This window comes from Butyricicoccus sp., from assembly GCF_977037065.1.
This window is the reverse complement of record NZ_CDRQNY010000011.1, coordinates 1-57,466: the sequence shown is the minus strand read 5'-3', so window position 1 is coordinate 57,466 and position 57,466 is coordinate 1. Positions and strand designations below refer to the sequence as shown.

The window sequence follows — 57,466 nt, the reverse complement described above, 5'->3', positions numbered from 1 at the left end:
CCGCGATCTGTCTGGACACCATCATCAATCAGAAGGGCACCGGCGTTATTTGTATCTATGTAGCAATCGGTCAGAAGCGTTCGACCGTTGCACAGGTCGCAGAGACGCTCGCTGCCAACGGCGCGATGGATTATACCTGCATCGTAGCCGCAACCGCATCCGAGTCTGCACCGCTGCAGTACATTGCACCGTACGCGGGCTGCTCGATCGGTGAATTCTTCATGCACAAGGGCAAGGACGTTCTGGTCATTTACGATGATCTGTCCAAGCACGCGGTAGCTTACCGTGCACTTTCCCTTCTGCTTCACCGTCCGCCAGGACGTGAGGCCTATCCGGGCGACGTATTCTATCTGCACTCCCGTCTGCTCGAGCGTGCAGCGAACATCCAGAACGGCGGCAGCCTGACCGCACTCCCGATCATCGAGACGCAGGCAGGCGACGTTTCGGCGTATATCCCGACCAACGTAATCTCCATTACCGACGGTCAGATCTTCCTCGAGACCGAGCTGTTCAACTCCGGTATCCGTCCGGCGGTAAACCCGGGTATTTCGGTATCCCGCGTCGGCGGCAACGCGCAGATCAAGGCGATGAAAAAGGTTGCCGGTACGCTCAAGCTGGCGTACTCGCAGTTCCGTGAGCTGCAGGCGTTCTCGCAGTTCGGCTCCGACCTGGATGCAGACACCAAGAAGCGTCTGGAACAGGGCGCCCGCATCGTAGAGGTGCTCAAGCAGCCGCAGAACAGCCCGATTCCGGTCGAAAAGCAGGTTATCATCATCTATGCCGTTGTTTCGGGTGCACTGCTCGATATTCCGGCAAACCAGATCGGCGAGTTCGAGAAGGAGCTGTTCTCCTTCGTGGACAGCGTTTACGGCGACATTCCGGAGTCCATCCGCACCACCGGCAAGCTGGAGGACGATGTGAAGGAAAAGCTGACGAAGGCAATCGAGGAATGCAAGAGTAAGTTCCTTTCCGAGCACTAACGTGAAAGGGAGGGACTGAAAATGGCTTCCGGAAATATGAAGGACATTAAGCGCCGTATCAAATCGGTGCAGTCCACCATGCAGATCACCAAGGCGATGGAGCTGGTCGCGTCCTCCAAGATGCGCCACGCGAAGGAGCGTGCGCTCGGCGCAAGACCGTACTTCAATGCCCTGTACCAGACCATTACCCGTCTGGCGGGTGCAACGCGCGGCAGCGAATCGGTGTACACCAGGCCGCGTGAGGTCAAGAACAGCCTGTACATCGTCATCGCGGGCGACCGCGGACTGGCAGGCGGCTACAACGCCAATCTGTTCAAGCTCGCCGCTGCCGAGATGCAGGGCAAGCAGGCGCAGGTCATCACCATCGGCAAAAAGGCGCAGGAGCATTACGCAAAGCGTCCGGTAACGGTGGCGGCGGACTATCCCGGCATTGCCGAGACCATGCGCATCAGTGATACGCATCCCATCGTGGAGGACATGCTGAAGCTGTTCCGCGAGGGCAGGGTGGACGAGGTTTTCCTGTGCTACACGGAGTTTATCTCTCCTCTGCAGCAGGAGCCGAAGTGCCTCAAGCTGCTGCCCGCGCACTTTGACGCGGCAGACGAGCAGCCGGCAGACGCCCATGTTCTGACCGAATACGATCCCTCGCCGGAGAGCGTGTTTGATGCAGTCATTCCGGAGTATCTGTACGGCGTGCTGTACGGCGCGGTAGTGGAAAGCTACTGCTCCGAGCAGTCCGCGCGCCGCATGGCAATGGAGGCTGCGTCGGATAACGCGGGCGAGATGATCGAAAATCTGAATCTGTCCTACAACCGTGCGCGTCAGGCAGCGATCACGCAGGAAATTACGGAGATCGTGGCCGGCTCGGGCGAGGTAGGAGCTTAATCGAGAGTGGAGATAGAAGAGTGGAGAGTGGAGATAACTCTCGTCTCTTCACTCTGAACTCTGCACTCTTCACTCTTTTCACAAAAGGGAGTTTTGCCAATGAGTGAGCAGAATATTGGCACCGTTGTCCAGATCACCGGACCGGTGCTTGACATTAAATTTGCCGCTGACGCGCTTCCGAAGCTGCTGAATGCTATTACGATCGACAACCACGGTCAGATCATCACGGTCGAGGTTGCGCAGCACATCGGTCAGGACACCGTGCGCTGCATCGCAATGGAATCCACCGACGGCTTGGTGCGCGGCATGAAGGCAGTCGATACCGGCAGCCCGATCACGGTGCCGGTAGGCGACAAGAACCTCGGACGTATCTTCAACCTGCTCGGTCAGCCGGTGGACAACAAGCCGGCGGTCGAGGGCGAGGAGCGCTGGCCGATCCATCGTCCGGCGCCGTCCTACGAGGAGCAGCAGTCCACGACCGAGATCCTCGAGACCGGCATCAAGGTCGTTGACCTGATCGCACCGTTCGCCAAGGGCGGCAAGATCGGTCTGTTCGGCGGCGCCGGTGTCGGCAAGACCGTTATCATCATGGAGCTGATCAACAACATCGCAAAGCAGCACGGCGGTATTTCGGTATTCACCGGTGTAGGTGAGCGTACCCGTGAGGGCAACGACCTGTACAACGAGATGCAGGAATCCGGCGTTATCAACAAGACTGCGCTGGTTTACGGCCAGATGAACGAGCCGCCCGGAGCGCGTATGCGCGTTGCACTTTCCGGTCTGACCATGGCGGAGTATTTCCGCGATGTCGAGGGTCAGGACGTGCTGTTGTTCATCGACAACATCTTCCGCTTTACGCAGGCCGGCTCGGAGGTATCCGCGCTGCTCGGCCGTATGCCGTCTGCCGTAGGCTATCAGCCGACGCTGGCAACCGAGATGGGCGCGCTGCAGGAGCGAATCACCTCGACCAAGAAGGGCTCGATCACGTCTGTACAGGCTGTTTATGTGCCTGCCGATGACCTGACCGACCCGGCTCCGGCTACCACGTTCTCGCATCTGGACGCAAAGGTCGTTCTGTCGCGTGATATCGCATCCATGGGTATTTACCCGGCGGTTGACCCGCTGGATTCGTCCTCGCGTATCCTGTCGGCGGACGTTGTCGGCAAGGAGCATTACGAGGTAGCCCGTGCGGTGCAGTCCATTCTGCAGAAGTACAAGGACCTGCAGGATATCATCGCCATCCTCGGCATGGATGAGCTGTCCGACGAGGACAAGCTGACCGTTGCGCGTGCCCGTAAGATCCAGAACTTCCTCTCGCAGCCGTTCCACGTTGCAGAGCAGTTCACCGGTATGGCGGGCAAGTATGTGCCGGTCGCTGAGACCATCCGCGGCTTCCGCGAGATCCTCGACGGCAAGCATGACGATCTGCCTGAGTCGGCGTTCCTGTTTGCCGGCACGATCGACGAGGTAGTGGAGAAGGCTAAGAAGGGGGCATAATATGGCTACCTTTCATCTCAAGGTGCTCACGGTCGATAAGCAGTTTTTCGACGGTGAAGTGGACCGTATCGTGGTTCGCACCTCACAGGGCGATGTAGGCATCCTGCCGAACCATGTGCCGTATGTTGCGGCGCTCGGCGTCGGCGGTCTGACCATCATCCGGAACGGCGAACGCCGTGTAGCGGCGGTTTCGGGCGGTTTTGTGGATGTTTCGGCAGAGCAGACGGTCGTGCTGGCGCGTACCTGCGAGTGGGCCGACGAAATCGACGTTGCCCGTGCCCGTGAGGCCGCAGACCGTGCGAAAGCGATTCTGCAGAAAAAGGCCGGCGACCGTGAAATGGATATCGCACAGGGCAAGCTGAAAAAGGCGGTAAACCGTATTCGCATCGCGGAGAGCAAATGATACAATTTCCGGCAGAGGAATTGTATCAGCATTACTGAATAATTCGGCATATTGACCGAATATAAATCCCTCGATTTGATTGAATCGAGGGATTTTTTGTGCTATAATAGCCGCTGGAAGACAAAGAAAAGTTCTCTGCTGAAGTGAAATGGGGGAATTTCCATGAAACGAGCGCACGGGCAGATGTCGGAATCACTGCTGTTGGGCGCACTGCTGGCTATGGCCGGCGGTTTTTTTGACGCATATACCTATCTCTGCCGCGGCAAGGTGTTTGCTAACGCGCAGACCGGCAATATTGTCCTGTTCGGCGCGAATATTGCCGAGGGCAACTGGCTGCGGGCAGCCGAATATCTCTTACCGATCCTGGCGTTCGCACTGGGCGTTGTGGCGGCGGAGATTGTCAAGCGGCGGTACAAAAAACGCCAGAGCGACATCAATATCCACTGGAGACAGATTGTCGTGCTGGTCGAGATCGTGCTGCTGATTGCAGCGGCATTCCTGCCGCAGACACTGAATACCACGGTCAACATTATGATTTCGTTCATCTGCGCGATGCAGGTCGAGTCGTTCCGCAAGGTGCGCGGCAGCGCATTTGCCACCACGATGTGTACAGGCAACCTGCGTTCGGGCACCGAGCAGCTTGTGATCTGGGCGCAGACCGGCGACCGGAATGCGATCCGCAAAACGCGCAACTATTACTCAATCATCCTGTTTTTTATCCTCGGCGGTGCGATTGGCGCACTGACGACCGCGAGAATTGGCGAAAAAGCGCTGCTGCTGACCTGCATCCCGCTGAGTCTGGTCTTTGCAGTCATGTTTGTCGAGGAAGAACATACGCTCGAGGCGGAGGAGACCGCCGGAAAGGAACGATAAACCATGTCGATCAAACTGATTGCCGCAGATATGGACGGCACGCTGCTGTCCAGCCGCAAGCAGCTGCCCAAGGGCTTTTTTCCGCTGGTGCGCACACTGAAAAAGATAGGCGTACGCTTCGCACCTGCATCCGGACGGCAGTATTACAACCTGTACGAGCAGTTCGGTGAGATCGCGGACGAGCTGATGTACATCAGCGAAAACGGCGGCATGGTGTGCGACGGACGTAAAATCGTGTCGTTCGAGGCTATGCCGCAGCAGCTGGTGTGCGCGGCTGTGGAGCTGGCGCGCGGTCTGCCGAATGTGCACGCAATCGCGTCCATGCGGGACGGCGCGGCTTACGAGGACGACGATCCGGTGTTCGTGGAGAACATGGCGATGTACTACGCGCGTCGTAAAAAGGTGCCTGATCTGCTTGAAGCCGTGCAGCAGGAGCCGGTGTGCAAGGTGGCGCTTTTCTGCAAAAATGCGGCGGAAACCAACGTGCTGCCGTACTATCGGCAGATGTTCGACGATAAGCTGCAGGTAGCACTCTCTGGCGCGGACTGGGTGGATTTGATGCGCCTGGGGCTGAGCAAGGGCGTGGCCGTGGGCGTTATGTGCGATAATCTGCACATCACACCCGCGCAGTGCATGGCGTTCGGCGATTATCTGAACGATGTGGAGCTTCTGCGCTCGGTGGGCGAATCCTACGCGATGGCGAATGCACATGAGCGGCTCAAGAAGGTCGCAAAGCATGTTTGTCCATCCAATGATGAGGACGGCGTGTGCCGCACGATCCGCAGCGTGCTGGCGGTGGAATAAAAGGCGAAACCCGGGAATCAAAGGATTCCCGGGTTTCTTTTTGAATTAGGCTGTATTTGTATTCTGTTTGGAGACTTGAATATAAATAAGAGAGAATAAATTGAATGTGGAATAAGAATGCGGTTTCGAGAACGATTATTCGAGGGTCAGCTTCTTGTCGGTCAGGAAGGACTCCTTGCAGCGGAAGGCGATCTTGGTAGACTGAGTGCCGTCGATAACACCCGGAGTTGCCTTGCGGCCGGTTGCTACGCAGTCGCAGAATTCCTCAATCTCAGTGATGTATGCATCGTGCCAACGGGTGATGAAGTCCTGATAGCACTCACGGCAGACGCCGTGCTGGCTCATAACCTCTACGAGAGAGTCGGTCGGAACGGATGCGATACGCAGGGTGCCGCGGGTACCAACGATTTCGGTCTCAACATGAGAGCCGTGTGCTGCTGCACGACCGGCAAAGAAGAATGCCATAGCATCGTTTTCCATCTTCATCAGGCCGGAAACGTTGTCGCCGTCGTCCCAGTCCTTGTACTGCTTGAACTCGTAGCAGCCGCCGGTAGCCCACAGCTCCTTGACCTCGGAGCCGGTCAGCCAGCGAATCAGGTCGAAATCATGGATGGACATATCGATGAACTGACCGCCGGAGCGCGGAGCGTACTCCAGGGTGCCCTCAATGATGGAGATCGGGTCCTGCGAGTAGCAGCGAACCAGAATAACATCACCGATATCGCCGTTCTCCATCTTCTTCTTAGCTACCTGATAGGAGTGGTCATAGCGGCGCATGAAGCCCAGCATAAAGGTCAGCTCCGGGTGAGCCGCGATGATGGCCTCGGCCTCTTTGCACTTTTCAACCGTGTCAGCCAGCGGCTTCTCGCAGAAAACGTGCTTGCCTGCGTCCATCGCAATCTTGATCATCTCAACGTGAGAAGCGGTGTTGGTGATGATGGCAACGGCCTCAACGTTCGGGTCAGCGCACAGATCCTTCGGGTCGTTGTAAACGGCGGTTACGCCCAGTTCTTCAGCGACCTGCTTTGCGCGGTCGAAGTTTGCGTCTGCGATAGCTACCAGCTTCGAACCCGGAACGCGGTTTGCAATGTTGCAGGCGTGCTCATAACCCAGACGGCCTACACCGATGATACCGATCTTCAGCTTTTTCATAATCATCGATCTCCTTTGAAAAATATAGTGAATGTGAATAGAATTATAGATTAACCCAACAGCTTGTTCAGATAATCCAGACGCTCCTGTGCATTGTCCTTCGTCAGGATGCTTGCATCTACGGAAATGACTTCGTCGACCTTTTCGCCGTTTGCAGCGGCAACAGCAGCCTCTACAGCCTTGTAGCCGAGGTCGTAGCAGTTATAGGAAACGGAAAGCGTTTCGCCGCCCTGCAGCAGAGAATCGCAGGCAGACTTGGTGCCGTCAAAGCCGACAAAGACCGTGTTGGCATAAGCTGGATGGCTCTCTGCTGCGCGGGCAGCGGCCATGGCCATGTCGTCGTTGTTGCAGACAATCATCGCAATGCCTTCTGGATGGTTCTGGATAATCGCTTCCATCGAGTTGGCGGCCTTATCCGCCACAGCATCCGCGTACTGAATTTCGTTATCCAGAAAGGTGCCGCCTGCATTGGTGATACCGGTGCGATAGCCGTTTAGACGTGCGGTTGCGGTGTTGTCGCCCTGTACACCCGAGATGGCGATTGCCTTCAGTTCGGTCCAGCCGGCCTCTTTGGCGGCCTTTACAGCGGCTTCGCCGCCGAATTCGGCCGCATTTTCCTGATCGAGACCTACGAAGGAGAGAATCTCCGGTGCATCAATGCGGGTGTCCAGATTGATGATCGGCTTGGTCTGTCCCTTGATCAGAGTAGCTGCAACATCGGACTGCAGCGGTGCGATAACATAAGCATCGTAAGCACCGGAGTTCAGGTCGGTTTCGATGATATTCTGCTGCTCATCGTAAGCAGTTTCCGAAGTAGCACCCTTGACATCGACCTTTACATTGGAATTTTCGGTTCCGTAGGCTTCGGCACCGGCAACAACATAGCGCCAGTACTCAGAAGCCGTGGTTTTCAGAATTACGCTGATAGAAAGATTCTTGCTACCATCGGCAGAATCTCCGGAAGAAGAGGGGGTGTTGCTGCCGCTGCATGCTGCGAGGCTGAATAACATGGTGCCAGTCAGAACGGTTGCCAGTAACTTTTGCATAAGAGTACTTTTCCTTTCTTTTTCCGAGTTTCCTTCTTTTGAACCGGTATTCTTGTAAACCGATAAGAAGACATCCGTATTCAGTTGTCAGCTTAACAGTTTGGGATCGTGTGCAAAACGGCGGATTAGAGTCCGGTGTGCTCCTTGACATACGCGCGGGCCATGCGGGCGTACTCGAGCGGATTTGCGATAGCTGGATCCTGCTCAGCCTCTACGACCAGCCAGCCCTCGTAGTTGTACTCGTCGAGCAGCTTGAATACGGTTGGGAAGTCTACGCAGCCTTCCGGGTCGCCGGGAACGGTGAACACGCCTTCCGGAATCGAGCGCAGGAAGCTCTTGTTCTCGGCGTAGCACTTGTCCATTGCAGGCTTGCGGACATTTTTGAGATGGACATGACCGATGCGGTCGTGGTGCTTCTTGAGAATTTCGATCGGGTCCTCGCCGGAGAAGGTGAGATGACCGGTATCGTAAATCATGCTGACGTACTTCGGGTCAGTCATAGCGAGCATACGGTCGATTTCGTCGGTCTTCTGCACGGTAGTCGTCATGTGATGATGGTACACGATCTTCATGCCGCTGTCATAAGCGATCTTGCCGAGGTGATCCAGACCCTTGGTCAGTACCTCCCACTCATCGTCGTTCAGCACCTTCTTGTTGGAAAGCGGAGTGTTCCACTGATGCTGAATGGAGAACGACTGATCGGATGTGTTGATAATCGTAGCACCGATCGACTTCAGGAAGTTCATGTGGTCAACGAACGCACGCTCGTTCTGCCACATCGGCAGTTCATTTAAGTAGGTGCTGATCCAGCCGGTGATGGCGGAAATACCGCGGCGGCCAAACTCCTTATTCAGAATCGCCGGATCACGCGGGAACTGGCAGCCGATCTCGGTGCCAACATAACCGGTCAGAGCGATTTCACTGATCGTCTGCAGGAAGCTGTTTTCAGCACCCATCTCCGGCATGTCGTCCTCGGTCCATGCAATAGGCGCGATACCGATTTTAACCTTTTTGGGATCTAACATAATGCTTCATCCTTTCATTCTTGTTGTATCTCACAACTGAGCTGTGAGATTCTTTCTTCTCTTTGTGCTTATAGTTTAGCAGATATGGCGAACGGTTTCTTTTAGATTCTTGGCTTGATTCAAAAAACGGAAACTTTTTTCGGACACCCGAAAATCCCATATATATAATATATTAGAGGTAAAAGCGGCGGTAAAAATGCACAGTATTTTTTCGGAGCGGGTTTGAGGCTGTGCGCTTGTTTTTATAAATCCTGCTTTTTGGCGGTCGGAGACCGGCGAATCGGCAGGTTTGCGAAGGTCGAAAACCCGCAGAGAAGCACACGCAGGATTCTCGGTCGGATATGCTATACTATAAATAAGCGAGAACAAAAAACAAGAATCTGCGAATAGCAAGAATCTATAATTATTCTCAGCCCGACCGCAAAAAAGCACGATATACGGCGGTCTGCAAAAGCAAATATGTGCTAGCGCACAACGGATCCGTGTGCTATACTTTTATAAGAGTAAAATCACCGTCAGAGAAAGAGAGGAGCTGCAAAAAACTATGCCGAAGGCAAGCCTGAACGTACAGTGCTTTGTAGAGAAGGAAGTTAAATCAATTTTTGCGGGCGAGAATCAGCCGAAGCTGCTTTACGTCAGTGAAATCCGACCGGATGCCAGCGCGCATCCGCGTGTCATGCATGCGCATGAGGATTTTGTCGAGCTGATTCTCATTTGCAGCGGTTCAAGCGAATACCTGATTCACGATAAAAAAGTCATCATCAAGCCGGGTGATCTGCTCGTATACAACGCAGGCGTGGTGCACGACGAGGTTTCCGGTCCGGATATGGAGGTCGGCAGCTACTGCATTGCCGTCGGCGGGCTGCATATGCCCGGTCTGCGCGAAAACGCACTCATTCCGGATGATGCGGGCTATGTATTCCCGACCGGCAAGTATTTCGCTGATCTGCACTGCCTGTTTGAAATGATGTTCCGCACCCTGTCGGCAGGCGAGCCGAATGCTGAGTTGTTCTGCAGTTCGCTGATGCACGCGCTGCTGATGTCGGTGCTGACGGTCACCGCCGGTTCTCACGCGGAGTCGGAAAAGCCGCTGGAGGAGCCGCACATTCTCGGCAGACGGATTAAGGAATATATTGACAAGCATTATATGGAGCCGATCACGCTGCAGAGCATGGGTGAGGCGCTGCACATCAGTCCGTATTACTTATCGCATGTTTTCAAGCAGATGAGCGGGTATTCGCCCGTGCAGTATCTGCTGCGCCGCCGCATCGGTGAAGCACAGACGCTGCTGATCACGACCGACCTGTCCATCACGCGTATCGCGGAGATGGTGGGATATGACACGCAGAGCTATTTCAATCTGCAGTTTACCAAAAACGTCGGTATGCCGCCGAATAAGTTTCGGCAGAATTATATTGTATCCACCGGCATCGAGGAGAAGCCTAAGCGCAAACGCAAGTAAAAAATCCCTGTACAGAGTGAGAATTCTGTGCAGGGATTTTTTTAATGAGGAAAACTGCGGAAAAAGAAGCATTCTCGTGGACAGAGCAGGCGGTTTGCTGCGGGAGTTTTGTACGCATATTCCATCCGAAATCCGCATAGAATTTCGTGAAATGGGGTCATGCTGTGCGGGTCAGAAAAGGAACGATTTTATACGCGGCAGGCGTGCTCGCGTGCGGAAATGTGCTGCTGCAGGTGCTCGGATTTGTCTATCGCGTGGTGCTCAGCCGCTTTGCGGGTGCGGAAGGTCTGGGCGTGTATCGGCTGGTCAATTCGGTGTATTTAGTATTGAATGCAGGCTGTCTGTCCGGCGTGACAACGGCGTGTTCGCGGCTGAGCGCGGCGTGCGAAGCAAGAGGGGAGAGCCATCGCTTAGGCGCGGTTTTGCGGTTGGCGTTCCGCGCCTTTTTTGCGCTGAGTGCGGCCTGCACAGCGGTGGTGCTGCTGTGCGGCGGCAGTATCGCTGCAAATCTGCTCGGTGATGGACGCTGTGCGCGCGCGTTTCCGTACATGCTGCTGTGTCTCGCACTCACCGGCGTGGAAAATATTTTTAAATCACTGTTTATCGGACTGGAAAGGGTGCAGTACACGGCCTGCTCCGAGGTCGGTGAGCAGCTTATCCGCATATTCGCGGTCAGCTTTCTGCTGTACGAATATGGCAGCGGCGACTATGGCAGAATCGCCATGCTCATCTTCGCGGGCATGGTGTGCAGCGAGATTTTCAGCGCGCTTTTCCTCACGCGGCTGTTCCGACGAAATATGCGGTATATTCGCTTCACAAGACCGGATAAGGAACTTTGCGGTCAGTTTTTCGGCATTGCCGCGCCATTATCGGCCTCGGCGCTGATCGGGAATATGCTCGGCTCGGCAGGCTCCGTTTTGCTGCCGCAAAGGCTGATGGCCGCCGGTCTGGACTATGAGCAGGCGCTGTCCGCGCTCGGCGTGATCTCGGGCATGGCCATGCCGCTGCTGCTGTTTCCGGTCGCGTTCGTCAGCTCGGTCTGCACGGCGCTGCTGCCCGCCGTTACGGCAGCGCAGGCGGTCGGTGAGCAGGCACGCGTGCGTGTTTTGACCGGCCGTGCCGTTACGACTGTGGGTCTCATCGGCATGCCGGCAACTGCTGTTCTCGTGCCGCTGGCACCGCAGCTGAGCGAGATGTTTTTCCGCCAGCCACTCACCGGCGGCTACGCCGCGCTGCTCGGCGCGGCAGCCGTGGCGGCCTACTACCAGATGGCGACCGGCAGCCTGCTCAATGCGCTCGGTCTGCAAAGGTGGAACGTGGCAACCGCCATCTCTGCGGAACTGTGCCAGCTTGCGTTGCTGTACCGCTGGTGCGCAAGGCCAACGCTCGGCATTTACGGCTACCTGCTTGCCATGTTTTTGACCGGAGCGAGCGCCGCTGCGGTCAACCTTGCCATCCTGTACCGGCGAACAGCGTTCCGCCTGAAACCCTTCCGGCGGTTCGGCGTGCCGCTGCTCTGCGGCGCTGCGGTTTACCTGTGGACTCGCTTTTTCGCGCAGACGTTCGCCTGCCGGTTTGATAACACCGTGACCGCCCTCGCGGCAGCACTCGTGTCGGCTATCATACTGTATTTGCTCGTGATGAGGTTGCTCGGCATCCGTCTCGGGCGGTATCTGGCACATCGCGTGGAAAATCCGGCAGTCCTTCCAGTATTCTTGTGGTAGGAAAATAGAGAAGTGCTATCAGCGTGAAGGCGGAAAAGTGTCAGATATGTATGAGGCCGGCGCCTGCAAAATGCAGGCGCCGGCTTTTTTGCTGCAGGAATAAAAAATGAAAACAGAGCGCTTCACAGCAGTGAAACGCTCTGTTTTTGTATGAGTATCATCGGATTTGCGTGCTCCGGAGCCTCATGCAGCCATTGCTCGAAAATCCGGATGAAGCAGTTCCGCAGCAGCCGGAGATTATTCGCACAGCGGGAACTTCTCGGTGAATACATGATTTGTCTGTTTTACGCAGTTTGACGACCGATTTCACAGGGAATACTATTTACTACTTGAATAGTACGGATTTTTGCGGTATACTATAAACAAACAAAAAGCAACAGGAGGCTACTATCATGGCTGCTATTACGAAGAAGTCCACCATTGGTGAGGTTCTGAATATGAACATCGAGACCGCTCGTTTCTTTATGGAAATCGGCATGCACTGCCTCGGCTGCCCGGCATCTCAGGGCGAGAGCATCGAGGAGGCCTGCATGGTACACGGCACCAATGCAGATGAACTGGTTGCCAAGCTCAACGCTTTTCTGGGCGAATAAGTCGAGTGAGTAAGAAAATTAGAGCTGGCATTGTTTGCCGGCTCTGTTTTTTTGGAGTTTTACATGGAAAGTATGATTTTAACACCGCGGCTGGCCTGTATGGCGGCTCTGGTGCCGCAGAATGCTCGATTGGCGGATATCGGAACGGATCACGGCAAGCTGCCGATCTCACTGCTGCTGGATGGGCATATTGCATCGGCTATCGGCTCGGATATCCGTTCGGGACCGCTGGCGCATGCGGAGCGCAATGCGAAAGAGCATAATGTATCCCTGTCTCTGCGGCTTGCGCCGGGACTGGAGGCCGTGCGGGCGGAGGAATGCGACACCGTAACGATCGCAGGCATGGGCGGCCAGACCATCGCAGAGATTTTGACTGCCGCACCGTGGACCGGCAAAGGTGACCACCTGCTGCTGCTCCAGCCGATGACCATGATTGCTGAACTGCGCCGGTGGCTGTACGCGCACGGCTACGCCATCGAGCGTGAAACGCTGTGCCGCGAGGACAGACGGCGTTACGTCGTTCTCAGCGTGCGCGGCGGTGCACCGAAGCGGGAAATGCCGCTGAGCGAATGTGCTGTCTCTCCGGCCTTGCTGCGTGCAGAGGGGGCTGCCGATTATCTTGAGCAGCTCTATCTGCGGGAGAAAAAGGCACTGGACGGCATGGAACAGGGCGCATCGGAGAACAAGCGTCTCGCGTACCAGCGTGCGCTGGTGCAGTGCATCCAATCTGCAAGGGAGGAACTGAAATGACGACAGTTCAGGATATTTTGACATTTATGGAGGGCCTTGCTCCTTACGAGCTGGCGGAAAGCTGGGACAATGTCGGCCTGCTGTGCGGCGATCGCGCGCAGGAGGTCACGAGCGTGCTTTGTGCGCTCGATGTGACAGAAACGGTCGTGCAGGAAGCGGCTGAGCGCGGTGTGCAGCTTGTTGTCGCACACCATCCGGCGATCTTCACCTCAGTCAGCCGTGTGACATCGGACGATACGACCGGTCGAGTGCTGCGTTACGCGATCAAGCACGACATTTCTATTATCTGCATGCATACCAACGCAGACTGTGCGGAGGGCGGTGTCAATGACGCACTCGCATCTGCGCTGTTCCTCACCAATGTGGTGAGCATGGAGGCAGGCGAGAACGGCATGCTCGGTCGTGTGGGCGATCTGCCGCGCGAAATGCAGCCGCGCGAATTTGCACTCTATGTCAAGGAATGCCTGCGTGCGGGCGGTGTGCGCTTCTGTGACGGCGGCAAGCCGATCACGCGCGTAGCGGTCGGCGGCGGTGCCTGCGGCAAGCTGATGGACTATGCCGCTGCAGGCGGCGCACAGGCGTTCGTCATCGGCGACTGCAGCTACGATCTCATGCAGCGTGCGCAGGCCATCGGTCTGTCGCTGGTGGATGCGGGACACTTCCCGACCGAAAATCCGGTCGCGGCCGTGTTCGCCGATAAAATCACAGCCGCATTCCCGCAGGTTCTCACCGAGGTTTCCGAGCGGCACGCGGACTGTATCCAATTTGTTTAAGGAAGAATTGATATGCCATTAGATGCGATCTGCCTGCGGGCAGTGACAAATGAACTCAATAACGTATTGGCAGGCTGTCGTGTAGAGAAGGTCTATCAGCCGGACCGCGATGAAATCGTGCTGCAGACACGCGGCGGTCAGGGCGGTCCGCGCCGACTGCTGCTGTCGATCGCGGCAGGCTCGCCGCGCGTGCATTTCATTGACGCGGCTCGAGAGAATCCGGCGGCGCCGCCGATGTTCTGCATGCTGCTGCGCAAGCATGTGCAGGGCGCAAAGATTGCGGCAGTGAGCCAGCCGGCGGTCGAGCGTATGCTCACCATCGAACTGGATACGACGGATGAAATGGGTGTACCCTGCAAAAAACACCTCATCTGCGAGCTGATGGGCAAGCACTCCAACGTCATCCTGTGCGGCGAGGACAACCGCATTATTGACGCTCTGCGCCGTGTAGACGGCGACCTGTCCGGCAAGCGGCAGGTTTTGCCCGGTCTGTTTTACCGCATGCCGCCCGCACAGGACAAGCACGACCCGTTCACGGTTTCCGGCACAGGACTTGCCGCCGCCGCATCGCAGGCGGAAGAAGGGCAGACACTCGACCGCTGGCTGCTCAGTCAGCTTCTGGGTTTTTCGCCGCTGCTCTGCCGTGAACTGTCCTTCCGCGCGACCGGTGACGCAGCCAAGCCGATCGCACGCATGACGGATGAGAACCGTCAGCAGCTCGGCAAGGTGTACGACGATTTCATGTCGTATGTCGAGGATGACCGAGCCAAGCCTTTCCTGCTGACCAAGGTCGAGGACGGTGCGGTGTTCGACTTCACCTTTCTGCCGGTGACGCAGTATGAGGGTCTGATGAATGTCACGCAGGCGGACAGCTTCAGTGCACTGCTTGCAGCCTTCTTTGAGAAAAAAGGTAAGGCTGAGCGGATGCAGCGCCGCACCGGCGACCTGCACAAAACGGTCACGAATGCCCGCGACCGCGTGGCCCGCAAGCTGGCGGCGCAGAAAAAGGAACTCGCGGCTACGCACAACCGTGAGCAGTACAAGCGCACCGGTGAACTCATCACCGCGAACCTGTACCAGCTGGAAAAGGGCATGAATAAGGCGAAAGTGGTCGATTACTACGCTGAAAGCTGTCCGGAGGTTGAAATCACATTAGATGTTCGCCTGACGCCGCAGCAGAACGCACAGAAGTATTTCAAGCTGTACAACAAGGCCAAGACCGCCGAGGAAGTGCTCACACAGCAGATCGAACAGGGCACAGCCGAGCTGGATTATCTGGAAAGCGTCCTCGCTGCTCTCAGCGAAGCCGAAAACGAGCGTGATCTTGCACAGCTGCGCGAGGAGCTCACGCAGTCCGGTGTGCTCTCTGCCAAGCAGACGCGCAACAAGAAGCTGCGCGGCAAGCCGGTGCAGGCCAAGCCGTTCCATTATCGCACGAGCGACGGATTTGACGTGTTTGCGGGAAAAAACAATCTGCAGAACGATCTTTTGACGCTCAAAACCGCGTTCAAGAGCGATATCTGGTTCCATACACAGAAGATTCACGGCTCACACGTTATCCTCGTGACGGACGGCAGGGAGCCGACTGATGAGGCCATGACCGAGGCTGCCATGATCGCAGCGTACCATTCGCGCGGACGCTCGTCCTCTCTGGTGCCGGTGGATTACACGCCGGTTCGCCAGGTGAAAAAGCCTGCGGGCGCGAAGCCGGGCATGGTCATCTACCATGTGTACCAGACCGCGTATGTCACGCCGAACGAAGCCGAAGTAGAAAAGCTCCGCGTAGAATAAAAATAAACCGCTCTCGAACTTTCAAGAGCGGTTTTTGTATGAAAAAGGGATTCTGTCAGAAACAGAATCCCTTTTGCTTTACTTGTGGGATGCGATAACGTCGCTCATGTCGTACATGCCCGGCTGGGTGCGCTCGGCCATGAAAGCGGCTGCATCAACCGCACCGACCGCGAAAACCTCGCGGGACAGGGCGGTGTGCTTAATCTCGATGATCTCATCGCGGCCGCAGAACAGCACGCTGTGTTCACCGACGATGGTGCCGCCGCGGATGGCGGAGATACCGATCTCGTGTGCCGGACGCTTTTCGCGGCGCTCGTGACGGTCGTAAACGTACTCCGCGTCATAGGGGAGTGCGCTCGCAACTGCGTCAGCCAGCATCAGGGCCGTGCCCGAGGGAGCATCCAACTTCTGGTTGTGGTGCTTCTCGATGATCTCCACGTCGTACTTATCGCCCAGAACAGCGGCGGACTGCTTGAGCAGCTCGCTCATCAGGTTGATGCCAAGCGACATATTGCCCGAACGGAACACCGCGATCTTTGCAGAAGCCGCACGGATGCGGTCCAGCTGCGCCGCAGAGTGACCCGTGGTGCAGATAACGACCGGCGTGCCGTGCTGCTCGCAGTAATCGAGCAGGCGCTCGGTAGAAGCGGCGTTGGAGAAGTCGATGATTACATCGCATTCGCCGGTAAACTCAAACGGATCGGCAAAAATCGGGAAATCTGCATACTGCACCGTATTGATATCAAATCCCGCAACGATCTCCATACCTTCTCTGCCGCTGACAATGTCGTTGATGACATGGCCCATGCGACCGCAGCAGCCGGAAAGTGCAATTTTCAACATCTTTTTATAGCTCCTTTAGATCTTGCAGCCGGCGTTTTCCAGCTCGCGCTTGATGTACGCGATGTGCTCCTCGCTCGGCTCAACCAGCGGCAGACGCAGACCGCCGACCTTCCAGCCGAGCAGCTCCATAGCCTTCTTGACCGGAATCGGGTTGACTTCGCAGAACAGTGCATCGATCAGATCGTGATACTGCAGCTGCAGCTTAGCAGCCTCCGGATAACGGTTGTCAAAGCACAGCTGAGTAATGTCGTGTGCAACCTGCGGTGCTACGTTGGACAGCACCGAGATAACACCCTTGCCGCCGAGAGACATCAGCGGAACGATCTGGTCGTCGTTGCCGGACCAGACATTCAGGTTGTCGCCGCACTTAGCCATGGCCTCAGCCAGCAGGCTGAAATTGCCGGATGCGGCCTTGAGACCATTGATGTTCGGATGCTTGGACAGCTCATACAGCGTGTCGGCGGTAAAGCATACACCGGTGCGGCTCGGTACGTTGTACAGAATGACAGGCAGATCGCAGCAGTCTGCGATTGCGGTGTAGTGTGCGATCAGACCGCGCTGCGTAGTCTTGTTATAGTACGGCGTAACCGACAGACCGGCATCTGCGCCGCATTCAGCTGCAAACTTGGTCAGCTCAATGGCGTATGCGGTGTCGTTGGAACCCGTGCCGGCAATGACCGGAACACGGTGGTTGACATACTCACAGCACCATGCCAGTGCTTCGCGGTGCTCCTTATCGTGCAGGGTAGATGCCTCGCCGGTGGTGCCGCAGACAACAATGGCATCCGTGCCGTGTGCAATCTGGTGGTCGATAATCTTGCCGAATTCTTCGTAATCGACCTCACCGGTGGACTTGAACGGCGTGATAATAGCAACCGCAGCACCGGTAAAAACAGGCTTCTTCATAATAAAACGGTGACCTCCTTAACGGTCCATGTAGCCCTCGGCGCAAAGCAGCTCTGCCATCAGAACAGCGCCGCCTGCTGCGCCGCGCAGAGTGTTGTGCGACAGGCTGACAAACTTGTAATCAAAGATGGTATCTTCACGCAGACGACCGATGGAAACACCCATACCATTCTCGAGGTTGCGGTCCAGCTTGGTCTGCGGACGGTTATCCTCTTCAAAGTAAGTAAGGTAGTGCTCCGGAGCGGACGGCAGGTTCAGTTCCTGTGCGCGGCCCTTGAAGTTGTTCCAGCGCTCGATCATAACTTCCTTGCTCGGCTTGTTCTTAAACTTGACCGAAGCGGCAGCCATGTGACCGTCAGAGCATGCAACGCGCAGGCACTGTGCGGAAATAACCGGAGTGGTCGCGGGCTCGATGTGGTCGCCCTCGATGTGGCCCCAGATCTTCATCGGCTCCTTCTCGCTCTTCTCTTCCTCGCCGCCGATGTACGGAATAACGTTGTCTACCATCTCGGGCCAGGTCTCAAAGGTCTTGCCGGCACCGGAGATTGCCTGATAGGTGCAGACGGAAACCTCGGTCGGCTCGAAGTCCATCAGAGCGGACAGCGCCGGAACGTAGGACTGGATCGAGCAGTTGGACTTAACGGCGATGAAGCCGCGCTTGGTGCCCAGGCGCTTGCGCTGTGCCGGAATGATCTCGGCATGGTCAGCGTTGATCTCCGGAATGATCATCGGAACGTCCGGGGTACCGCGGTGAGCGGAGTTGTTGGAGCAAACCGGGCACTCGAGCTTTGCGTACTTCTCCTCAAGGGCGCGGATCTCGTCCTTCTTCATATCTACTGCGCAGAAGATGAAATCAACCTTGGAGGCAATCTCCTCTGCGTCGGCAGTTGCATCATACATAACCATGTCCTTGTACTTGTCGGGCATCGGAACGGTCATCTTCCAGCGGCCCTCACAAGCCTCGGCATAGGTCTTGCCCTTGTTTCGGCCGGATGCAGCGAGCGCTACGACGTCGAACCACGGGTGGTTTTCCAGCAGCAGGGTGAAGCGCTGACCTACCATACCGGTCGCGCCGACGATGCCTACTTTGTACTGCTTCATGTTTATCAAATCCTTCCAAAAGGTATTCTAACAAAGAAATTATGTGATGAAAAACATACAGAAAGAATATCCAGAGGCGACTTCGGATGATTCGGCAAGAGCAATTTTCCGCAAAGTGTCGCAGACGAATTGTACGGAGTTACCTCAAAAGAAAAATACCGGTTGAAAAACCGGTATGATCTATACTATAATAGAGGGAGCGGAACAAACCGCTGCGCTCTAAACAGAATAGCTCTCCACCGGCGTTTCCGCTGATGACAGACGCTGGGATATTTTCCGACGGCGTCCAGCACGGCCTTTCCGCAACAAGCACCGGCTTCGGCGGAGGTCCCTTTCCCGGGTGATTATCGGGTCTGCGGACCCTTCCAACCGGTACTGATGAAAACCGCACCTCTATCTGTATTGATACTTTCGCTTTTTATTTTAGAATATACCCTTGAGTTTGTCAATAAGAACAAGGCGAAACAAGGATAAAAAATAAAACAGGAGTTGATAAAAATGAAAAAGCTGTTATCCATGCTGCTTTGTGCCGTGATGACGGTCACCTGCATCGGTGCTGTTCCGGCACATGCAGCGAGCAGCGATACACGCCTGCGTGTCGGTCTGACGATCAGCGGCGCTTCCACCTTTGCTGCGCCGCAGCTTGAAAATGTCAGCGGCTACAGGACCGGCTACACGGTCGGCACCGTCAGCGGCACCGCGTTCTCCGGCAGCAAGTCGATCACGAGCAGTGCGCTGACCGTCAAGCTGGTGAACGATGCCTTTCAGGTCAGCGATACCGACAGCGGCTCGGTGCTGTATACGTCCGCAGCGGGTGCAGACCATATCGCCATCCGTCCGAACAGCACGCTGACGTGGTTCAAGGGCTATAAGTGGCACGGTGATTTTGTGTACCGCCGCGCATCGAACGGCAACATCACTGTTATAAACTATGTGGGTGTGGAGGATTATGTGAAGGGCGTGCTGCCGTACGAGATCGACCCGGACTGGCCTGCCGAAGCACAGAAGGCGCAGGCAGTCTGTGCTCGTTCGTTTGCACTGGGCACACACAAGCACGGCAGTGAGTACGATCTGTGCAACACCACGAACTGTCAGGTGTATCTGGGCGCCAACCGTGCAACCGAGGCCTCTGACGCGGCAGCAGATGCGACCAAGGGTGAAACGCTGTCGTACAACGGCAGCTCGGTCATCGGTTACTTTTATTCGTCGGACGGCGGCGCAACCGAGGACGCAGCGAACGTCTGGGGCGGCGATTACGCGTATCTCAAGGGCAAGGCTGACCCGTATGAGGACCCGAACAAGGACAGATGGACGGTGACGCTCACCGCAGATGAGATTCAGCAGAAGGTGAATGCCGCAGGCTATTCCATCGGCAAGGTGGCAAATGTGCAGGTCACAAAGCGCACCGCAACCGATAACGTAAACGAAGTCACCGTGACGGATACGAGCGGCAAGTCGGTTACGATTTCCAGGAGCAGCGTCCGCACCGTGTTCGGTCTCAAGAGCATTCGCTACACGATCACGCCGGTCGGCGGCTCGGGCAACAAGACCAGTCTGCAGGTCAAGGCTTCGACGCATAACGTCAAGGTCAACGGCAAAACCGTATCTCCGCAGGGATATTACATTGTAAACGGCACGCAGTATGGCAACAATTATTTCAAGCTGCGCGATATTGCCTATCTGCTGAGCGGCACTAAAGGTCAGTTCAACGTCCGTTGGGATAAGGAGAATGAACGCATTCTGCTGACCTCCGGCACGGCGTATGAGACCGTTGGCGGTGAGCTTGCGGATTCGTCCACGGCAGTGGAGAAGATCGGCAAATCCACCTCGACGATTGTGCTCGACGGCGAGGAAATCACACTGGACGGCTACATCATCAACGGCAACAACTACTACAAGCTGCGCGATATCGGCAAGGCGATCGGCTTCGACGTTGATTTTGAGGATAACACCGTGCTCGTCAAAACCACAAGCGACTATTCCGGCGATGACGAGGATGCAAACAGCGGTAATTCGGGCAATACCGGCTCGAATACCACGCCGACCGTTACCAATCCGACCAGCTATACGTTCAACGGCTCCGGCTGGGGACACAGCGTCGGCATGAGTCAGTGGGGCGCTTACGCAATGGCGCAGAAGGGCTTCACCTATGACCAGATTCTGAAATTCTACTTTACCGGCATTGAGATTGCCGAGTAATCTGTAAAATCAACACGCAAGGGAGGAAAAACGGCAGGGGCGCTCAAGACGATATTGTTTTAAAAGCGTCCTTGCCTTTGTGATGAAGAAAAGCGATTTTTATTTTGATTTACCCGAACGCCTGATTGCCCAGCATCCGCTGGAGCAGCGCGACGCGTCCCGCCTGATGGTGCTCGACCGCAGGGACGGTTCGGTGACACACCGCCATTTCCGCGATCTGCTGGAGTACGTGCAGCCGGGCGACTGCATGGTGTTCAACAATTCCCGTGTCATTCCGGCGCGGCTGATGGGCCACGCTGTCGGCCATGTTACGCCGATCGAGGTGCTGCTGCTGACTGACAAGGGCGACGGCCTGTGGGAATGCCTGACGCGTCCGGGCAAAAAGACCCGCACCGGCGTAGAGCTGACCTTCGGTGACGGCCTGCTGACCGCAACCGTTGAGGCGGTTCAGCCGGACGGCAACCGCCTGATCCGTTTCCACTATGAGGGCATTTTCCTGGAAATCCTCGACAAGCTCGGCACCATGCCGTTGCCGCCGTATATCAAGGAAAAGCTGGATGATCCCGAACGCTACCAGACGGTTTACTCCAAAACACCGGGATCTGCAGCTGCACCGACCGCCGGCCTGCACTTCACGACCGAGCTGCTTGACGCGCTGAAAGCCAAGGGAGTAAAATTGGCGTTCGTGACGCTGCATGTCGGTCTGGGTACGTTCCGCCCGGTCAAGGAGGATGAGATCACCGACCACATCATGCACTCCGAGTATTATATCATGGACGAAGAGACCGCGGGGATCATCAACGATACGCGTGCCGCAGGCGGCAAGATCTGGGCGGTCGGCACAACAGCCAGCCGCACGCTGGAGACCATCGCGGCTGACGACGGTACCGTGCGCGCACAGTCCGGCTGGACGGATATTTTCATCTATCCGGGCTATAAATTCAAGGCAGTCGATCATCTTGTGACCAACTTCCATCTGCCGGAGAGCACACTGATGATGCTGATTTCGGCATTTGCAACACGAGAAATGGTCATGAACGCGTATCAGGAAGCCATTAAGGAAGAATATCGTTTCTTCTCGTTCGGCGATTCGATGCTTTTGTATTAATAAAACAGGATAAGAGGGAATTATGGAAATCGGAAAATTTAACCTAATCAAAACCGAGGGCCGCGCCCGTCGCGGCGAGTTCTGCACGGCACATGGCGTGGTACAGACGCCGGTATTCCAGAATGTCGGCACAGCGGGTGCCATCAAGGGTGCGGTTGACGCGTTCGATCTCAAGGAGCTTGGCTGCCAGATTGAGCTGTCCAACACCTATCATCTGCACGTCCGTCCGGGCGACCAGATCGTCAAGCAGATGGGCGGTCTGCACAAATTCATGCGCTGGGACGGTCCGATGCTGACCGACTCCGGCGGATTTCAGGTGTTTTCGCTGGCGACCCTGCGCAAAATCAAGGAGGAAGGTGTAACCTTTCACTCGCACGTTGACGGCCGCAAGATTTTCATGGGACCGGAGGAGAGCATGCGCATCCAGTCCAACCTTGGCTCGGATATTGCGATGGCGTTCGACGAGTGTATCGAAAATCCCGCGCCGCGTGAGTATGTTAAAAACTCCATTGACCGTACCACGCGCTGGCTCAAACGCTGTAAAACCGAGCTTGACCGTCTGAACACGCTTCCGGATACGGTAAACCCGCACCAGATGCTGTTCGGTATCAATCAGGGCGGCACTTATGACGACCTGCGTATCGAGCATATGCAGGCAATTGCGGAGCTGGATCTGCCGGGTTATGCCATCGGCGGTCTTGCCGTCGGTGAAAGCACCGAGGTCATGTACCATATTCTCGATGTTGTTCTGCCGCATGCGCCCGAGCATAAGCCGCGCTACCTGATGGGTGTCGGCACACCGAGCAACATTATTGAAGGTGTCGCTCGCGGCATTGATTTCTTCGACTGCGTTATGCCGACCCGCAACGCGCGTCACGGTCATCTGTTCACGCATAACGGCATCCTGAACATTATGAATGCCAAGTACCAGACCGATGACCGCCCGATTGAAGAAGGCTGTCAGTGCCCGACCTGTCAGCGGTTCAGCCGCGCTTATCTGCGCCACCTGCTCAAGAGCGGTGAAATGCTGTCACAGCGGCTGCTCGTCATGCACAATCTGTGGTTCTACAACCACCTCATGCAGGAAATCCGCGACGCACTCGATAACGGCACATTCGAGGCTTACCGCGCAGAATACAGCGAAAAAATGAGCAAACGCATCTGACCCGGATGCAAACCCGAGCGCTATTGTCCCGCGATGATGGCGCTTTCACTATTCAAAAGGAAGGGGAGAACTGCTATGCAAAAGTTAAACCGAAGAAGCCTGCTTCTGGTAGGTTTTACGCTGTTTTCTATGTTTTTCGGCGCCGGAAACCTGATTTTCCCGCCGTATCTCGGTGCACAGGCGGGCACTGTCGCGTGGCTGGCCTTTGTCGGCTTTGCGGTCAGCGCGATCGGTCTGCCGGTTATTGGCGTGATCGCTGTCGCGCGTGCAGGCGGGCTGTCCGAGCTGACCGGGCGTGTGCATCCGCGATTTGCGCAGATATTTGCGCTGCTGGTTTACCTGTCGATCGGTCCGTGTCTGGCCATCCCGCGCACGGCGAGCACATCGTTCCAAATGCTTGCGCCGCTCATTGGCGGAGATGCAATGCGGCAGCTGATTTACTCTATCGTGTTCTTTGCGGCAGCGTTTTTCGTTGCACTGCACCCGGAAAAGCTGACAAGCTGGCTCGGACGCATTCTGTGTCCGACGCTGATCGTACTGATTTTCGTGCTGTTTTTCGGCTGCCTGTTTCATCCGGTGGCAGAGCATTACGGCGTGCCGACCGCAGACTACGCTTCGCTGCCGGGCCTGACGGGCATTCTGAATGGCTACCAGACAATGGATACGCTGGCGGCACTCAATTTCGGCGCGGTTATCGCGCTGAATATTCGGGATTACGGTATCGAGGACGAACAGCAGGTGCGCCGCAGCACCATCCGTGCAGGCTGGATTGCAGGCGCAATGCTGCTTCTGGTTTACGCGATGCTGACGCACGTTGGCGCACTGTCCGGCGCGGCATGGCCGGGCGGCTCGACTGGCGCGGACACGCTGAGCAATATTGCCAGAGGTCTGTTTGGTCCGGTCGGGCAGGTGCTGCTTGCCGCAATTTTCGTCATTGCATGCTTCAATACCTGTGTCGGTCTGATTGCCTGCGTTGGCCAGTATTTCCATGAGCTGCTGCCGCGTATTCCGTATCCGGCCATTGCGGCGTTCTTTGCTGCGGCCAGCATGATTATTTCGAATATCGGTCTGGCGGGTATTATCCGTCTGTCCACACCGGTGCTGAACGCGATTTATCCGGTCGCTATCGTACTGATTGCACTGTCGTTCCTCCCGAAGCCGGAGAAACACTGTGCGGTTTACCGCCTCTGCATTGCCTTTACTGCGGTGCAGAGCATTGCCGCGGCATTCCCGATTCCGGTCGTGTCGCCGCTGCTGCGGGCACTGCCGCTGAACGCACTCGGCTTCGGCTGGCTGATGCCGGCTGCGGTCGGTCTGTTGATTGGCTTGCTGCTTCCGAAGAAAACTGAAAAGGCATAAGAAAACACCCGTCAAGATTTTTCTTGACGGGTGTTGCTGTTGTAAAACTGCAGTTCCGGGACGGCTATTAGAACAGAGCCAGAATTTTCGCAATCTCACCGCGGGTGATATTGCCGTTCGGTCGGATGGTAGCATCCGAGTAACCGCCGATGACACCGGCGGAAACGCAGGTCTTGACTTGCTCGGTCGCCCACGACGGAATCACGGACGCGTCCGTATAATTCAGGCTGACCGCCGCATAGCCGCGCGGCAGGCAGCGGCCGATGACCGTCATAACCTCAGCGCGCGTCATGGTGGCCTGCGGGTTGAAGTACAGCTTACCGTTGCTGCCCGAGCCGTTCATAATGTTCGCACGCGAAACTGCGGCAACTGCGCCGCGTGCCCAACTCGGGATGCTGTCCTCATCAGCAAAGCCGAGCGTGCCGGAGGTGCTGGAGGTATCCAGATTCAGCAGACGCGCCATCGTCACCGCGAATTCCTGACGAGTCAGGTTGCGGTTCGGGCGAAAATAGGTGCTGCCGTTTGCGGTTTCGCCCTTCATGATGCCGCGTGCGCTCAGCAGGGAAGCGTAGCCGTTCGCCCAGTGCGACGCGGTATCCGCGAACACGTTGGATGCCGAACCGGCGGTTACGGTCGCACAAACGCGCGTGCGGTTGCCTGCATCATCGGACACGTCGGCAGTCACGGTATGCGTACCGGCAGACAGCGTGCCGGTTGTAATGGTCATGGTCGAGCCGCTCATCACAGCTGCACCGGAAACGGCTTTGCCGTCCACCTTGACCGCAATATTGCTTGCGCGGACCGGATATTTGCCATTTTCCATGGTGGCAGTGCCGGAAAGCGCGGCATTTGTGCCGATGCTGACCGTTGCCGAGGTCGTATTCAGCTTGACCGACGGCGCATCTGTATTCGTCACCGCATGATCTGCGCTCAGTACGATCTGGTCGAGGTACAGCGCCGAGCCGCCGGAGCCTGCGCCGGATTTGTCAAACCGCAGACCGGTGAACTGCTGTGCGCCGTCCGGCACGCTTGCCGTCAGCTGTTTCCAGCTGTTGCCGGTTGCAGCGGACAGGGGAGCGGTCAGCTCATTGCCTTCCGCGTCGGCAAACACCGCCGTGAGCGTGCCTGCCGTGTTCCTGCTGTGCGCCCACAGTGTCAGGTGCTTCATGCTCGAAGCATCAGCCGCCGGAACGGAAATCGTAAAGCCGTCCGTACCGGTGCCGTTCCACATCGCCTTGAGCGAACCGGTGCCGCGCGCCACCGAGGTGTAATCCGTCACCCGCGAGAGCGTCACGCCGTCCGATGCGGTCAGATCGTTCAGACCGTTTTCAAAATCCGCAACGGTGTAAGCGCTCTGCGCATCGCCCATACCGACATTGATCGGAATGGACTTGCTTACGCTGCCATACGAGCAGGTGAGCGTGCCGGAGGCCATCCGGCTGCCCGCAGTGAACACGCCGTCCGCATTTACCGCACCGACATCGCCGGACACGCTCCACTTGAAGCAGGAATCCGCAGCTCCCATCGTATGACCGAGGTGATACGCGAGCGCATCTACGTTGATGCTCTGGCCCGGTTTGACCGAGATAGAGCTGAGCGCTTTGCCGCCGCTCTGCAGTGCGATCGAGTCTACACCGGTGGTGATGCACACGTTCATCGAGCCGGAAATCGTGCCGTTTGAGCCGGTAATGGCCGCACGTCCGGCCTTGCTGCCCGCGGTGAAGGTTTGGCCAGAGACCGTGCCCAGTTCATCATTCACCGTGTAGCTGAGGTCGGTCGGTGCGTCTGCCGAGGCGTAAGACGCATCTGCACCCTTGACCGAGAACCAGGTACTTCCGCCCGGGAGCACATAGCGGTGACTGGGCGTGAGCACAGCATGAGCCGTCACACCGTCCGACGCGATGTTGTTGACAAAGAAAATGTAGTTGGCGCACGCGCGCTGCGAGCCGTCCGACGGCTGGGAGATCAAAGCTGCTGTGCTCTCGCCGGGATTGCGGACCGCCATTGCGGAGGAGCCGCCGCCATCCAGACAGATGGCGCGGACACAGCCGAGCTCCTTCAGCTCCTGACCGAGTTCTGCCGCCGTCAGGCCGACGCTGTACGAGGACTGGTTGCCGTCGATTTCGTACAGAACAACCGTGCCGTCCGCCTTCACGCCGACTGCGCTGCGTGCTCTGCGGGTCGAGCCTGCGTCGATGCCGTCGGTCGTGATCGTGCTGTTGTCCATCAGCAGCTTACCGCCGACCGCATACTGCACGTCGCTCCAGCTGCTGTCGTTCGCTGCGATGGACAGCGTGACTTCTTCGCCAATCTCGAAATCCACCCACGAGGGCACATTTGCGCCATCCGACTTGGTGAGCACCATCTGGTTTTTTGTGATCGTAATGGGACTGCTGCCCGTGCCCTTGTTCACGACCTTGAGCTTGACCGAGCCGTTGACCTTGACCGGTGTATCATCCACGCGCTCGAGGATAATGCTCGTGCCCTTGGCTGCAAAGTGCGTCGAGTCATCGTAGTTGTGATCGAGCAGGTACGCGCCAGCCGTCGTGCGCGTCTTATTGAAGTAAGATACGTTGACCGTGCCGCTCTTGCCGCTCACGCGGATGCCCATAGTCGGGCGGCCGAGGACGGCTGTGCCGTCCTGCTTGAAGCCGACCGCATACTGCCAGGCATCGGACGAAATGAGCTCGCCGCTGTCGATGACCAGACCGATCGGAATGCCGGTAGACATAACGAAAAAGTCTGCATTCATGCCGCCAAGCACGGTTTTTCCCTGGTTCTGCAGATATTTCACCGCATTTGTGATGGTGGCCTTGCTGCCGTACAGCTGTTCATCGGCGTAGACCATGAGGGGCGTTACACCGGTGTTCGGCGAGTACGTCAGCACGTTCGCGCGTTGCAGACCGGCACTGTCTTTGCCCTCGGTGCGGCTGTACTGCAGACCGCTGCCGAGGGAGTAGGTGTAGCTGAAGCTGTTGTCGAAAACGGCTCCGGCAGCGCCTGCGCATAGCTGCAGAGCGGCAAGCGCGGCTGCAATCAGGCGATAGGGACGTTTGACTGATGTTCTCATAATCCTTGAGTTCCTCCTTTTATTGCGGGTGTGAAAAAGGGACATACTTTTCAGTATGTCCCTAATTGTAAACGCATCTGGTGGATTTGTCCAGTGCTTTACACGCTTTTTACTACTTTTTCCAGAACCTCGGACAGCTTGGGACTGCGCACCGCGATATCGGCCACTCGATGGTAGAGCGCCTTGCGCGCATTGTACAGGCGGTGTGTTTCCGCCTGCTTGTCCGGCTTATTGAGCAGCGGGCGATTCGTGGAATAGGAAAGGTTCTTCATAATGCGGTAGAACGGTGTGTCGAGCAAGATGAGCAGACCGGTCTCCTTGACAGCCGCCACATTCTCCGGACGGAGGACAGAGCCGCCGCCGAGCGCAAGCACAATGCCGTCTCTCTGAGACAGCTCTTTAATATACGCGGTCTCGCGGTCGCGGAAATAGGCTTCGCCCTTTTCAGCGAAAATCTCGGAGATTTTCTTGCCTTCCTTCGCCTCAAGGTAGATGTCCGCATCAATAAATTCCAGTCCGGTCAGACGCGCCAGCTTACGGCCGATGGTGGTCTTGCCGCTGCCCATAAAGCCGCACAGCACCAGATTTTTCTTGCCATGCTTCTCGTGCAGACGCTTGACCGCCATTTTGCCGTAGGTGCGGCGCAGAATGGTTTCGCATGCCTGCGGCTTGAAGGTCACGCCGGTCCAGATGGTCTGCGCATGCGCCGCCTGCATGACCAGCATGAACAGTCCGTCGCGTGTTTTGGTCTTGCGCGGATTGGCGAGCTTCATGGTCGAGGTCACCGGCGGATTGTAGATTGCATCGAACACATACTCGGTCTTGTGCGGCAGATAATGCAGCGGAGCCGCGTTTTCCTTCGGGTACATGCCCACCGGCGTGGAATTGAGCACGATATGAATATCGCGCGGAATGTGCCGGCGGCTGAACACGGAAATGCGTGCGCCCGGAACGGCATCGGTCAGCTGCTTCTGCAGGGCCTCCGCCTTCTCGAGGTTGCGTCCCGTGATGATTAGGTACGCGCCCTGCGTCACGCAGTGGTATGCCATCACGGAAGCCGCGCCGCCATAGCCGAGCAGCAGCACCTTTTTACCCTGGAGCGATACGCCGTCACGGTTCAGCGACTCCGCAAAGCCGAGGATATCCGTGTTGAAGCCGGTCGCCTTGCCGTCCGCAAAGCGGACTGTGTTGACCGAGTGCAGGTCGCGGGCAGCAGTGTCAATCTCATCGAGCAGGGGGATGACAGCCTTTTTGTGCGGAATCGTGCAGTTGATGCCGCCGAGCTTGCGCTTGGCCAACTCGAACGCTTCCGGTAAATCCTCGGGCGGCACGGCAACGCCGATGTAGTCCGCGTCCTGACCGGAGGCCTCGAACAGCTGCGCGTGCAGCTCCGGGCTCATCGTGTGGCCGAGCGGCCAGCCAAACAGGGCGTAGGTGGTCTTTTTCGGCTCGAAAGCGCGAAATTCGTCCATGGAAAGCAGCATAACTCAGTCCCCCAGACGTTCGAGGGTGTTGAAGAAATCGGGGTAGGAGATGGCAACGACCTCCGGCTTGTCAATGCGGCTTGCGCCCTCGGCTGCCAGACCGAGCACGGCAAGGCTCATCGCAATGCGGTGGTCCTTATAGGTCTCGAAGGATGCGCCGTGTGGTTTGGCACCGCCGTGAACGATCATGCCGTCATCGGTCTCCTCAACGTCCACGCCTGCCTTGGTCAGCTCGGTGACCATAGCGGCAATGCGGTTGGACTCCTTGACCTTGAGCTCCTGCGCGTCGCGGATAACGGTCTCGCCCTCAGCGAATGCAGCGGCTACCGCGATAACCGGCAGCTCGTCGATCAGACGCGGGATGATAGCGCCGCCGACCTCCACGCCGTGTAGCTTGCTGTACTTGACGGTCAGGTCGCACATCGGCTCGGCCTCATCGCGGAAGTTCGACTCGGTGATGTCCGCGCCCATGTCGCGCAGAACGTCCAGAACGCCCGTGCGGGTCGGGTTGACGCCCACGTTTTTAATCGTCAGCTCACTGCCCGGAATGATCGCACCGGCAACGAGGAAGAACGCCGCCGAGGAAATGTCGCCCGGAACGGCAATATCGACCGCATGGAGATCCTCCGGCGGGTCGAGCGTGATGGTGCTGCCGCTGGTCTCAATCTCAACGCCGAGTGCGCGGAACATGCGCTCGGTGTGGTCGCGGGAGGGAGCCGGCTCGATAACGGTCGTCTGACCCTCGGCGTACAGACCTGCCAGCAGGATGGCGCTCTTCAGCTGAGCGGATGCTACCGGCAGACGGTATTCAATACCGTGCAGCTCGCTCGGGAACAGGGTCAGCGGGCAGAAATTGTCGTTCTTGCCCTCAATGGACGCGCCCATTTCACGCAGCGGCTTCATCACGCGGCCCATCGGGCGCTTCTGGATGGACGGGTCGCCGCTCATGGTAACGGTGAACGGCTGACCGGCCAGAATGCCGCACAGCAGGCGGGTGGTCGTGCCGGAGTTGCCGGTGTACAGCGCTTCCGACGGCGCTTCGAGACCGTGCAGACCAACGCCTTCCACGATAACCTCGTCGTCGGTGATGTTGATCTCGACACCCATCTTGCGGAAGCAGTCAATGGTGGACAGGCAGTCCTCGCCCATCAGAAAGCCGGTGATGTGGGTGGTGCCGTTGGCAAGTGCGCCGAGCATAACGGCACGGTGCGAGATGGATTTGTCGCCCGGCACGGTAATTTCACCGCGCAAAGGGCCGCAGGGTTGAATTTGCATGGGTTTGTACTCCTTTTATTCGTTAGGCACGCAATAGCTGCCGATTACTTTGATATAGGGAAGCTCCTCATGAAGCTGATACAGCAGGGACTGCACCGCATGGTCGCGCATGTTGCCGGTGAAATCGACATAGAACACATAGCACCACGGGCTGTCCTTGAGCGGACGCGAGTGGATTTCGGTCATGTCGATGCCGTAGTGCGCGATGGTGTCCAGCACGGTGATGAGCGTACCGGACGCGTTCGGGATGTGGAACGCGATCTCGATACGGTTGTCCTCAGGCTGGCAGGTCAGCGTTCTGCTGACGGCGATGAAGCGCGTTTCGTTGTGCTTCATGTCGTTGATGCCCTCCGCGAGGATGTCGAGGCCGTAGCGCACAGCCGCCTCCTGCGAGCAGATGGCAGCAAGGCTCTTGTCGCCCTTTTTCTGCACGTTCTGCGCCGCAATGGCGGTGTTCGCCACCTCGATGGCCTCCAGATCGTGCGCGGAAATGAAGCTGTGGCACTGCGGCAGCGCATGCGGATGCGAGCAGACACGCTTGACATCCTCGAGCTTTGTGCCGGGCACCGCCGCCAGACAGTGCGAGATTTTCTTGATGTACGAGCGGTTGATGTACAGGTCGTAGTCGAGCAGCAGGTCATAGACTTCGCTGACCGTGCCTGCCGTCGTGTTCTCGACCGGCACAACGCCGATATCGGCCTTGCCGTCGCGGACGGACTGGAAAACCTGCTCCCAGGTGGGTACGTTCTGCGGTTCGCAGCTCGGGAACAGCGCCCGCGCGGCCAGCTCCTGATACGCACCCGGACCCCCCTGATAGAACACAGTTTTCGGCTCGATAAGCGATTCATTTGGCTTAAATGGGAACTTTTCCGGCGCCTGACGCAGAATTTCACTGTACTGATACTCACGGCTCGCGCGGATCATGCTCTGCAGCAGGGAAACGTACTTGAGCTGCAGCTCCTCCTCCATACCGGCGGAGCGCTTCTCAACGATTTCCGCTTCGCGGTCCGGCTTGTAGATTTTATCATCCGACTGGGCCTTGGTCTTTGCGACCTCGAGAGCCAGCGACATACGCAGCAGGAACAGCTCTCGGATAGCGGAGTCCACGCGGTTGATATCCTGACGGATTTCGGGAAGTTTACGCATGATAACCCTTCGCCTCCCTCAGAAGATCTGCCAGTGCAACGGCACAGGCGGCCTCGACCACCGGCGCGGCGCGGGTGACGATGCACGGGTCGTGCCGTCCGTGGATGGACAGCGGCTCGATCTTGCCGGTGCGGATGTTGAGCGTATCCTGCACCATGCCGATGGACGGCGTAGGCTTGATGCACGCGCGTACGATGAGCGGCATGCCGCTCGTGATGCCGCCAAGGATGCCGCCGTTGTTGTTGGTTTCGGTCTTGACAACCCCGTTTTCCTCATAAAACGGGTCGTTTGCGTGTGAGCCGCGCAGCGCAGCGAAGGCAAAGCCTGCGCCGAACTCCACGCCCTTGACGGCGGGCACGCCGAACAGGATAGAGGACAGGCGGCTCTCCACGCTGTCGAGCATCGGGCTGCCGATACCGGCCGGCAGGCCGACCGCTGCGCACTCGATGACGCCGCCGACCGAATCCTGTTCCTCACGCGCTTCCTCGATAGCGGCCAGCATGGCCTCGAGCGCACGCGGATTGTTCACCGGGTATTCGGCGTTCCGCAGCGCATCCAGCTGCTCGGCGGTAACTTCCACATCGTCGAACGGCATATCCTGAATCTGAGCGATGGACTGGATGTGCGCGCCGACCGTCACGCCCTGTTCCTTGAGCCACAGCTTGCACAGCGCACCGGCAAACACCAGCGGAGCCGTCAGTCGGCCGGAGAAATGGCCGCCGCCGCGCGGGTCATTGCAGGAATCGTAGCGCAGCATACCCGTGTAGTCTGCGTGGCCGGGACGCGGCTGCGCCGCCAGTTCGGCGTAGTCGTTCGAGCGCTGATTGGTGTTGCGGATGACGGCACAGATGGGCGTGCCGGTCGTTTTGCCGTTGTAGATACCGGACTGGATTTCCGGCTTGTCCGGCTCCTTGCGCGCGGTGGACTGCTTGTTGCGGCCCGGTGCGCGGCGCTCCATCTCGCGCAGGACAAACGCCTCGTCATACATAACGCCGGACGGGAATCCGTCGATCACAACGCCGATGCCCGTGCCATGCGATTCACCGAAAATGGAAATTTTAATTGCATTGCCCCAGGTAGAACCCATGCTGCTCCCTCCTTACAGCTTCAGAACGTATTCGTGCAGCTTTTCTGCGTCAATCGGCGTAATTTCCGCCCGACCGGCTTCGCGCACGAGGATAAAGTTGACCGTTGCACCGAATTTCTTTTTGTCCGACAGCAGAGCATTAAAGATGGACTCGCGGTCGTATTTCAGCTCGGTCGGCAGACCGATGTGCTTCAACAGGTCGATGAGCGGCGCTGTCAAATCCTCGTTGCCCAGCAGAGCGGACAGCCGCATCGCTGCCACCATGCCGATCGCCACTGCCTGACCGTGGGTGAGGTCGGTGTAATTGCCCAGCTTTTCCGCCGCATGTCCGATGGTGTGTCCAAAGTTGAGGATCATGCGCAGACCGGTGTCGTGCTCGTCGATGGCAACTACATCACGCTTGATCTTAACGCACTCGTAAATGATATTTTCAATATTCGTCTTGTAGTCCGACTGAGAAACCATCGTCAGGATTTCCCGGTTGGAAATGTAGCCGTACTTGACGACCTCGGCCATGCCGTCCGCAAAGGTGCTGTCCGGCAGGGAAGCGAGCACGTTCGGGTCGATGAGCACGAGCCGCGGCTGATAGAACGCGCCGACGAGGTTTTTGCCCTCGGGCAGATCCACGCCGGTCTTGCCGCCGACCGAGGAATCCACCTGCGCGAGCAGCGTGGTCGGAATCTGGCACAGTGATACGCCGCGCAGGAAGGTCGCCGCCGCAAAGCCGGTGATGTCGCCGACAACACCGCCGCCGAGCGCGATAATCAAATCCTTGCGGGTCATGCCGGCGGCCAGCAGATCATGGTAAATGCCCTCAACCGTGGAAAGCTGCTTGTGCTCCTCACCGGCGGGAATAACCGTGTGCGTCACCGGCAGGGAGAACTGCTTTTCCAGCTTCTCGAGATACAGCGGCGCTACCGTTGAATCCGACACGATATGCACGCGGCTGGGCGAAAAGGTTTCGAGGATTACCGTGCCCGCGTGGTCCAGCAATCCGGTTTCGATATGAATTTCGGACACGCCGTTCGCGCCCGTCAGACTCAGCGTTTCTGCCAATTTAGACAACCCCTTGTTAGATAGAGATATTTAGAGAAAGAGTGAAGAGCCTATGCAGAGAGTGAAGAGTGTAGAGTTGAGAGTGGAGATAAGGTGACGCTTCGCGTCTTATTTAATCATCGCGCACTGCGCGATACCACATCTTCACTCTTCACTCCTCACTCTCCACTCTATTAGAAGCTCTTCACTCTCAGACCTCAGTTTTTACTTATTATAATAGAATTAAATCTCGCGGTCAACTGCCGCTGCAACAGCGCGCAGTGCGTTCATGGTGTGGTGGAACGAATCGTAGGTCAGCGACTGTGCACCGTCGGACAGAGCGTGTGCAGGATCGTTGTGAACCTCAATCATCAGACCGTCTGCGCCGGCTGCAACAGCAGCCTTTGCCAGCGGCTCGACCATCCAGTAAATGCCGCCTGCATGGGACGGATCAACGACGACCGGCAGATGGCTCATGCGCTTGAGCACCGGAACGGCGGAAATATCAAGCGTGTTGCGGGTGTACTTCTCGTAGGTGCGAATGCCGCGCTCGCAGAGGATAACGTTCTCGTTGCCGCCCGCCATGATGTACTCGGCGCTCATCAGGAACTCCTCCATGGTGTTTGCGAAGCCGCGCTTGAGCAGGATCGGCTTGCGGGTCTGGCCGAGTTCTTTCAGCAGCTCAAAGTTCTGCATATTGCGTGCGCCGACCTGGAAGCAGTCGCACTTGTCCATGAAGATGTCGATGTGCGCCGGATTGGTGATCTCGGTAACAACCGGCAGACCGGTTGCCTCATGCGCCTTGTGCAGCAAGTCCAGACCCTCAGCCTTCAGACCCTGGAAGGAGTACGGGGAAGAACGCGGCTTCCACGCACCGCCGCGGAGAACGGTAGCGCCGTCCGCCTGCACATGCTTAGCCACGTCGATGATCTGCTCCTCGCTTTCGACAGAGCACGGACCTGCCATAACGACCAGCTTCTTGCCGCCGACAACAACGCCCGGTGCAATCTCAACGACAGAGTTGTCCGGATGGAACTTGCGGTTTGCCAGCTTGAACGGCTCCTGCACCTTGATGATGTTCTCAACCTGCGGGTCAAGCATGAGTGCGTCCTTGTCAACAGCGCCGGTGTCGCCGACCAGACCGATAACGATAGTGCCCTCGCCGTAGATCGGGTTTGCCTTTACGTTCCAGCGCTCGATATGCTGGGACAGCTCCTCAACGTGTTCGTGGGTCGTGCCCTGCTTCATAATGATGATCATGTTGTGTATCTCCTTTATATAGGTGGTATTTGCTGTTTGTCACGGCAGAATGGGTATAAAAAAAGCCCTTCATCCACAAAGAGGGACGAAAGACAAACGGTTCCGCGGTACCACCCACATTCGGCATCATAATGCCGCACTTTTTCGGATACAAATATATCCTATCCCTGTAACGGAGGAAATCCGTCAGCGCCTAATTCGATAGGGTTCAGCGCCGCAGCTCAGGAGGGAACTTCATCGTACCGGCGTCTGCGTCCGTTTCCAGTCATGCCGGACACTCCCTGAAAGCCGCACGTGGAACGATTACTTTCCTCTGTCATCGCTTTGTGCAATATTTGTGATTATTATATCGCTGGACGGGCGAGTTGTCAATGACTGATTTGACATGGTTCGATGAAAAAATGCATAAATTTTCATGTATTCTGACAAGTTCCTGACCTTCCGCACGTCAAGCGGATGTGTAATGAACCGCCGCAGGGCGGGATGAGGTCACCCTGTCCTGCAATACAGATTGGCAATGAAGGATAATGGTCAATCACAACATTCATTTTCCATCCTCAATTCTCAATTTGCCATTCTACTTTGGTAATCTGCGGCATAGTCTGTAGTGGTGATGAAAATGGACAAACGAAAAGCGTCCTTCCGGCAGGCGATTTCGTGCCTGCCGCCGATACGGCGGGCGCAGCTGGAGCGGCTGGACAGGCCGGAGGACATCGAGGAATTACGCTTTCGCGCGGGACAGCCGCCTGCGGCGAAAACAGCCGTTGGAGAGCGGCCGCTCCCTCTTGAGGCGGTCACATCGGCGGAGCTGCGCGAGATGCTCAGCCGCGCAGCACAGTATTCCGTACATAGTTATACAGACAGTCTGCGGCACGGCTTTCTGACGTTATCCGGCGGGCACCGGCTGGGCATCTGCGGCACAGCCGCCGAAGAGGACGGCCGCGTTCTTGGGGTGCGCGGCCTGAGTTCAATCAACCTGCGCATTGCACATCAAGCTGAGGATTTACAGGCGCAGATTGCCCGTTGGATAGGAACGGACGAGCCGCAGTCTGCCTTGCTCCTGTCACCGCCGGGATATGGCAAAACGACCTTGCTGAGAGAGTGGGTGCGCTATTTCTCCGACCGCGGTTTCACTGCCGCGATTGCGGACGAGCGCAGCGAGATTGCCGCTCTTGCGGACGGTGTACCGCAGCTTGCGGTCGGGCGCTGCACGGATGTGATGGAAGGCTGCTCGAAATGGCAGGCGGCGGTCATGCTGCTCAAAACCATGTCGCCTGCCCTGCTCGCTCTTGATGAAATTACTGCGCCTGAGGACGCAAAGGCGGTATCGCTCTGCACGCACTGCGGAACGGCAGTGATTGCGTGTGCACACGCGGCCGGACTGGATGATCTGCGGCAGCGGCCGATCTACCGTGAGCTGCTCGCGCTCGGCGCATTTCATCAGGCGGTTATTATCGAAAAACGGGACGGACAGCGGGTCTACCGCATGGAACGATGGGAGGAGACGAAATGTTAAAGCTGATCGGTTCGGTGATGGTGTTCGGCTCATGTGCGGCGCTCGGACTGTCCGCACGGCAAAATCTGCGGCGCAGAGTGGCAGCGGCAGACGCGATGCTGCTTGCGCTCGGTCTTATCCGCAGCGAGATTTCCGGAAGACGGACACCTATGCCGGAAATTGTCGGTCTGCTGGCGGAAAACGAGCAGCCGATCGTCCGCAAAGTCTTTCGCACGCTGCAGCGCCGCCTGCGGGAGCAGAACGGCCTGTCGCTCGGCTACCTGTGGCGCAGCACCTTGCGGGACTGCCGCGCACAGGTCGGACTGGGCACGCAGGAATGCGACATTCTGTGCGACGCCGCAAACTACTTAGGTCGCTACGATGCGGACGAGCAGCTGACCGGACTGTCGCAGGTGGAGCGGCGGCTGGCGGCCTCGCGGGAGGCGGCGCAGGAGGATTTGGCAAATCGGGGAAATCTGTACCGGACCTGCGGCATTGCGCTCGGTCTGCTGGTGATTCTGGTGCTGATCTAAGCGGAGGAAAACGATGGATGTTGATCTGATTTTCCGCATTGCGGCGGTAGGAATTTTAGTGGCGGTGCTCGGACAGCTGCTCTCCCGCTCGGGCAGGGAGGAGCAGGCGCTGATGACGACACTCGCGGGTTTAATTGTCGTTTTGATGCTGATTGTTCAGGAAATCGACCGCCTGTTCACCATGATGAAAAATGTATTTGGGTTTTGACGATGGAATTAGGATTGATTTGCGGCATTGTCCTTGCGGCGCTCACGCTGTCGCTGGTGCTGAAAAAGGACGCGCCCGCTATCGCGTTTCTGCTGGTGCTGACGGCAGGCGTGATCCTGCTTTTGCGGGTGTTCAGCGCAGCCGGAAGCGCGGCGCAGCGGTTTTCCGGTCTGCTCTCGCAGTGCGGCTTGGATTCCGCGCTGTATCTGCCGGTGTGCAAGGCAGTCGGTGTGGCGGTCGTGGTGCGGATCGCAGCCGCGCTTTGTCGGGACGCCGGTCAATCCGCGCTTGCCGCCAAGATGGAGATTGCAGGCGCTGTCCTGACGTTTTCCGTGTGCCTGCCGCTTTTCGAGCAGGTGCTCGACCTTATCACGGAGTGGGCGGTATGAGCAAACGCAAACTGGCGCTGAATGCCATTCTCGTGCTCCTGTTGTGCCTGCCGTTCGCGCATGCGGCTGTGAGTGAGGAACAGGTGCAGTCAGTCGGCGGCAGCAGTCTGACCGATGCCATGCCGGACAGCGCCCGGCAATACCTTGACGGCGTATCGCCGGAAAACGCGGACACGCTGTCGGATTCGGTCTCCCGCGTGCTGGAAAACATGACCTCGGACAGCCAAAGTGCGATTCAGACTGCACTTGGCGGACTGTTGCGCGTAGCTGTAATTGTGCTGCTGGCCTCGGCTGCGCGCGGCTTTTCTGCGGCGGCGGGCGGCGAGGCCAACGGCTGGATCGACATGGCGGCGGCACTTGGCTGTGCGGCAGTGCTCCTGCGGGATTTCACGGGTGTGCTGTCGCTCTGCCGCGACACGCTCGACCAGATCGGCGTGTTTTCGGGCACGCTCCAACCGGTGCTCGCCACTGTACTTGCGACCGGCGGCAACACGGCGACCGCAACGGTTTTACAGGCGGCGACTATGGTGGTGTTTGATCTTGTGATACGGCTGGTGAACGCCCTGCTTGTTCCGGCGGCGTGCGCGTATCTTGCTATCACGGCGGTGGATGCCGCGGCGGGCAACGGCATGCTGCGCGGCATCGCGGACGGCATAAAAACCCTGACCTCGGGTGTACTTAAACTCATTTTAACGCTGTTCACCGCATATCTTGCGATAGCGGGCGGTGTTTCCGGCAACGTGGACCGCATGACGCTCAAGACCGCGAAACTTGCGGTGTCCGGTGCGGTTCCGGTGGTCGGCGGTGTGATTTCGGACGCGACCGAAACCATGCTGTCCGGTGCGGCTCTGCTGCGCGGCTCAATCGGCATTTTCGGGATGCTGTGTGTAGCGGCTATCTGCTTTGTGCCGTTCGTTCGGGCGGGAGCAAGCTATTTGTGCTACAAGGCGGGTGCAGCCGTGCTCTCGCCGCTGTGCTCGGACGACATGAAGCGGTTCCTCGAAAACGTAGGCACCGGCTTTGGTCTGCTGCTCGGCATGCTGAGCACCTGCTGTATGATTTTATTCCTCGAACTCGTGTATATGGTGGCGATGGTGAAACCAATATGACTGAATTACTGCAAACGATATTACTGCGCGTGACGATCGCGGGAGCCGCGTCTGCGGTGGCGCTCAAGCTGGCAGGCGGCGGGGCCTTAAAAGAGGTTGTGCGGACAGCCGCCGGTCTGCTCATGCTGCTGGCGCTCCTGCAGCCGCTGGCGGGACTGCACTTGCTGTCGTGGAACTGGCAGAGCAGCGTCTCGCAGAGCGACTTAGACGAAATGCAGGCGCGCAACATGCAGACCACGATGAGCACGGTCGCGGCGAGCATTGCGAAGGCGGTGCAGCAGCGTGCAGAGGAAGCCGGTATTCCGTGCACGGTGAATGTGGAGATGGCAAATGACGCGGACGGCTTGCTGCAGGTCGATAAAGTGACCGTGTACTACGACAGTACAGCGGCGAATCGCCTGTCCGAGCTGCAAAGTCTGCTGACCAAGGAATGCGGCGTACCCGCAGAACGACAGGAGCTGATCGCAAGATGAAACTGCCGGATAACGAAAACTTAACTGCCGTCAAGGAGAAAATCCTGCCGGTTTTGAAGAAATATCGGGCCGTGCTGGCGGTATTGCTCGCGGGCGTGCTGCTGCTCACCTCGGGGCACAGCGGAAACACGGAGCAGGTGCAGACCGTAAGTACGGATACAACGGTTTCGCAGTCGTTCGACCTCAACGATTTTCAACAGGAACTGGAGACGAGGCTTTCGGGGATTTCCGGCGCCGGTCGTGTGGAGCTCATGCTGTCGCTCGACCAGACCGAGGAATCGGTCTACGCGGTCAACACCCGCCAGACAAGCGGGAGTGACAGCCGCAGTCTGGAGAGCGATGTCAGCGTGGTATCGAACGGCAGCTATGGCGAAACGCCCGTGACGGTCAAGCACGTTCTGCCGGTATTCCGCGGTGCGGTTGTGCTGTGCGATGGCGCAGATGACGCATCCGTTCGGCTGTCCGTCACACAGGCGGTCAGCACGGTGTGCGGCATCGGCGCAGACAAAGTTACGGTTCTGAAAATGAAATCCGATACATAAGGTATACCAATTCGTTAGGAGGGCAGGCAGATGAAGAAGATCAAAAAACGCGGAGCGGTCTACGGTGTGATCGCGCTGCTGCTGTGCGCAGCGGCTTATCTGAACTGGAGCTACGTTGACACGCCGGAGGACCTTCTTGCGGCGCAGCAGACCGACGCGCAGGCGGATACGCAGACCGATGCCTCGGCGGACAATGCCGCCGGTGAGAGCGATTACTTTGCGTCCTCGCGGCTGACGCGCACGCAGGCGCGAGACGAAGCGGTGAGCACACTCAAGGAACTCAGTGAGAGCGACACCGCAGACCAGAGTGCAAAAGACGATGCGGCGGCACAGATTTCCGCACTGGCGGACGACACGGTGGCCGAAGCCAACATCGAGAGCCTGATTCGCGCCAAAGGCTACGAGGACGCAGTTGTGATGCTCGGTGACAGCAGCGCGAATATCGTGGTAGCGCCGCCGGACGGTGGTCTGCAGGCTGAGGACGTGGCTGTTATCCGCGATATCGTTATCTCGGAGACCGGCATGACAGCGGGGCAGATCAAAATCGTGGAAGCATCTTAATGAACATCGTGTATTTTTACTTTGCTTTTTACACAAACTGTGCTATAATGCTCTTAGACAATACCGGATGATGGGATTGTCTCAAAAAAGGAGAGTGAGCACTATGGCAGATCACAAGGAGTACTGGTCCACCGAAAGCGATCAGGGCTCTATCCGTATCTCTGAGGACGTTGTTGCGTCTATCGCAGCACTGTCGGCCTCGGAAACCAAGGGTGTCAGCGGTTTGTATTCCAGCCTGACGAGCGACATTGTCGGCTTTATCAGTAAAAAGAATTTGTCCAAGGGCGTCCGTATCGAACTCGGCGATGATGATACCGTTAAGGTAGAGATCGGTTTCCTCGCACTGTTCGGCTACAACATCTGCGATGTGGCAAAGGAAGTGCAGGAGAACGTCAAGTCCTCGATCGAGTCCATGACCGGTCTGCGCGTTGTCGAGATCAACGTGCATGTCGGCGGCGTGACCTTCAAGCCGTCCGCTTCGGCTGAGGAAAAGGCCGAGCCGGCACCGTCCGAGACCGAAACTCCGGCGGAGACGGCAGACGCCGAGTAACATAAGCAAAACAGGCATGGTTGCGGCTGTGCCTGTTTTTTGTTGTCCGGTTTTATGAAATATGGAATACCGCCTTGCGTTTTGCCCGAAAATAGGATAAAATAGTTATACTGAATAATAGGCAAAATTTGCGTAGAATATAGGAGGTCCTGCCGCATGTGTGTGATGAGCAGAACAAAAGCAAGAGAAATTGCGCTGCACCTGATTTTTGAGATGGGGTTCCAGCAGTTTGAAGAAGAAAATCTGAACGAGCGACTGGATGAGGAAATCATGAAGTCCATCAGCGGCGATATCGCACTGTATGCGGGCAAGCTGAGCGAGGAACAGACCGCGTATATCCGCACCGTGGTAAAGGGCGTGGCGAACGACCTGCCGGTGCTCGATACCATTATCGAGGCCAATTCCAAGGGCTGGTCGCTCAACCGCCTGTCCCACATGACGATCGCGGTACTGCGTCTGGCGCTCTTTGAGATGCGCGATGTGGACGACGTTCCGGTCGGCGTAGCGATCAACGAGGCTGTTGAACTGGCGAAGAAGTACGACACCGAGGATGCCGCTTCTTTCATCAACGGCGTGCTCGGCTCTGCCGCTCGTGCAGAGTTCCCGCAGGGAAAGCAGGAGAGCACCAATGCCTGAGCGCTTTCTGGGAATTGATACGTCCAACTACCGCACGTCGGCAGCGATTTACAACGCCGAGACCGGTGAGTGGGTCAACCGCGGCGGACTGCTGACCGTGCCGGAAGGCGCGATCGGTCTGCGCCAGTCGGATGCGCTGTTCCAGCATACCGTGCGTCTGCATGAAAAAATCGAGGCTCTGCCGCAGGGAGAGGTGCGCGCCATCGGCGTCAGCACCCGTCCCCGCGCGGTGGAAGGCTCGTATATGCCGTGTTTTCTGGCAGGAGAGAGCGTCGCGCGGAGCGCGGCGCATTTGCTTTCCGTGCCGCTTTTTACCGTGTCTCATCAGCAGGGACATATCGCGGCAGCGGCGTTGTCGGCTGGCAAGCTGGATTTGCTTGACGGCGAATTCCTGGCGTGGCACCTGTCCGGCGGCACGAGCGAGTTGCTGCATGTGAAGTGCGGCGCGGACGGCCTGCCGGACTGCACCTGCATCGGCGGTACGACCGATCTTGCAGCCGGTCAGCTGCTCGATCGCGCGGGAAATCTGCTCGGTCTGCCGTTCCCGTCCGGCGGCGCACTGGATGCGCTGGCGCTCACCGCCGAGCCGGAAAAGGGCTTTACGCCCAAGGTAAACGAGTGTAAATTCTCGCTCTCCGGTATGCAGAATCAGGTAGAGAATAAATTCAAGAGCGCCGAGCCAAAGCAGATGGCGCGTTTTGCGCTCGAGACCGTGGCAAATGCCGTTATCAAAGCCACCGAGCAGGCGCGCGAGCAGTATCATTGCCCGATTTTGTGCGCAGGCGGCGTCATGGCCAGCCAGATCATCCGTGCCCGCATGAATAAACGGTTCGGCGGGGAGATCTCCTTCGCGGAGCCGACACTTTCGGGAGATAATGCTGTGGGCGTGGCAGTGCTGGCGGCAAAACTCTGTAACAGATAGGAGGTAGGAGTTCGGTGGTAGGGATGGAAAATTGAAAATGGAGGATGGAAAATGAACCAAACTCCTCAGTCCTGCCTCCTCACTCCTAACTTGTTGGAATGGCAACGATTTACACAGTATCTCAATTAAACAATGAAATAAAGGACTTGCTCGATGCGGTTCCCGGCTACCGCGGGTTAATGGTGCAGGGCGAAATCTCGAACTATAAGGCGCATTCATCCGGACACCACTACATGACGCTCAAGGACGAAAATGCGGCCATCAATGCGGTCATGTTCCGTTCGGACGCGATGCGGCTGAAATTCCGTCTGCAGAACGGCATGAAGGTCATCGTCAAGGCGCGCGTCAGCTCGTTCCCGCGCACAGGCGCGGTGCAGCTTTACGTCTCCGAGATCATTCCGGACGGTGCGGGTGCGCTCAACCTTGCGTTTGAGCAGCTCAAGGCTAAATTGCAGGCGGAAGGCCTGTTCTCCGAGCGGTACAAGAAGCCGATTCCGTCCTGTCCGGACAGTATCGCGCTCGTAACCTCGCCGACCGGCGCGGCGGTGCGCGACATGATCCGCATTCTCGGCAGGCGTTGGCCACTGGCCAAGGTTGTGCTCTATCCGGCGCAGGTGCAGGGACAGGGCGCGGCGGAGAGCATTGCACGCGCGATCGCTCTGGCGAATGCCATCGGCGAAGCAGATGTCATTCTGTGCGGTCGGGGCGGCGGCTCGATGGAGGATTTGTGGGCGTTCAACGAGGAAGTGACTGCCCGGGCGATTTTTGCCTCCGAGATTCCGGTGATTTCCGCGGTCGGTCACGAGCCGGATTTCACGATTGCGGACTTTGTTGCCGATCTTCGTGCGCCTACGCCGTCCGGTGCGGCGGAGCTTGCCGTGCCTGACAGAGCCGAGTACGCGCTGCACTTACGCACACTGGATGCCCGCCTGCACACGGCGGCGCACCGCAGAACAGAGCAGCAGAGAAAGCTGCTGGACGGTCTGCAGGAGCGACTGTCAAACCGCACACCGATGAAATACATCGAGGAAAAACGCCTGCTGCTGACCCAGACCGAGGAACGCTTGTTTTCGGCGGTTCCGGCGCGGCTGGAGACCGAGCACAACCGACTGAACGGACTGCGGCAGCGCCTGCTCGCGGCAGGACAAAGCGGCCTGCATCGCCGTAAACTGCGGTTTGCACAGACCGTAGCGACACTCGACGCAATGAGCCCGCTGCGCGTTCTGGGACGCGGCTATGCGGTAGCGACCAAGGGTGTCAAGCACACGGTCGTAACCGATGCAGCGGCGCTCAAGCAGGGAGACACTCTGCATATTCAATTCGCAAAAGGTGCGGCGAACTGCCGCGTGACCGATATCGAGGAGGACAAGTAACATGGCGGAAAGAACATTTGAAAGCCAGATGGCACGTCTGGAAGAGATCGTGCGGCTGCTCGAGCGCGGTGAAGCGCCGCTGAACGAAAGCATGAAGCTGTTTGAAGAGGGCACCAAGCTGTCCGCGTCCCTCGGCAAGCTGCTGGACAAGGCCGAGCAGAAGGTCACCGTCATGCAGGAGAACATGCAGGGTGAACTCACAGAGCAGCCATTTGCGGCAGAGGAGGAAGCAAAATGACGTTTTCCGAGCAGTTAAAGGCAGATATTGCGCTCATTGAACCTGCACTGGAGAAATACCTCTCGCGGGAGACCGGCGAGGGTTACGACCGCATTTTCGAGGCTGCAAAGTACTCCGCGATGGCAGGCGGCAAGCGCCTGCGTCCGGTAATCGTGCTGGAATTCTGCCGCCTGTGCGGCGGTGATATCGAGAAAGCGCTGCCGTTCGCGTGTGCGCTTGAGATGATCCATACCTACTCGCTCATCCATGATGACCTTCCGTGCATGGATAACGACGACTTGCGCCGCGGCAGACCGACCTGCCACAAGGCTTTCGATGAAGCAACGGCGGTCCTCGCGGGTGACGGACTGCTGACGGCGGCTTTTGAGACGGCTTCGGCGGCAAAGGATGTTCCGGCGGAGACCATCGTGCGCTGTATTCGCATTCTGGGCGAAAACGCAGGCATGAACGGCATGATCGGCGGTCAGGTGCTCGATATGGGTGCCGAGCATCGCAAAATCTCGCTCGATGAGCTGCGTTTGCTGCAGAAGCTCAAGACCGGGTGTCTGCTCCGCGCCGCATGTGAACTCGGCTGTGCGGCCGCCGGTGCGACTGACGAGGACACTCTCGCTCGGGCACGCGCTTACGGCGAAAAGCTGGGTCTGGCGTTCCAGATTGAGGACGATATCCTCGATATCGAGGGAGATGCCGCAACACTCGGAAAATCCATCGGCAAGGATGCGGCAAGCGAGAAATCCACGTTTCCGTCTCTGCTCGGTCTGGAGGAATGCCGAGAGCTTGCGGCAAAGCTGACCGAGGAAGCAGTGAACGCGGTAAAACCGCTGGACGGTCATGCATTCCTTGTCGAACTGGCACGCAGCCTGACCGGCCGCACCAGGTAAGACACACATTCACATAAAATTTACACACATTTCTTGAATATTTATGCGTTCTGTGTTAATATAACAGATAAGTGACGTAGTATCCTAGTCAGTTCATGCGATTCCCAAGACGGGCCTAAAAATCCGTAGACGGGCATATCGATGAAGTCTCTGGTGTTTGCTTCTTACGCCCAGTTTGGGGTGGATGCTGGAGGTTAAGGCTTGAGGGCGCGCTTCAATGGCATGAAGTACCGACCCTCCTGCCGTGGAGACCCGTGACTGTCGGATGCCTATAGCATTTCACAAGAGATTGATGGACGTCCAACGGCACGGGATGAAACCTGCAATGCGGTGCAGCGGAAGTTACAAAGGATTGATCACCGACGTAAGGACCAAAGTGCTGTGTGCAGTGTAGCCTGCCTTGAGTGGCCATGGTGAATAAGGTATCCGCCTGCGGTTTCCCGGCCAGGAATGCCGCGGGAATTGACTTTTGAAACCATGTCTGCAAAAGAGGCTAAGAATCGTTTTGACTGTAGTGGAAATCACCTAGGCTATTCTAACGAGGCAGACCGTGGATTGCAGTGCGGACTCAGTGGCAATTCGGTCCCGAACATGGTAACATCTCGGCACGGACTTTAATGGGAAACCCCCTTGACGGCGACGCGAGGCAGTCCGCGGGGAAAACCAACCGAACCTCAAGCCGCAAGATTTACTCGGTCTGCCGTCACTTACCTTAATAAAGAAACCGCGAAAGCGGTTCATATAGACGCTCCGGCGGCGGAATTTGCGGTTTGCCGCAATTTTCTGCTATTATGGAATAAATCCGGGGCAAAAATCGGTGAAGGAGTTATCTTCAGTGGATACGACCGACAAACAAAAGAAAAAAACGCCGCAAAAGCCCAAGGCTGTTAATACCGCATGGGTCAGCTTGATCACCGTCATCAGCTTTGCGCTGAGCGTGGTCATGTCCTACATTTCAAACGAAGCGCTGGCCAGTGCGGGTACGATTCTGTCCTTTGCGGTGCTGCTGCTCTTCATTGCACTCGGCATTGTGTTTGACATGATCGGCGTAGCATCCACCTCGGCGACCGAGAAGGAGTTTCACTCGATGGCGGCACACCGTGTGCGCGGTGCGCGCGAGGCGGTCTGGATGGTGCGAAACGCAGAGAAGGTTTCCAGCATCTGCAACGATGTGGTGGGCGATATCTGCGGCATTATCTCCGGTGCGACCGGAGCACTTATTGTTGCACATATCACCTCAGGCGTGAGTGCGGGACTCAAGGTTGCGGTATCTCTGCTGATTACCGGTCTGGTTTCAGCACTGACCATCGGCGGCAAGGCAGCCGGCAAGGGCATCGCGGTGATGTGCAGCAGCAAGGTGCTGGCGCTCTGCGGACGCGTGCTGTCCGTTCTGCCGCTCAAGCTGGATAACAGAAAGTAACAAAGATATTTTAGATAAATCTGCCTTTCCAAAGGTGGGGATATTGATGAAGCAGAAACGATACGGAATTTTAGACAATATAAGCAGTCCTGCTGATTTGCGCGGACTGTCGTACGACACACTCGGCGTGCTGTGTGCGGCGCTGCGCGAGTTCATCGTGGACTCGGTGTCGCAGACCGGCGGTCATCTGGCGTCCAATCTGGGCATTGTAGAGCTGGCTGTCGCACTTGAACGCGAGTTCGACTCCTCGCGCGACCGCATCATCTACGATGTAGGTCATCAGTGTTATGTCCACAAGATCCTGACCGGTCGGCGCGACCGCTTTGACACGCTGCGGCAGTACGGCGGTCTGTGCGGCTTTATGAAGCCGGAGGAGAGCATCACCGACCCGTGCATCACGGGACATGCCTCGGATTCGGTTTCGGTGGCGCTCGGCATGGCGCATGCACGCACGCTTAAAAACCAGAAGTACCACGTTGTCGCGGTCATCGGCGACGGTGCACTGACCGGCGGCATGGCATATGAGGCGCTGAGCAGCGCCGGCACCTCTCGGGAGCCGCTGCTCGTGGTGCTCAACGACAATAATATGTCGATCGCCAAGAATGTCGGCGGACTCAGCCGCCATTTGTCCCGCCTGCGCGTCAGCCCGCAGTATCTGCGTGCAAAAACCCGCATTAAGGAGCGACTCAGCCGCATTCCGGGCGGCGGAACGATCACGCGCGCGGTTTCGCGCTTCAAGGCGAAGATCAAGCGGGCTGTCCTGCCGACCTCGCTGTTCGAGCAGATGGGCTTTACTTATCTCGGTCCGGTGGACGGTCATGACCTCAAGAGCGTGTGCGAGTTCCTGGCACTGGCGAAAAAAATGAAAAAACCGGTTCTGCTGCATGTTATGACACAGAAGGGCAGAGGCTATGCCCCGAGTGAGCAGTATCCGGAGAAATACCACGGCGTTTCCAAGTTTGACCGCGTAACAGGCGCACCGCTTGCCGCGAAGAAGGAGGATTTTTCTGCGTTCTTCGGCAAGGAGCTTTGCGCACTCGCTGAGAAGGATAACCGCATTTGCGCGATCACGGCAGCTATGCCGTCCGGCACGGGACTGACCCGCTTTGCCGAGAAATTCCCGGAACGCTTTTTCGATGTCGGCATCGCCGAGGAGCACGCCATCGGTATGGCGGCCGGTATGGCGGCACAGGGACTGGTGCCGGTAGCGGCCATTTACTCGACCTTCCTGCAGCGTGCCTATGACCAGATCGTTCACGATATTGCAATCGAAGGTCTGCACGTTGTCCTGTGCGTGGACCGCGCGGGCATTGTCGGCGCGGACGGCGCAACGCATAACGGTGTGCTGGATATCGCGTTCCTGCGGTCTATCCCGGGTGTGAAGATTTTCTGTCCGTCCGACTTTGCGGAACTCCGAGTCATGCTGTCCCGTGCGATTTACAGGGAGACCGGACCGGTCGCTATCCGTTACCCGCGCGGCAGCGAAGGCGCGTACCGCAGGGAGCTGTCGGCGCAGCCGCTCGTGTGCGTACACGAGCAATCCGGCAGTGAGGTGACGATCGTCACACACGGCATTATGATTAATCAGGCGATCGACGCCGCGGAAATCCTCATGCACGAGGGCATCCGCGCACAGGTTTACAAGGTAAATGAAATCGGCAGCGGACTGGAACAGGCGTATGCCGAGGTGAAGGAAAAGCTGGGCGGCTGGTGTGTCGTTGCGGAGGACGTTGTGCCGAACGGCAGCGTCGGTGAGTGGCTTGCCGCGCACCGCAGCGAGCGCACCGATCTGCTGAACACCGGCGACCGCTTTCTGCCGCACGGCGGCGTAAACGAGCTGTACCGTCACTGCGGCATTGATGCCGAGGGCATTGCGGCATATATCATGAAAAATCGGAATGGGAAGGAGAACGGCGTTGGCTAAGAAGAGACTGGACGTATTGCTGTTTGAAAAGGGCCTTTGCCCCTCACGGGAGCGTGCAAAGACTGCGATTATGGAGGGAATTGTCTACATTGCAGGCCAGAAGGCGGGCAAAGCAGGCGATATGGTTGACGAAAACGCCGAACTGGAGGTTCGCGGCAACGAGAACGCATTTGTGTCCCGCGGCGGCAAGAAGATCGAGAAGGCGCTCAACTACTTTAACATCGACCCGACCGATCTGGTCGTGATGGACGTTGGCGCATCGACCGGCGGCTTTACCGACTGCCTGCTGCGCCGCGGTGCGCGCAAGGTGTATTCCATTGACGTTGGCTACGGCCAGCTGGCGTGGAGTCTGCGGCAGGATCCGCGTGTAAAGTGCATGGAGCGCACCAATATCCGCTATGTAACGCCGGATATGCTGGAAGAAACGCCATCGCTGTGCGTCATCGACGTGTCGTTCATTTCCCTCAAGCTGGTACTGCCGGTCGTTTCCAGCCTGCTGACCGAGGACGGCCATGTTGCCAACCTTATCAAGCCGCAGTTTGAGGCCGGCAAAGGCAAGGTCGGCAAAAAGGGCGTTGTCCGTGAGCCGGAGATTCACCTCGAGGTGCTGCAGAATTATGTGGAAAACGCGCACGCGGCAGGCTTTAAGGTGCTGGATGTGACGTTTTCTCCTATCAAAGGCCCTGAGGGCAACATCGAATTTCTCGGCTATCTGGCAAAACAGGGCGAGGAGCACATTCCGGATCTGGCGGAGGTTGTCCGTCAGGCACATGAGGAGCTGGACGCAAAGGCATGATGAAGAACATTTTCATCTATCCCAATCTGCGCAAGGACAGCGCACGCGATATCCTGCAGCCGGTGTGCGATCAGCTGCGGCGTGACGGTGTGCGGCTTATGCTGCCCAAGCAGATGCGGGTCGTGCCGCCCATCATTGAGGACGCGGATTACATGAAAACCGAGGACGCTGTGCAGTTTGCGGATATGGCGGTCGTGCTTGGCGGAGACGGAACCATGCTCCGTCTGGCGAGAGAGGCGGCGCAGAATCAGCTGCCGCTGCTCGGCATCAATGTCGGTCACGTCGGCTTTATGACCGAACTGGAACCGGCTGAACTGCCCGAAATGGAAAAGCTGTTCACCGGTGAATTTTCACTGGACAGCCGCATGATGCTGCACGTTGCCGTGCAGCGCGGCGGGCGTATCGTGTACGAGAATGACGCGCTCAACGACATTGTTATCGCAAAGGGCACCGCGTTCCGCGTGGTGCGCGTTGGTATTTCGGCAGACAACGAGGAGGTCACCCGCTTTAACGGCGACGGCGTTATTGCAGCCACGCCGACCGGTTCGACCGCCTACGGTCTGTCGGCAGGCGGCCCGGTCATTGAGCCGAGCGCGGAGAACATCGCTGTTATTCCCATCTGTGCGCACGCACTGGCGGCAAAGTCGTTCGTGTTTGCGCCCGAGCGCAGCGTATCCATCACCGCAGCCTGTGAGGGCGGCAGTGAGGTGTTCATTTCGGCAGACGGCGGACAGGGCTTTGCCGTGCGGCCGGATGATCGGGTCATTATCACCCGTTCCGACCTGCAGACGCGGCTGATTCGTCTAAAAGGCAATAGTTTTTATCGAATTTTACAGCAGAAGCTGTGAGAGGCGCTGCTATAAGAGAGGAAAACGCGAACGATGAAGTTTCAACGACAGGCAAAAATCCTCGATCTCATCGACCGGTTTGAGATTGAAACGCAGGAGGATTTGACCGCACATTTGCGGGCACTTGGCTACAACACCACGCAGGCGACCATTTCGCGCGATATTAAGGAGCTGCGGCTTATCAAGACGCTCTCCTCGGAGACCGGTAAGTACAAGTATACCTCCTCGAACGCCGGTGCGGCGGATAGCTTCACCACGCGTCTGCGCAACATTTTCCGTGAATGCGTCACGGATATTGATGCGGCGCAGAACATGGTCGTCATTAAAACACTGCCCGGTCTGGGTCAGGCGGCGGCAATGGCGATTGATGCCATGCGCGCACCCGATGTGGTCGGCACGCTTGGCGGCGACGATACCGTATTTGCCGTTATGCGCGATAACGACAGCGCGCAAAAGTTCTGCGAACAGGCAAGAGACATTCTAAAGTAAGCGAGGGATAAGGCGGCAATGCTGCAATTACTCCACATTGAAAATATAGCGGTCATCGAACGTGCAGACATCGAACTCGATAAGGGTTTGACCGTGCTTTCCGGCGAGACTGGCGCGGGCAAGAGTATCGTTATTGATTCGATCGGTGCGCTGCTCGGCAAGCGCGTCAGCCGCGACTTAGTGCGCTCGGGTGCGCAGAAGGGCTTTGTCAGCGCGGTATTCACCGATCTGCCGCGTGCTCTGCGCGAACTGCTTGACGAGTTTGCACTTTCCGGTGACGAGCCTGACACGCTGTACGTTCAGCGGCAGATTTCCGCAGACGGCAAGAGCACCTGCCGCGTGAATATGAAACCGGCCAGTGCGGCTGTCCTGCGGCAGCTGGCGCCGTACCTGATCGACATTCACGGTCAGAATGACGGCCAGAAGCTGCTCGATGAAGCGCATCACATCGAATATCTGGACGGCTACGCAGGCTGTGCCGAAATACTCGAGCGATACCGCCCGAAATATCAGGCGCTGGTGACACTACGGCGGGAAATTACTGCGCTGGAGACCGGCGAGCAGGAACGCCTGCAGCGCATCGATATGCTGACCTTCCACAAGGAGGAAATCGAGCAGGCGGCACTTAAACCCGATGAGGATGAGGCGCTTGCACAGCGCAAGGCGTATTTCGATCACGCGGGCAAGATCGCGGGTGCACTCGAGCAGGCGCGTATGGCGCTCTCGGGTGACGATGAAATTGCGGGTGCGTGTGAATTGCTCGATCAGGCGGCAAACGCCATCGAGAGCCTGCGCGAAGTGTCGGATGCCTTCGACGGCATGGCCGAGCAGGCCGAGGAAGTGCGCCTGCTGGCGGCAGATTTGCGCGACAGCGTGGCAAGTCAGGGGGACAATCTGGACTTTTCTCCGGCGGAGCGCGAGATGGTCGAGCAGCGCCTGGACGAAATCTACCGTCTGAAGCAGAAATACGGCGGTACGATTCCGGAAATCCTCGCGTACCTCGAGAAGATAACCGCCGAGCTGGATACACTCGAGAATGCGGACGACCGCAGGGAAGAACTGCGGGAGCAGTACCGCGGTATGCTTGCGGAAGCCAAGGGCATCGCGGCGGAACTCACCGAGCAGCGCCGCAAGGCTGCAAAGCAGTTGGAGAGCGAAATCGTGCGCGAGCTGAGTGAACTGGACATGGACAAGGTGAAAATGCGGGTTGCGGTCCGTACCGGAACTAAGCTGTCCGCGCACGGCTGCGACACCGTGACGTTTGAGATTTCGGTCAATCCGGGTGAGCCGGAAAAGCCGCTCTCCAAGGTAGCCTCCGGCGGCGAGCTGAGCCGCATCATGCTGGCGCTCAAAAACGTATTGACAGCGGGCGAAGATGTTGGTATGCTGATTTTTGACGAGATCGACACCGGCGTTTCCGGCCATGCGGCTCAGCAGATCGGCCGCAAGCTGTCCGCGATTGCGAAAAAGAAGCAGACACTGTGCGTTACCCATCTGCCGCAGATTGCCGCCATGGGCGACCACCACCTGCGTATTTCCAAATCCGTGCGGGACGGCCGCAGCTACACCGATGTCAGCCCGATGGACAGAGCACACCGCGTAGACGAAATTGCACGTCTGCTCTCCGGCGAGGAAATCTCGGATGCAGCACGCCGCAATGCAGAGGAACTGCTCGATGCGGCCGGACAGGGGGCGTGAAGCCGTGGTAATCATAGACGAACGCAGAAAAGAGCGTGCTCCATAACGGTATTCGGACTCTTTTATCATAGAATGCAAACAAATTGAAATACAGGAGACAGAATAATGCAGCTTTACGACGAACTCAAAGCGCGTGGTCTGATCGCGCAGGTAACGAACGAAAAAGAGATCAGCGAGATGATCAACAACGGCAAGGCCACCTTCTACATCGGCTTCGATCCGACCGCGGACAGCCTGCATGTTGGCCACTTTATGGCGCTCTGCCTGATGAAGCGCATGCAGATGGCAGGCAACAAGCCGATTGCGCTGATCGGCGGCGGCACCGCTATGATCGGCGACCCGTCCGGCCGTACCGATATGCGCTCGATGATGACCGTCGAGACCATCCAGCACAACTGTGACTGCTTCAAGAAGCAGATGGAGCGCTTCATCGAATTCGGTGAGGGCAAGGCGCAGATGGTGAACAATGCCGACTGGCTGATGAACCTCAACTACATCGAGTTTATCCGCGACATCGGCTCGTGCTTCTCGGTTAACAATATGCTCCGTGCCGAGTGCTTTAAGCAGCGCATGGAGAAGGGTCTGAGCTTCCTCGAGTTCAACTACATGCCGATGCAGTCCTACGACTTCTACTACCTGTTCAAGAACTACGGCTGCAACATGCAGTTCGGCGGCAACGACCAGTGGAGCAACATGCTCGGCGGTACAGAGCTGATCCGCCGCAAGCTGGGCAAGGACGCGCACGCGATGACCATCACTCTGCTGCTCAACTCCGAGGGCAAGAAGATGGGCAAGACCGCTTCCGGTGCCGTTTGGCTCGATCCGAACAAGACTTCTCCTTACGATTTCTACCAGTACTGGCGCAATGTCGATGATGCAGACGTGCTCAAGTGCATCCGTATGCTGACCTTCCTGCCGCTTGAGGAGATCGAGGCGATGGATAACTGGGAAGGCGCACAGCTGAACAAGGCAAAGGAAATCCTCGCATACGAGCTGACCGCTCTGGTACACGGCAAGGAGGAGGCTGAAAAGGCACAGACCGCTGCCAAGGAGATCTTCGTTTCCGGCGGTGCGGCTGCCAACATGCCGACCACCACGCTGACCGACGCGGACTTTACCGACGGCCAGATCGGCGTGCTGACGCTGCTCGTCAAGTGCGGCCTTGCAGCCTCCAACGGCGAGGCGCGCAAGCTGGTGCAGGGCGGCGGCGTATCGTTGGACGGTGAAAAGGTCACGGACTTCAAGCAGCAGCTTGCCAAGGACTTCTTTAACGAGGAGTGCATGATCAAGAAGGGCAAAAAGACTTTCCATAAGGTTGTTCTGGGATAATGTCTGTCGCGGAACGACGTTTTCAAGAAGACGCAAAGAAGCGGCACAGACCGATCGGTCTGCGCCGCTTTTGTTATCTGGTTTTAGGAAAGAAAGCGTTCAGCCACCAGCATTACCAGCGGAAGCGTTGCCACGGACAGAATGGTGGACAGGCATACATACGACACCGCCTGCCGGTAATCCTGATCGAACTTCTGCGCGAAGATAGCTGTGCTGCTGGCAACCGGCGTTGCCGCTGCGATCAGCGTAATCAGCGTGATCTCGCCGCGGGCAAAGGGAAACAGCAGGAAGATGAGCACTGTCACCGCCGGAACGACAAGCAGACGCACGGCAGAGACAACGTACAGCCTTGCACTCGCAAACAGGTCGCGCAGGCGTACTTTGGACAGGTAGAAACCGAGAATGATCATCGCCAGAGCAGTATTGGCGTCCGCAATGTAGCTGATCGTGCCGGTGACGACCGAGGGCAGTGTCGGCTGAGTCACAAACAGGATAAGACCGATTACCATGGAAATGAAAACCGGGTTGACGAACACCATTTTCAGATTGATGGTTTCCTTTTTGCCTGATATAATAACAATACCGTACGTCCACTGCAGCAGATTGACAAGCGTGCTGTACGAGACAACGTAGAACGCCGCCTCCGCGCCAAACACGGCTGTGACGAGCGGAATACCGATGAAGCCGGCGTTGCCGAACGCGACCGCAAAGTTTTCAATCCGGTGCCGAGTGCCGCAGGTGAGGTACGCCACGCCGATGGACGCGGCAAACGCAATCACCGCGATAACGGCCGAAATGCCCATGGCACGCAGCTTGTCCATGCTGAACTCGGACATGTAGCTGCGCAGGATAACACACGGAATGACCGCGTACAGCAGCACGTTGGACAGATCACGGCTGCCCTGTTCGGTTATCATGCCGCGGCGGGAGAGGAGCAGACCGAGCATCATCAAAAGAAACATGATGATCGTCTGCTGAAGCAGAATTTGAGTAATCATAAGGGGAATTTTCCTGTACTTTCATAGAATGGAGGGGAACGCGATGGAATTATATCAGCTTCGGCAGTTTGCCGCCGTAGCAAAATACGAAAATATGACGCGCGCCGCCGAGAGCCTGAACGTGGCACAGCCCGCTGTATCCAAAACCATACGGAATCTGGAAAGCGAGCTGGGAGCCGAGTTATTCGAGCGAACGGGAAAGGGATTGCGTCGCACCGAGCAGGGAGATATCCTGCTGCGGTACGCACGGACGATACTGGAAGCTGAGCGCGACGCACGCGGCGAAATCGAGGAGAGCCTGCACCGGACAGGTGGTCTGTGCATCTGTGCGCTGTCGTGCGCGGAGCGTATCAGCGAGATACTCGCGGGTTTTTCCACCGAGTACGGCAATCTGGATCTGCGCATCAGCAGTACGCCCGAGGGCAGCGATCTGCTGCTCGATTCCGCGGTATCGCGGGACGAGGTGCCTGCGGGTGCCGTCCTGCTGTACGATGAGGAGATGTGCGTGGCTGTGCCCGAGGGACATCGGTATGCCGATCGGGAAAGCGTATCACTGACAGAACTTGCTGACGACCCGTTTATCGCGCTGAGCAATTCGCAGTCGTTCCGACAGATTTCCGAGCATATTTTTCGGTCAGCCGGTGTGGAGATGCACGCCGCTATCGAGTGCGACAGTGCGGCGCTGCAGATTCGTCTGCTGTCGTGCGGCATGGGTGTTGCACTGGTCGCGTCCGGCGAGTGGCGGCAGGTCTGCGAGGACGCAGGCGTGCGCCTGCTGCACATCAAGGACGCACAGTGCCGTCGGCATATCTATGTGCAGACGCTCGGACGGTTCCGCACGCAGAGCATTCGCGCGTTTACCGCGTATCTGGAGCGGTATTTTGCGCAGATGACGTAAATTCGCGGCAGGTCATGCGGCGTGGACCTCAAGAGGAACTTTTTCACCGAGTTCAAACTGATGCAGGCTTTCGAGCGAGCACTGAACCATATCGAACACCGCCTGATCGGTGAAGAACGCAACATGCGGGGTAACGATAGTGTTCTGGAAGGATTTCAGGATGATGTAATCGTGGTTGGTGACACGGCTGTTGTAATTGTGATCGACGCGGATCACGTCATCCTCACCCTCAAAGCAGTCCACGCCGACCGAGCCGACACGGCCGGACTCAATGCCGTCGATCAGAGCACGGGTGTCGATCAGAGCGCCGCGTGCGCAGTTGATGATGACAACACCCGGCTTCATCTGCTGAATAGCCTCGGTGTTGATCATGTGGTAGGTGCTGTCGTTGAGGAAGGTGTGCAGTGTGATGACATCGGACTGCGCGTACAGCGACTCGAGCGAAACGTACTCCACGCCCATCTGCTGCATCTCCTCAGACGGATACGGGTCGTGCGCGATGATGCGGCAGCCGAAGCCGGACAGGTTGCGGATAACGGCCTTGCCGATGCGGCCGGTGCCGATAACGCCGACAGTCAGGTTCTGCATCTCCATGCCGCGCGCCGCGCCGGATGCACCGAGCGAGTAGTCTGCGGTATGCGAGCGGAACATGATGTAGCCGGCCTTGCGGATGCACATCAGCATGAGCATAACCGTGTAGTTGGAAACCGCATACGGCGAATATCCGGCGTGCGATACGCGGATGCCGAGACGCTTTGCGGCTTCGAGGTCTACATTATCGTAGCCGATGGTGCGCAGGGCCACATAGCGGACACCGTTCTCGGCCAGCTTTTCCAGAATCGGTGCAGGCAGGTCGCAGGTGCAGGAAATGCCGTCATAGCCGCGGGTCAGCGCAACATTATCGAGGGTCAGCGTGTCCTTCTGCAGCGTAAGATCCATATTAAGCGACTGACTGAAGTGATCGAAGAACGCGCGTTCGTCCGGACGGGCGTTGAATGCCATAACTTTCATTTTTATTACTCCTTGATCCATTCGTGGGTGAGCTTGCCGAGAATTTCGATGCCCTTGACGATCTGCTCATCGGTCGGGGTAGAATAGTTGAGGCGGAAGGCGTTCGACACCTGCTTTTCGTCTGCCAGGAACGCCGAGCCGGGCACGCAGAGTACACCGCGCTGAATCGCCTCGCGGACAAACGGCTGCGAATCCATGCCGTCCGGCAGGAAGGCCATGGCGAACAGGCCGCCCTCCGGCTGCGAGAACGTGACCGCCGGATGGAAGGTGCGGCGCATGGTATCGAGCATGAGATTGCACTTAGCGCGGTATACGTCACGCGCTTTGTCGAGGTGCGCGGCAAAATCGTACTTGGTCATGTACTCGTTGCAGACATATTGGAACAGCACGTTAGAGTGCACATCGGTGGTCTGCTTGGCGATGGTCAGCGGCATGGTGAGCGACTTGTTGAACACAAGGAAGCCCAGTCGGAACGCAGGAGCCATCACCTTGGAAAAGCTGCCTGCATACAGGACGCGGCCTTCGGTGTCCATCGACTTGATGGTCGGCACATCCTCGCCGGAGAAGCGCAGCTCGCCGTACGGGTTGTCCTCAAGGATGGCGATATCGTACTTGCACGCGAGTTCGTACACCTTTTTTCGCTTTTCAAGCGTAGTCGTGATGCCGGACGGGTTCTGGAAGGACGGGATCGTGTACAGCAGCTTGGCCTCGGGGTGCGCCTTGAGAGCGGCCTCGAGCGCATCCGTATCCATGCCGTCCTGCTGCATCGGAATGCCGATCAGCTTGGCGCCATACGAGCGGAATGTGTTCAGGCAGCCGACAAAGGCCGGGTCCTCGGTCAGAATGACATCGCCTTCGTTTACCAGAACCTTGGTGGTCAGGTCAGCGCACTGCTGACCGCCGGACAGGATGAACAGCTCATTTTCCTCAAAATCAAAACCCTGTGTGCGGGTGAGGTAGTCCTTCATCGTATCGCGCAGCGGCGTGTAGCCCTCGGACAGACCGTACTGCAGAACAGAGACCGGTGCGTCCTTCATGACGTCCGCGATGATGTCCGCAATCTCGGGCACCGGGAAGGTCTCTGCGGACGGGTTGCCACCGCCGAACGAGATCATGTTCGGATCCGTGCCCAGCTTGAACAGCTCACGGATGGCCGAGCCGTGCACATCGTTCATACGGTTGGAAATTTCATACTGCATATCTATCGCTCCTGTTAAGATTTGGAATACAAGAAAACAAAAAGGTGCTGAAACCCCTTAGTCGGTAGGTTTCAGCGCCTTTGCTGATGGTTCTATTGTAAACCTGCACAAGAAATTTGTCCAATATCTGTTGTTTATGACGATATAACA

54 protein-coding genes, 1 riboswitch and 1 other annotated feature (1 of these 56 cut by a window edge) are annotated in these 57,466 nt (G+C 57.4%); of the genes, 38 read left to right on the top strand and 16 right to left on the bottom strand.

From position 1 onward, the window contains the following. The 6 genes from atpA to ACWVX6_RS05645 form a co-directional block, all read left to right on the top strand. Positions 1-980 carry the 3' portion of a F0F1 ATP synthase subunit alpha gene (gene atpA / locus ACWVX6_RS05670; protein ID WP_455152600.1) on the top strand. 526 nt of this gene lie to the left of the window's left edge, so 980 of the gene's 1,506 nt are visible here — the last part of the coding sequence; its start codon lies beyond the left edge, outside the window; it ends in the stop codon at positions 978-980. Positions 981-1,001: 21 nt separating this feature from the next. Then, entirely contained in the window at positions 1,002-1,865 is an 864-nt protein-coding gene (gene atpG / locus ACWVX6_RS05665) for an ATP synthase F1 subunit gamma (protein WP_455152599.1), read from the top strand. A gap of 99 nt (positions 1,866-1,964) precedes the next feature. Then, the gene (gene atpD, locus ACWVX6_RS05660) at positions 1,965-3,362 is read left to right on the top strand and encodes a F0F1 ATP synthase subunit beta (RefSeq protein WP_119190336.1); all 1,398 of its coding nucleotides are present in this window, start codon (positions 1,965-1,967) and stop codon (positions 3,360-3,362) included. A 1-nt stretch (position 3,363) separates the two neighbouring features. Beyond that, positions 3,364-3,765 carry an ATP synthase F1 subunit epsilon gene (gene atpC, locus ACWVX6_RS05655; protein ID WP_110436669.1) on the top strand — a complete coding sequence of 134 codons (402 nt, stop codon included), beginning with the start codon at positions 3,364-3,366 and terminating at the stop codon, positions 3,763-3,765. 162 nt (positions 3,766-3,927) lie between these two features. Beyond that, positions 3,928-4,638, top strand: coding sequence for a YoaK family protein (locus tag ACWVX6_RS05650; RefSeq protein ID WP_455152598.1), 711 nt, complete (start codon positions 3,928-3,930; stop codon positions 4,636-4,638). A gap of 3 nt (positions 4,639-4,641) precedes the next feature. Then, positions 4,642-5,442 carry a Cof-type HAD-IIB family hydrolase gene (locus ACWVX6_RS05645; RefSeq protein WP_118359604.1) on the top strand — a complete coding sequence of 267 codons (801 nt, stop codon included), beginning with the start codon at positions 4,642-4,644 and terminating at the stop codon, positions 5,440-5,442. 135 nt (positions 5,443-5,577) lie between these two features. Here ACWVX6_RS05645 and ACWVX6_RS05640 read toward each other — a convergent pair whose 3' ends face one another. The 3 genes from ACWVX6_RS05640 to iolE form a co-directional block, all read right to left on the bottom strand. Further along, positions 5,578-6,594 (bottom strand): Gfo/Idh/MocA family oxidoreductase, encoded by a 1,017-nt coding sequence (locus tag ACWVX6_RS05640; protein WP_455152597.1) that lies wholly within the window; start codon positions 6,592-6,594, stop codon positions 5,578-5,580. A 50-nt stretch (positions 6,595-6,644) separates the two neighbouring features. Further along, a complete protein-coding gene (locus ACWVX6_RS05635; protein ID WP_116705253.1) occupies positions 6,645-7,640 on the bottom strand; it encodes a sugar ABC transporter substrate-binding protein in 996 nt (331 codons plus the stop codon). Positions 7,641-7,765: 125 nt separating this feature from the next. Then, positions 7,766-8,665, bottom strand: a complete 900-nt coding sequence (iolE, locus tag ACWVX6_RS05630) for a myo-inosose-2 dehydratase (RefSeq protein ID WP_110436673.1) — start codon at positions 8,663-8,665, stop codon at positions 7,766-7,768. Between the two features lie 544 nt (positions 8,666-9,209). On the opposite strand from iolE, the gene ACWVX6_RS05625 reads away from it, so the two are divergent. The 6 genes from ACWVX6_RS05625 to ACWVX6_RS05600 all read left to right on the top strand — a co-directional run bounded on the left by ACWVX6_RS05625 (position 9,210) and on the right by ACWVX6_RS05600 (position 15,758). Continuing rightward, entirely contained in the window at positions 9,210-10,127 is a 918-nt protein-coding gene (locus ACWVX6_RS05625; protein WP_455152596.1) for an AraC family transcriptional regulator, read from the top strand. Between the two features lie 164 nt (positions 10,128-10,291). After that, positions 10,292-11,851 (top strand): oligosaccharide flippase family protein, encoded by a 1,560-nt coding sequence (locus ACWVX6_RS05620; RefSeq protein ID WP_455152595.1) that lies wholly within the window; start codon positions 10,292-10,294, stop codon positions 11,849-11,851. Positions 11,852-12,243: 392 nt separating this feature from the next. Beyond that, entirely contained in the window at positions 12,244-12,444 is a 201-nt protein-coding gene (locus ACWVX6_RS05615; RefSeq protein ID WP_110436676.1) for a DUF1858 domain-containing protein, read from the top strand. A gap of 63 nt (positions 12,445-12,507) precedes the next feature. Beyond that, the gene (locus ACWVX6_RS05610) at positions 12,508-13,194 is read left to right on the top strand and encodes a tRNA (adenine(22)-N(1))-methyltransferase (RefSeq protein ID WP_455152594.1); all 687 of its coding nucleotides are present in this window, start codon (positions 12,508-12,510) and stop codon (positions 13,192-13,194) included. Then, positions 13,191-13,967, top strand: coding sequence for a Nif3-like dinuclear metal center hexameric protein (locus tag ACWVX6_RS05605; RefSeq protein ID WP_455152593.1), 777 nt, complete (start codon positions 13,191-13,193; stop codon positions 13,965-13,967). The genes ACWVX6_RS05610 and ACWVX6_RS05605 overlap by 4 nt, the downstream gene beginning before the upstream one ends. A gap of 12 nt (positions 13,968-13,979) precedes the next feature. After that, entirely contained in the window at positions 13,980-15,758 is a 1,779-nt protein-coding gene (locus ACWVX6_RS05600) for an Rqc2 family fibronectin-binding protein (protein WP_455152592.1), read from the top strand. Positions 15,759-15,836: 78 nt separating this feature from the next. Here the strand turns inward: ACWVX6_RS05600 and dapB are convergent, their stop codons facing one another. Genes dapB through asd form a run of 3 tightly spaced genes read right to left on the bottom strand, consistent with a single transcriptional unit; the run spans position 15,837 to position 18,608 of the window. Continuing rightward, entirely contained in the window at positions 15,837-16,601 is a 765-nt protein-coding gene (gene dapB, locus ACWVX6_RS05595) for a 4-hydroxy-tetrahydrodipicolinate reductase (RefSeq protein ID WP_117750876.1), read from the bottom strand. A 15-nt stretch (positions 16,602-16,616) separates the two neighbouring features. Then, positions 16,617-17,507 (bottom strand): 4-hydroxy-tetrahydrodipicolinate synthase, encoded by an 891-nt coding sequence (gene dapA / locus ACWVX6_RS05590; protein ID WP_118753608.1) that lies wholly within the window; start codon positions 17,505-17,507, stop codon positions 16,617-16,619. An 18-nt stretch (positions 17,508-17,525) separates the two neighbouring features. Continuing rightward, on the bottom strand, positions 17,526-18,608 hold the full coding sequence (asd, locus tag ACWVX6_RS05585; protein ID WP_119194775.1) for an aspartate-semialdehyde dehydrogenase: 1,083 nt from the start codon (positions 18,606-18,608) through the stop codon (positions 17,526-17,528). A 221-nt stretch (positions 18,609-18,829) separates the two neighbouring features. Beyond that, a riboswitch (Lysine riboswitch) is annotated at positions 18,830-19,012 on the bottom strand. Positions 19,013-19,106: 94 nt separating this feature from the next. Between asd and ACWVX6_RS05580 the strand changes: the two genes are divergently transcribed. From ACWVX6_RS05580 to brnQ, 4 genes are all read left to right on the top strand, one after another. Then, a complete protein-coding gene (locus ACWVX6_RS05580; protein ID WP_455152591.1) occupies positions 19,107-20,807 on the top strand; it encodes a SpoIID/LytB domain-containing protein in 1,701 nt (566 codons plus the stop codon). A gap of 82 nt (positions 20,808-20,889) precedes the next feature. Beyond that, entirely contained in the window at positions 20,890-21,915 is a 1,026-nt protein-coding gene (queA, locus tag ACWVX6_RS05575) for a tRNA preQ1(34) S-adenosylmethionine ribosyltransferase-isomerase QueA (protein WP_161273941.1), read from the top strand. Positions 21,916-21,937: 22 nt separating this feature from the next. Further along, a complete protein-coding gene (gene tgt, locus ACWVX6_RS05570; protein ID WP_118285970.1) occupies positions 21,938-23,080 on the top strand; it encodes a tRNA guanosine(34) transglycosylase Tgt in 1,143 nt (380 codons plus the stop codon). A gap of 75 nt (positions 23,081-23,155) precedes the next feature. After that, positions 23,156-24,439: a branched-chain amino acid transport system II carrier protein gene (gene brnQ / locus ACWVX6_RS05565; protein WP_455152590.1), complete on the top strand. Its 1,284-nt coding sequence runs from the start codon at positions 23,156-23,158 to the stop codon at positions 24,437-24,439. A gap of 67 nt (positions 24,440-24,506) precedes the next feature. Here brnQ and ACWVX6_RS05560 read toward each other — a convergent pair whose 3' ends face one another. From ACWVX6_RS05560 to aroF, 7 genes are all read right to left on the bottom strand, one after another. After that, the gene (locus ACWVX6_RS05560) at positions 24,507-27,509 is read right to left on the bottom strand and encodes an S-layer homology domain-containing protein (protein WP_455152589.1); all 3,003 of its coding nucleotides are present in this window, start codon (positions 27,507-27,509) and stop codon (positions 24,507-24,509) included. Positions 27,510-27,607: 98 nt separating this feature from the next. After that, positions 27,608-28,993, bottom strand: a complete 1,386-nt coding sequence (locus tag ACWVX6_RS05555; protein ID WP_118480228.1) for a shikimate kinase — start codon at positions 28,991-28,993, stop codon at positions 27,608-27,610. Between the two features lie 3 nt (positions 28,994-28,996). Continuing rightward, the gene (gene aroA, locus ACWVX6_RS05550; protein ID WP_455152588.1) at positions 28,997-30,268 is read right to left on the bottom strand and encodes a 3-phosphoshikimate 1-carboxyvinyltransferase; all 1,272 of its coding nucleotides are present in this window, start codon (positions 30,266-30,268) and stop codon (positions 28,997-28,999) included. Between the two features lie 15 nt (positions 30,269-30,283). Beyond that, positions 30,284-31,414 (bottom strand): prephenate dehydratase, encoded by a 1,131-nt coding sequence (gene pheA, locus ACWVX6_RS05545; RefSeq protein ID WP_455152587.1) that lies wholly within the window; start codon positions 31,412-31,414, stop codon positions 30,284-30,286. After that, on the bottom strand, positions 31,407-32,501 hold the full coding sequence (aroC, locus tag ACWVX6_RS05540; protein WP_455152586.1) for a chorismate synthase: 1,095 nt from the start codon (positions 32,499-32,501) through the stop codon (positions 31,407-31,409). Before aroC ends, pheA begins: the two co-directional genes overlap by 8 nt. 12 nt (positions 32,502-32,513) lie before the next feature. Beyond that, positions 32,514-33,557, bottom strand: a complete 1,044-nt coding sequence (gene aroB, locus ACWVX6_RS05535; protein ID WP_455152585.1) for a 3-dehydroquinate synthase — start codon at positions 33,555-33,557, stop codon at positions 32,514-32,516. Positions 33,558-33,779: 222 nt separating this feature from the next. Then, positions 33,780-34,796, bottom strand: a complete 1,017-nt coding sequence (gene aroF / locus ACWVX6_RS05530; protein WP_270478253.1) for a 3-deoxy-7-phosphoheptulonate synthase — start codon at positions 34,794-34,796, stop codon at positions 33,780-33,782. 78 nt (positions 34,797-34,874) lie between these two features. Further along, positions 34,875-35,125, bottom strand: a binding site (T-box leader). A 290-nt stretch (positions 35,126-35,415) separates the two neighbouring features. On the opposite strand from aroF, the gene ACWVX6_RS05525 reads away from it, so the two are divergent. From ACWVX6_RS05525 to tyrS, 21 genes are all read left to right on the top strand, one after another. Continuing rightward, positions 35,416-36,312 carry a stage III sporulation protein AB gene (locus tag ACWVX6_RS05525; RefSeq protein ID WP_455152584.1) on the top strand — a complete coding sequence of 299 codons (897 nt, stop codon included), beginning with the start codon at positions 35,416-35,418 and terminating at the stop codon, positions 36,310-36,312. Beyond that, positions 36,306-36,824, top strand: a complete 519-nt coding sequence (locus tag ACWVX6_RS05520; RefSeq protein ID WP_418974008.1) for a stage III sporulation protein AB — start codon at positions 36,306-36,308, stop codon at positions 36,822-36,824. The genes ACWVX6_RS05525 and ACWVX6_RS05520 overlap by 7 nt, the downstream gene beginning before the upstream one ends. A gap of 13 nt (positions 36,825-36,837) precedes the next feature. Next, a complete protein-coding gene (gene spoIIIAC / locus ACWVX6_RS05515; protein WP_110436696.1) occupies positions 36,838-37,032 on the top strand; it encodes a stage III sporulation protein AC in 195 nt (64 codons plus the stop codon). Positions 37,033-37,034: 2 nt separating this feature from the next. Further along, positions 37,035-37,421 (top strand): SpoIIIAC/SpoIIIAD family protein, encoded by a 387-nt coding sequence (locus ACWVX6_RS05510; RefSeq protein ID WP_455152583.1) that lies wholly within the window; start codon positions 37,035-37,037, stop codon positions 37,419-37,421. Further along, entirely contained in the window at positions 37,418-38,530 is a 1,113-nt protein-coding gene (locus tag ACWVX6_RS05505; RefSeq protein WP_455152582.1) for a stage III sporulation protein AE, read from the top strand. The genes ACWVX6_RS05510 and ACWVX6_RS05505 overlap by 4 nt, the downstream gene beginning before the upstream one ends. Then, on the top strand, positions 38,527-39,003 hold the full coding sequence (locus ACWVX6_RS05500) for a ubiquitin family protein (protein WP_118480210.1): 477 nt from the start codon (positions 38,527-38,529) through the stop codon (positions 39,001-39,003). The genes ACWVX6_RS05505 and ACWVX6_RS05500 overlap by 4 nt, the downstream gene beginning before the upstream one ends. Further along, on the top strand, positions 39,000-39,545 hold the full coding sequence (locus ACWVX6_RS05495) for a hypothetical protein (RefSeq protein WP_455152581.1): 546 nt from the start codon (positions 39,000-39,002) through the stop codon (positions 39,543-39,545). The genes ACWVX6_RS05500 and ACWVX6_RS05495 overlap by 4 nt, the downstream gene beginning before the upstream one ends. Positions 39,546-39,575: 30 nt before the next feature. Next, a complete protein-coding gene (locus tag ACWVX6_RS05490; RefSeq protein WP_455152580.1) occupies positions 39,576-40,106 on the top strand; it encodes a SpoIIIAH-like family protein in 531 nt (176 codons plus the stop codon). Between the two features lie 103 nt (positions 40,107-40,209). Next, positions 40,210-40,656: an Asp23/Gls24 family envelope stress response protein gene (locus ACWVX6_RS05485; RefSeq protein WP_110436702.1), complete on the top strand. Its 447-nt coding sequence runs from the start codon at positions 40,210-40,212 to the stop codon at positions 40,654-40,656. A gap of 156 nt (positions 40,657-40,812) precedes the next feature. Next, a complete protein-coding gene (gene nusB / locus ACWVX6_RS05480) occupies positions 40,813-41,292 on the top strand; it encodes a transcription antitermination factor NusB (protein WP_270478263.1) in 480 nt (159 codons plus the stop codon). Then, the gene (locus tag ACWVX6_RS05475) at positions 41,285-42,214 is read left to right on the top strand and encodes a tRNA (adenosine(37)-N6)-threonylcarbamoyltransferase complex transferase subunit TsaD (RefSeq protein WP_118761543.1); all 930 of its coding nucleotides are present in this window, start codon (positions 41,285-41,287) and stop codon (positions 42,212-42,214) included. The genes nusB and ACWVX6_RS05475 overlap by 8 nt, the downstream gene beginning before the upstream one ends. 98 nt (positions 42,215-42,312) lie before the next feature. After that, on the top strand, positions 42,313-43,587 hold the full coding sequence (gene xseA / locus ACWVX6_RS05470) for an exodeoxyribonuclease VII large subunit (protein WP_118761544.1): 1,275 nt from the start codon (positions 42,313-42,315) through the stop codon (positions 43,585-43,587). Position 43,588: 1 nt separating this feature from the next. After that, positions 43,589-43,825, top strand: coding sequence for an exodeoxyribonuclease VII small subunit (gene xseB / locus ACWVX6_RS05465; protein WP_161273833.1), 237 nt, complete (start codon positions 43,589-43,591; stop codon positions 43,823-43,825). After that, positions 43,822-44,706, top strand: a complete 885-nt coding sequence (locus ACWVX6_RS05460) for a polyprenyl synthetase family protein (RefSeq protein ID WP_455152579.1) — start codon at positions 43,822-43,824, stop codon at positions 44,704-44,706. Before xseB ends, ACWVX6_RS05460 begins: the two co-directional genes overlap by 4 nt. Positions 44,707-45,541: 835 nt before the next feature. Continuing rightward, positions 45,542-46,126, top strand: coding sequence for a hypothetical protein (locus tag ACWVX6_RS05455; protein WP_455152578.1), 585 nt, complete (start codon positions 45,542-45,544; stop codon positions 46,124-46,126). Positions 46,127-46,172: 46 nt separating this feature from the next. Then, entirely contained in the window at positions 46,173-48,050 is a 1,878-nt protein-coding gene (gene dxs, locus ACWVX6_RS05450) for a 1-deoxy-D-xylulose-5-phosphate synthase (protein WP_455152577.1), read from the top strand. After that, positions 48,025-48,846: a TlyA family RNA methyltransferase gene (locus ACWVX6_RS05445; RefSeq protein ID WP_382738989.1), complete on the top strand. Its 822-nt coding sequence runs from the start codon at positions 48,025-48,027 to the stop codon at positions 48,844-48,846. The genes dxs and ACWVX6_RS05445 overlap by 26 nt, the downstream gene beginning before the upstream one ends. Further along, positions 48,843-49,694, top strand: a complete 852-nt coding sequence (locus tag ACWVX6_RS05440; protein ID WP_118285992.1) for an NAD(+)/NADH kinase — start codon at positions 48,843-48,845, stop codon at positions 49,692-49,694. The genes ACWVX6_RS05445 and ACWVX6_RS05440 overlap by 4 nt, the downstream gene beginning before the upstream one ends. A 33-nt stretch (positions 49,695-49,727) precedes the next feature. Further along, complete coding sequence (locus tag ACWVX6_RS05435; RefSeq protein WP_118761548.1) at positions 49,728-50,183, top strand: arginine repressor; 456 nt, start codon at positions 49,728-49,730, stop codon at positions 50,181-50,183. Between the two features lie 18 nt (positions 50,184-50,201). Then, positions 50,202-51,881: a DNA repair protein RecN gene (gene recN / locus ACWVX6_RS05430; protein ID WP_118761549.1), complete on the top strand. Its 1,680-nt coding sequence runs from the start codon at positions 50,202-50,204 to the stop codon at positions 51,879-51,881. Positions 51,882-51,986: 105 nt separating this feature from the next. Continuing rightward, positions 51,987-53,210: a tyrosine--tRNA ligase gene (gene tyrS / locus ACWVX6_RS05425; RefSeq protein ID WP_118761550.1), complete on the top strand. Its 1,224-nt coding sequence runs from the start codon at positions 51,987-51,989 to the stop codon at positions 53,208-53,210. An 83-nt stretch (positions 53,211-53,293) separates the two neighbouring features. On the opposite strand, the gene ACWVX6_RS05420 is transcribed toward tyrS, so the two are convergent. Then, positions 53,294-54,208 (bottom strand): AEC family transporter, encoded by a 915-nt coding sequence (locus tag ACWVX6_RS05420; RefSeq protein WP_455152576.1) that lies wholly within the window; start codon positions 54,206-54,208, stop codon positions 53,294-53,296. Positions 54,209-54,251: 43 nt separating this feature from the next. Here ACWVX6_RS05420 and ACWVX6_RS05415 point away from each other — a divergent pair, with 43 nt between their 5' ends. Beyond that, a complete protein-coding gene (locus ACWVX6_RS05415; RefSeq protein WP_455152575.1) occupies positions 54,252-55,106 on the top strand; it encodes a LysR family transcriptional regulator in 855 nt (284 codons plus the stop codon). Positions 55,107-55,118: 12 nt separating this feature from the next. Here ACWVX6_RS05415 and ACWVX6_RS05410 read toward each other — a convergent pair whose 3' ends face one another. Together ACWVX6_RS05410 and ACWVX6_RS05405 are read right to left on the bottom strand one after the other, a co-directional pair. Next, positions 55,119-56,117, bottom strand: a complete 999-nt coding sequence (locus tag ACWVX6_RS05410; protein WP_455152574.1) for a D-isomer specific 2-hydroxyacid dehydrogenase family protein — start codon at positions 56,115-56,117, stop codon at positions 55,119-55,121. Between the two features lie 5 nt (positions 56,118-56,122). After that, positions 56,123-57,316, bottom strand: coding sequence for an aminotransferase-like domain-containing protein (locus ACWVX6_RS05405; RefSeq protein ID WP_455152573.1), 1,194 nt, complete (start codon positions 57,314-57,316; stop codon positions 56,123-56,125). Between the last annotated feature and the right edge of the window lie 150 nt (positions 57,317-57,466).

Bases quoted from the DNA above. Each gene is read 5' to 3' on its own strand.
- aroC (WP_455152586.1), bottom strand. From the start codon at position 32,501: ATGGGTTCTACCTGGGGCAATGCAATTAAAATTTCCATTTTCGGTGAA.
- ACWVX6_RS05405 (WP_455152573.1), bottom strand. From the start codon at position 57,316: ATGCAGTATGAAATTTCCAACCGTATGAACGATGTGCACGGCTCGGCC.
- ACWVX6_RS05580 (WP_455152591.1), top strand. From the start codon at position 19,107: ATGAAAAAGCTGTTATCCATGCTGCTTTGTGCCGTGATGACGGTCACC.
- nusB (WP_270478263.1), top strand. From the start codon at position 40,813: ATGTGTGTGATGAGCAGAACAAAAGCAAGAGAAATTGCGCTGCACCTG.
- dxs (WP_455152577.1), top strand. From the start codon at position 46,173: ATGAAGCAGAAACGATACGGAATTTTAGACAATATAAGCAGTCCTGCT.
- ACWVX6_RS05495 (WP_455152581.1), top strand. From the start codon at position 39,000: ATGAAACTGCCGGATAACGAAAACTTAACTGCCGTCAAGGAGAAAATC.
- ACWVX6_RS05410 (WP_455152574.1), bottom strand. From the start codon at position 56,117: ATGAAAGTTATGGCATTCAACGCCCGTCCGGACGAACGCGCGTTCTTC.
- ACWVX6_RS05600 (WP_455152592.1), top strand. From the start codon at position 13,980: ATGCCATTAGATGCGATCTGCCTGCGGGCAGTGACAAATGAACTCAAT.
- xseB (WP_161273833.1), top strand. From the start codon at position 43,589: ATGGCGGAAAGAACATTTGAAAGCCAGATGGCACGTCTGGAAGAGATC.
- ACWVX6_RS05420 (WP_455152576.1), bottom strand. From the start codon at position 54,208: ATGATTACTCAAATTCTGCTTCAGCAGACGATCATCATGTTTCTTTTG.
- ACWVX6_RS05610 (WP_455152594.1), top strand. From the start codon at position 12,508: ATGGAAAGTATGATTTTAACACCGCGGCTGGCCTGTATGGCGGCTCTG.
- ACWVX6_RS05605 (WP_455152593.1), top strand. From the start codon at position 13,191: ATGACGACAGTTCAGGATATTTTGACATTTATGGAGGGCCTTGCTCCT.
- tgt (WP_118285970.1), top strand. From the start codon at position 21,938: ATGGAAATCGGAAAATTTAACCTAATCAAAACCGAGGGCCGCGCCCGT.
- spoIIIAC (WP_110436696.1), top strand. From the start codon at position 36,838: ATGGATGTTGATCTGATTTTCCGCATTGCGGCGGTAGGAATTTTAGTG.
- ACWVX6_RS05440 (WP_118285992.1), top strand. From the start codon at position 48,843: ATGATGAAGAACATTTTCATCTATCCCAATCTGCGCAAGGACAGCGCA.
- ACWVX6_RS05445 (WP_382738989.1), top strand. From the start codon at position 48,025: ATGGGAAGGAGAACGGCGTTGGCTAAGAAGAGACTGGACGTATTGCTG.
- dapA (WP_118753608.1), bottom strand. From the start codon at position 17,507: ATGAAGAAGCCTGTTTTTACCGGTGCTGCGGTTGCTATTATCACGCCG.
- brnQ (WP_455152590.1), top strand. From the start codon at position 23,156: ATGCAAAAGTTAAACCGAAGAAGCCTGCTTCTGGTAGGTTTTACGCTG.
- pheA (WP_455152587.1), bottom strand. From the start codon at position 31,414: ATGCGTAAACTTCCCGAAATCCGTCAGGATATCAACCGCGTGGACTCC.
- ACWVX6_RS05615 (WP_110436676.1), top strand. From the start codon at position 12,244: ATGGCTGCTATTACGAAGAAGTCCACCATTGGTGAGGTTCTGAATATG.
- ACWVX6_RS05485 (WP_110436702.1), top strand. From the start codon at position 40,210: ATGGCAGATCACAAGGAGTACTGGTCCACCGAAAGCGATCAGGGCTCT.
- ACWVX6_RS05555 (WP_118480228.1), bottom strand. From the start codon at position 28,993: ATGCTGCTTTCCATGGACGAATTTCGCGCTTTCGAGCCGAAAAAGACC.
- ACWVX6_RS05475 (WP_118761543.1), top strand. From the start codon at position 41,285: ATGCCTGAGCGCTTTCTGGGAATTGATACGTCCAACTACCGCACGTCG.
- ACWVX6_RS05625 (WP_455152596.1), top strand. From the start codon at position 9,210: ATGCCGAAGGCAAGCCTGAACGTACAGTGCTTTGTAGAGAAGGAAGTT.
- recN (WP_118761549.1), top strand. From the start codon at position 50,202: ATGCTGCAATTACTCCACATTGAAAATATAGCGGTCATCGAACGTGCA.
- ACWVX6_RS05460 (WP_455152579.1), top strand. From the start codon at position 43,822: ATGACGTTTTCCGAGCAGTTAAAGGCAGATATTGCGCTCATTGAACCT.
- xseA (WP_118761544.1), top strand. From the start codon at position 42,313: ATGGCAACGATTTACACAGTATCTCAATTAAACAATGAAATAAAGGAC.
- ACWVX6_RS05650 (WP_455152598.1), top strand. From the start codon at position 3,928: ATGAAACGAGCGCACGGGCAGATGTCGGAATCACTGCTGTTGGGCGCA.
- aroF (WP_270478253.1), bottom strand. From the start codon at position 34,796: ATGATCATCATTATGAAGCAGGGCACGACCCACGAACACGTTGAGGAG.
- ACWVX6_RS05435 (WP_118761548.1), top strand. From the start codon at position 49,728: ATGAAGTTTCAACGACAGGCAAAAATCCTCGATCTCATCGACCGGTTT.
- ACWVX6_RS05560 (WP_455152589.1), bottom strand. From the start codon at position 27,509: ATGAGAACATCAGTCAAACGTCCCTATCGCCTGATTGCAGCCGCGCTT.
- ACWVX6_RS05640 (WP_455152597.1), bottom strand. From the start codon at position 6,594: ATGAAAAAGCTGAAGATCGGTATCATCGGTGTAGGCCGTCTGGGTTAT.
- ACWVX6_RS05490 (WP_455152580.1), top strand. From the start codon at position 39,576: ATGAAGAAGATCAAAAAACGCGGAGCGGTCTACGGTGTGATCGCGCTG.
- tyrS (WP_118761550.1), top strand. From the start codon at position 51,987: ATGCAGCTTTACGACGAACTCAAAGCGCGTGGTCTGATCGCGCAGGTA.
- iolE (WP_110436673.1), bottom strand. From the start codon at position 8,665: ATGTTAGATCCCAAAAAGGTTAAAATCGGTATCGCGCCTATTGCATGG.
- atpG (WP_455152599.1), top strand. From the start codon at position 1,002: ATGGCTTCCGGAAATATGAAGGACATTAAGCGCCGTATCAAATCGGTG.
- ACWVX6_RS05505 (WP_455152582.1), top strand. From the start codon at position 37,418: ATGAGCAAACGCAAACTGGCGCTGAATGCCATTCTCGTGCTCCTGTTG.
- ACWVX6_RS05635 (WP_116705253.1), bottom strand. From the start codon at position 7,640: ATGCAAAAGTTACTGGCAACCGTTCTGACTGGCACCATGTTATTCAGC.
- aroA (WP_455152588.1), bottom strand. From the start codon at position 30,268: ATGCAAATTCAACCCTGCGGCCCTTTGCGCGGTGAAATTACCGTGCCG.
- ACWVX6_RS05645 (WP_118359604.1), top strand. From the start codon at position 4,642: ATGTCGATCAAACTGATTGCCGCAGATATGGACGGCACGCTGCTGTCC.
- ACWVX6_RS05510 (WP_455152583.1), top strand. From the start codon at position 37,035: ATGGAATTAGGATTGATTTGCGGCATTGTCCTTGCGGCGCTCACGCTG.
- queA (WP_161273941.1), top strand. From the start codon at position 20,890: ATGAAGAAAAGCGATTTTTATTTTGATTTACCCGAACGCCTGATTGCC.
- dapB (WP_117750876.1), bottom strand. From the start codon at position 16,601: ATGTTGAAAATTGCACTTTCCGGCTGCTGCGGTCGCATGGGCCATGTC.
- ACWVX6_RS05525 (WP_455152584.1), top strand. From the start codon at position 35,416: ATGGACAAACGAAAAGCGTCCTTCCGGCAGGCGATTTCGTGCCTGCCG.
- ACWVX6_RS05500 (WP_118480210.1), top strand. From the start codon at position 38,527: ATGACTGAATTACTGCAAACGATATTACTGCGCGTGACGATCGCGGGA.
- asd (WP_119194775.1), bottom strand. From the start codon at position 18,608: ATGAAGCAGTACAAAGTAGGCATCGTCGGCGCGACCGGTATGGTAGGT.
- atpC (WP_110436669.1), top strand. From the start codon at position 3,364: ATGGCTACCTTTCATCTCAAGGTGCTCACGGTCGATAAGCAGTTTTTC.
- atpD (WP_119190336.1), top strand. From the start codon at position 1,965: ATGAGTGAGCAGAATATTGGCACCGTTGTCCAGATCACCGGACCGGTG.
- ACWVX6_RS05520 (WP_418974008.1), top strand. From the start codon at position 36,306: ATGTTAAAGCTGATCGGTTCGGTGATGGTGTTCGGCTCATGTGCGGCG.
- ACWVX6_RS05415 (WP_455152575.1), top strand. From the start codon at position 54,252: ATGGAATTATATCAGCTTCGGCAGTTTGCCGCCGTAGCAAAATACGAA.